64 protein-coding genes and 3 pseudogenes (1 of these 67 only partly in view) are annotated in these 52,473 nt (G+C 64.4%); 38 read left to right on the top strand and 29 right to left on the bottom strand.

Going from position 1 to position 52,473, the window contains the following annotated elements; translation table 11 throughout:
• The first annotated feature begins 200 nt into the window (after window positions 1-200).
• Window positions 201-641 carry a VOC family protein gene (locus AB4074_RS17075; RefSeq protein ID WP_441414457.1) on the top strand — a complete coding sequence of 147 codons (441 nt, stop codon included), beginning with the start codon at window positions 201-203 and terminating at the stop codon, window positions 639-641.
• Window positions 642-680: 39 nt separating this feature from the next.
• Complete coding sequence (locus tag AB4074_RS17080) at window positions 681-980, top strand: muconolactone Delta-isomerase family protein (RefSeq protein ID WP_441414458.1); 300 nt, start codon at window positions 681-683, stop codon at window positions 978-980.
• Between the two features lie 58 nt (window positions 981-1,038).
• Here AB4074_RS17080 and AB4074_RS17085 read toward each other — a convergent pair whose 3' ends face one another.
• The 3 genes from AB4074_RS17085 to AB4074_RS17095 all read right to left on the bottom strand — a co-directional run bounded on the left by AB4074_RS17085 (window position 1,039) and on the right by AB4074_RS17095 (window position 4,683).
• Entirely contained in the window at window positions 1,039-1,305 is a 267-nt protein-coding gene (locus tag AB4074_RS17085) for a GlsB/YeaQ/YmgE family stress response membrane protein (protein WP_441414459.1), read from the bottom strand.
• A 109-nt stretch (window positions 1,306-1,414) separates the two neighbouring features.
• The gene (glgX, locus tag AB4074_RS17090; protein ID WP_441414460.1) at window positions 1,415-3,682 is read right to left on the bottom strand and encodes a glycogen debranching protein GlgX; all 2,268 of its coding nucleotides are present in this window, start codon (window positions 3,680-3,682) and stop codon (window positions 1,415-1,417) included.
• 101 nt (window positions 3,683-3,783) lie between these two features.
• Window positions 3,784-4,683, bottom strand: a complete 900-nt coding sequence (locus tag AB4074_RS17095; protein WP_441414461.1) for a diacylglycerol/lipid kinase family protein — start codon at window positions 4,681-4,683, stop codon at window positions 3,784-3,786.
• 337 nt (window positions 4,684-5,020) lie between these two features.
• Between AB4074_RS17095 and AB4074_RS17100 the strand changes: the two genes are divergently transcribed.
• Entirely contained in the window at window positions 5,021-5,902 is an 882-nt protein-coding gene (locus tag AB4074_RS17100) for a transglycosylase domain-containing protein (RefSeq protein WP_441414462.1), read from the top strand.
• A 34-nt stretch (window positions 5,903-5,936) separates the two neighbouring features.
• On the opposite strand, the gene AB4074_RS17105 is transcribed toward AB4074_RS17100, so the two are convergent.
• Genes AB4074_RS17105 through AB4074_RS17115 form a run of 3 tightly spaced genes read right to left on the bottom strand, consistent with a single transcriptional unit; the run spans window position 5,937 to window position 8,531 of the window.
• Window positions 5,937-6,584 (bottom strand): hypothetical protein, encoded by a 648-nt coding sequence (locus tag AB4074_RS17105; protein ID WP_441414463.1) that lies wholly within the window; start codon window positions 6,582-6,584, stop codon window positions 5,937-5,939.
• A gap of 34 nt (window positions 6,585-6,618) precedes the next feature.
• Window positions 6,619-7,650, bottom strand: coding sequence for an aldo/keto reductase (locus AB4074_RS17110; RefSeq protein WP_441414464.1), 1,032 nt, complete (start codon window positions 7,648-7,650; stop codon window positions 6,619-6,621).
• An 8-nt stretch (window positions 7,651-7,658) separates the two neighbouring features.
• Window positions 7,659-8,531 (bottom strand): NAD-dependent epimerase/dehydratase family protein, encoded by an 873-nt coding sequence (locus AB4074_RS17115; protein WP_441414465.1) that lies wholly within the window; start codon window positions 8,529-8,531, stop codon window positions 7,659-7,661.
• 335 nt (window positions 8,532-8,866) lie between these two features.
• Here AB4074_RS17115 and AB4074_RS17120 point away from each other — a divergent pair, with 335 nt between their 5' ends.
• Genes AB4074_RS17120 through arfB form a run of 3 tightly spaced genes read left to right on the top strand, consistent with a single transcriptional unit; the run spans window position 8,867 to window position 10,269 of the window.
• Entirely contained in the window at window positions 8,867-9,166 is a 300-nt protein-coding gene (locus tag AB4074_RS17120; RefSeq protein ID WP_441414466.1) for a hypothetical protein, read from the top strand.
• A gap of 45 nt (window positions 9,167-9,211) precedes the next feature.
• Window positions 9,212-9,796, top strand: a complete 585-nt coding sequence (locus tag AB4074_RS17125; RefSeq protein ID WP_441414467.1) for an HhH-GPD-type base excision DNA repair protein — start codon at window positions 9,212-9,214, stop codon at window positions 9,794-9,796.
• A gap of 50 nt (window positions 9,797-9,846) precedes the next feature.
• Window positions 9,847-10,269, top strand: coding sequence for an alternative ribosome rescue aminoacyl-tRNA hydrolase ArfB (gene arfB, locus AB4074_RS17130; RefSeq protein WP_345450962.1), 423 nt, complete (start codon window positions 9,847-9,849; stop codon window positions 10,267-10,269).
• Between the two features lie 5 nt (window positions 10,270-10,274).
• On the opposite strand, the gene AB4074_RS17135 is transcribed toward arfB, so the two are convergent.
• From AB4074_RS17135 to trxA, 5 genes are all read right to left on the bottom strand, one after another.
• Window positions 10,275-10,664: a carboxypeptidase-like regulatory domain-containing protein gene (locus tag AB4074_RS17135; protein WP_441414468.1), complete on the bottom strand. Its 390-nt coding sequence runs from the start codon at window positions 10,662-10,664 to the stop codon at window positions 10,275-10,277.
• Between the two features lie 14 nt (window positions 10,665-10,678).
• Window positions 10,679-11,149 (bottom strand): cupin domain-containing protein, encoded by a 471-nt coding sequence (locus tag AB4074_RS17140; protein ID WP_441414469.1) that lies wholly within the window; start codon window positions 11,147-11,149, stop codon window positions 10,679-10,681.
• 93 nt (window positions 11,150-11,242) lie between these two features.
• A complete protein-coding gene (locus AB4074_RS17145) occupies window positions 11,243-11,611 on the bottom strand; it encodes a hypothetical protein (RefSeq protein WP_441414470.1) in 369 nt (122 codons plus the stop codon).
• Between the two features lie 47 nt (window positions 11,612-11,658).
• Complete coding sequence (locus tag AB4074_RS17150) at window positions 11,659-12,048, bottom strand: heavy metal-responsive transcriptional regulator (protein ID WP_441414546.1); 390 nt, start codon at window positions 12,046-12,048, stop codon at window positions 11,659-11,661.
• A gap of 66 nt (window positions 12,049-12,114) precedes the next feature.
• Entirely contained in the window at window positions 12,115-12,441 is a 327-nt protein-coding gene (gene trxA / locus AB4074_RS17155) for a thioredoxin (RefSeq protein WP_441414471.1), read from the bottom strand.
• A gap of 411 nt (window positions 12,442-12,852) precedes the next feature.
• Between trxA and AB4074_RS17160 the strand changes: the two genes are divergently transcribed.
• Window positions 12,853-13,413: a hypothetical protein gene (locus AB4074_RS17160; RefSeq protein ID WP_441414472.1), complete on the top strand. Its 561-nt coding sequence runs from the start codon at window positions 12,853-12,855 to the stop codon at window positions 13,411-13,413.
• A gap of 370 nt (window positions 13,414-13,783) precedes the next feature.
• Here the strand turns inward: AB4074_RS17160 and AB4074_RS17165 are convergent, their stop codons facing one another.
• Entirely contained in the window at window positions 13,784-14,419 is a 636-nt protein-coding gene (locus AB4074_RS17165; RefSeq protein ID WP_441414473.1) for a dihydrofolate reductase family protein, read from the bottom strand.
• A gap of 129 nt (window positions 14,420-14,548) precedes the next feature.
• On the bottom strand, window positions 14,549-15,883 hold the full coding sequence (locus tag AB4074_RS17170) for a phosphoribosyltransferase family protein (protein WP_441414474.1): 1,335 nt from the start codon (window positions 15,881-15,883) through the stop codon (window positions 14,549-14,551).
• Between the two features lie 153 nt (window positions 15,884-16,036).
• Here AB4074_RS17170 and AB4074_RS17175 point away from each other — a divergent pair, with 153 nt between their 5' ends.
• The 12 genes from AB4074_RS17175 to AB4074_RS17230 all read left to right on the top strand — a co-directional run bounded on the left by AB4074_RS17175 (window position 16,037) and on the right by AB4074_RS17230 (window position 25,152).
• The gene (locus tag AB4074_RS17175; protein ID WP_441414547.1) at window positions 16,037-16,456 is read left to right on the top strand and encodes a CapA family protein; all 420 of its coding nucleotides are present in this window, start codon (window positions 16,037-16,039) and stop codon (window positions 16,454-16,456) included.
• Window positions 16,457-16,568: 112 nt separating this feature from the next.
• Window positions 16,569-16,985, top strand: a complete 417-nt coding sequence (locus AB4074_RS17180) for a hypothetical protein (RefSeq protein ID WP_441414475.1) — start codon at window positions 16,569-16,571, stop codon at window positions 16,983-16,985.
• Between the two features lie 157 nt (window positions 16,986-17,142).
• Complete coding sequence (locus AB4074_RS17185) at window positions 17,143-17,769, top strand: dihydrofolate reductase family protein (RefSeq protein ID WP_441414476.1); 627 nt, start codon at window positions 17,143-17,145, stop codon at window positions 17,767-17,769.
• Window positions 17,766-18,854, top strand: a complete 1,089-nt coding sequence (locus AB4074_RS17190) for a DNA polymerase IV (RefSeq protein WP_441414477.1) — start codon at window positions 17,766-17,768, stop codon at window positions 18,852-18,854. The genes AB4074_RS17185 and AB4074_RS17190 overlap by 4 nt, the downstream gene beginning before the upstream one ends.
• A gap of 137 nt (window positions 18,855-18,991) precedes the next feature.
• Complete coding sequence (locus tag AB4074_RS17195) at window positions 18,992-19,588, top strand: sulfite oxidase-like oxidoreductase (RefSeq protein WP_441414478.1); 597 nt, start codon at window positions 18,992-18,994, stop codon at window positions 19,586-19,588.
• Window positions 19,589-19,598: 10 nt separating this feature from the next.
• Window positions 19,599-20,336 (top strand): FAD-binding oxidoreductase, encoded by a 738-nt coding sequence (locus tag AB4074_RS17200; protein WP_441414479.1) that lies wholly within the window; start codon window positions 19,599-19,601, stop codon window positions 20,334-20,336.
• Window positions 20,333-20,680 (top strand): DUF6510 family protein, encoded by a 348-nt coding sequence (locus tag AB4074_RS17205; RefSeq protein WP_441414480.1) that lies wholly within the window; start codon window positions 20,333-20,335, stop codon window positions 20,678-20,680. Before AB4074_RS17200 ends, AB4074_RS17205 begins: the two co-directional genes overlap by 4 nt.
• 89 nt (window positions 20,681-20,769) lie before the next feature.
• On the top strand, window positions 20,770-21,726 hold the full coding sequence (locus tag AB4074_RS17210; protein WP_441414481.1) for an MTAP family purine nucleoside phosphorylase: 957 nt from the start codon (window positions 20,770-20,772) through the stop codon (window positions 21,724-21,726).
• Window positions 21,723-22,787, top strand: a complete 1,065-nt coding sequence (locus AB4074_RS17215; RefSeq protein WP_441414482.1) for an NAD-dependent epimerase/dehydratase family protein — start codon at window positions 21,723-21,725, stop codon at window positions 22,785-22,787. Before AB4074_RS17210 ends, AB4074_RS17215 begins: the two co-directional genes overlap by 4 nt.
• A 126-nt stretch (window positions 22,788-22,913) precedes the next feature.
• Window positions 22,914-23,690 (top strand): glycosyltransferase family 2 protein, encoded by a 777-nt coding sequence (locus AB4074_RS17220; protein ID WP_441414483.1) that lies wholly within the window; start codon window positions 22,914-22,916, stop codon window positions 23,688-23,690.
• Window positions 23,687-24,391 carry a TIGR04282 family arsenosugar biosynthesis glycosyltransferase gene (locus AB4074_RS17225; protein WP_441414484.1) on the top strand — a complete coding sequence of 235 codons (705 nt, stop codon included), beginning with the start codon at window positions 23,687-23,689 and terminating at the stop codon, window positions 24,389-24,391. The genes AB4074_RS17220 and AB4074_RS17225 overlap by 4 nt, the downstream gene beginning before the upstream one ends.
• Complete coding sequence (locus AB4074_RS17230; protein WP_441414485.1) at window positions 24,388-25,152, top strand: methyltransferase domain-containing protein; 765 nt, start codon at window positions 24,388-24,390, stop codon at window positions 25,150-25,152. The genes AB4074_RS17225 and AB4074_RS17230 overlap by 4 nt, the downstream gene beginning before the upstream one ends.
• Here AB4074_RS17230 and AB4074_RS17235 read toward each other — a convergent pair.
• Window positions 25,113-25,625, bottom strand: a complete 513-nt coding sequence (locus AB4074_RS17235) for a hypothetical protein (protein WP_441414486.1) — start codon at window positions 25,623-25,625, stop codon at window positions 25,113-25,115. The genes AB4074_RS17230 and AB4074_RS17235 overlap by 40 nt on opposite strands.
• Window positions 25,625-26,842, bottom strand: coding sequence for a molybdopterin-dependent oxidoreductase (locus AB4074_RS17240; protein ID WP_441414487.1), 1,218 nt, complete (start codon window positions 26,840-26,842; stop codon window positions 25,625-25,627). The genes AB4074_RS17235 and AB4074_RS17240 overlap by 1 nt, the downstream gene beginning before the upstream one ends.
• Before the next feature lie 111 nt (window positions 26,843-26,953).
• Here AB4074_RS17240 and AB4074_RS17245 point away from each other — a divergent pair, with 111 nt between their 5' ends.
• Together AB4074_RS17245 and AB4074_RS17250 are read left to right on the top strand one after the other, a co-directional pair.
• Window positions 26,954-28,357, top strand: coding sequence for a glycosyltransferase 87 family protein (locus tag AB4074_RS17245; protein ID WP_441414488.1), 1,404 nt, complete (start codon window positions 26,954-26,956; stop codon window positions 28,355-28,357).
• 45 nt (window positions 28,358-28,402) lie between these two features.
• A complete protein-coding gene (locus AB4074_RS17250) occupies window positions 28,403-28,582 on the top strand; it encodes a hypothetical protein (RefSeq protein WP_441414489.1) in 180 nt (59 codons plus the stop codon).
• Window positions 28,583-28,699: 117 nt separating this feature from the next.
• Here AB4074_RS17250 and AB4074_RS17255 read toward each other — a convergent pair whose 3' ends face one another.
• Window positions 28,700-28,996: a hypothetical protein gene (locus AB4074_RS17255; protein ID WP_441414490.1), complete on the bottom strand. Its 297-nt coding sequence runs from the start codon at window positions 28,994-28,996 to the stop codon at window positions 28,700-28,702.
• Window positions 28,997-29,099: 103 nt separating this feature from the next.
• Complete coding sequence (locus tag AB4074_RS17260; protein ID WP_441414491.1) at window positions 29,100-29,582, bottom strand: MarR family winged helix-turn-helix transcriptional regulator; 483 nt, start codon at window positions 29,580-29,582, stop codon at window positions 29,100-29,102.
• Between the two features lie 123 nt (window positions 29,583-29,705).
• On the opposite strand from AB4074_RS17260, the gene AB4074_RS17265 reads away from it, so the two are divergent.
• Together AB4074_RS17265 and AB4074_RS17270 are read left to right on the top strand one after the other, a co-directional pair.
• Complete coding sequence (locus AB4074_RS17265; protein WP_441414492.1) at window positions 29,706-30,374, top strand: maleylpyruvate isomerase family mycothiol-dependent enzyme; 669 nt, start codon at window positions 29,706-29,708, stop codon at window positions 30,372-30,374.
• Between the two features lie 106 nt (window positions 30,375-30,480).
• The gene (locus AB4074_RS17270; RefSeq protein WP_441414493.1) at window positions 30,481-31,398 is read left to right on the top strand and encodes an alpha/beta fold hydrolase; all 918 of its coding nucleotides are present in this window, start codon (window positions 30,481-30,483) and stop codon (window positions 31,396-31,398) included.
• A gap of 10 nt (window positions 31,399-31,408) precedes the next feature.
• Here the strand turns inward: AB4074_RS17270 and AB4074_RS17275 are convergent, their stop codons facing one another.
• Together AB4074_RS17275 and AB4074_RS17280 are read right to left on the bottom strand one after the other, a co-directional pair.
• A complete protein-coding gene (locus AB4074_RS17275; RefSeq protein WP_441414494.1) occupies window positions 31,409-31,870 on the bottom strand; it encodes a GyrI-like domain-containing protein in 462 nt (153 codons plus the stop codon).
• 24 nt (window positions 31,871-31,894) lie between these two features.
• Entirely contained in the window at window positions 31,895-32,200 is a 306-nt protein-coding gene (locus tag AB4074_RS17280) for a hypothetical protein (protein WP_269991764.1), read from the bottom strand.
• A 224-nt stretch (window positions 32,201-32,424) separates the two neighbouring features.
• Between AB4074_RS17280 and AB4074_RS17285 the strand changes: the two genes are divergently transcribed.
• Both AB4074_RS17285 and AB4074_RS17290 read left to right on the top strand, forming a co-directional pair.
• Window positions 32,425-33,543 carry an alanine racemase gene (locus AB4074_RS17285; RefSeq protein WP_441414495.1) on the top strand — a complete coding sequence of 373 codons (1,119 nt, stop codon included), beginning with the start codon at window positions 32,425-32,427 and terminating at the stop codon, window positions 33,541-33,543.
• Between the two features lie 193 nt (window positions 33,544-33,736).
• Entirely contained in the window at window positions 33,737-34,765 is a 1,029-nt protein-coding gene (locus AB4074_RS17290; protein WP_441414496.1) for a DUF6454 family protein, read from the top strand.
• 70 nt (window positions 34,766-34,835) lie between these two features.
• Here the strand turns inward: AB4074_RS17290 and AB4074_RS17295 are convergent, their stop codons facing one another.
• Window positions 34,836-35,114 (bottom strand): hypothetical protein, encoded by a 279-nt coding sequence (locus AB4074_RS17295; RefSeq protein WP_441414497.1) that lies wholly within the window; start codon window positions 35,112-35,114, stop codon window positions 34,836-34,838.
• A gap of 204 nt (window positions 35,115-35,318) precedes the next feature.
• On the opposite strand from AB4074_RS17295, the gene AB4074_RS17300 reads away from it, so the two are divergent.
• On the top strand, window positions 35,319-35,654 hold the full coding sequence (locus AB4074_RS17300) for a hypothetical protein (RefSeq protein ID WP_441414498.1): 336 nt from the start codon (window positions 35,319-35,321) through the stop codon (window positions 35,652-35,654).
• Between the two features lie 73 nt (window positions 35,655-35,727).
• On the opposite strand, the gene AB4074_RS17305 is transcribed toward AB4074_RS17300, so the two are convergent.
• Together AB4074_RS17305 and AB4074_RS17310 are read right to left on the bottom strand one after the other, a co-directional pair.
• Window positions 35,728-36,075 (bottom strand): UBP-type zinc finger domain-containing protein, encoded by a 348-nt coding sequence (locus AB4074_RS17305; protein WP_441414499.1) that lies wholly within the window; start codon window positions 36,073-36,075, stop codon window positions 35,728-35,730.
• Between the two features lie 55 nt (window positions 36,076-36,130).
• Window positions 36,131-37,084 (bottom strand): DUF5996 family protein, encoded by a 954-nt coding sequence (locus AB4074_RS17310; RefSeq protein ID WP_441414500.1) that lies wholly within the window; start codon window positions 37,082-37,084, stop codon window positions 36,131-36,133.
• 90 nt (window positions 37,085-37,174) lie between these two features.
• Here AB4074_RS17310 and AB4074_RS17315 point away from each other — a divergent pair, with 90 nt between their 5' ends.
• On the top strand, window positions 37,175-38,434 hold the full coding sequence (locus tag AB4074_RS17315) for a phosphatidylserine decarboxylase family protein (RefSeq protein WP_441414501.1): 1,260 nt from the start codon (window positions 37,175-37,177) through the stop codon (window positions 38,432-38,434).
• 183 nt (window positions 38,435-38,617) lie between these two features.
• Here AB4074_RS17315 and AB4074_RS17320 read toward each other — a convergent pair whose 3' ends face one another.
• On the bottom strand, window positions 38,618-39,109 hold the full coding sequence (locus AB4074_RS17320) for a hypothetical protein (RefSeq protein ID WP_441414502.1): 492 nt from the start codon (window positions 39,107-39,109) through the stop codon (window positions 38,618-38,620).
• Between the two features lie 107 nt (window positions 39,110-39,216).
• Here AB4074_RS17320 and AB4074_RS17325 point away from each other — a divergent pair.
• The 4 genes and pseudogenes from AB4074_RS17325 to AB4074_RS17340 all read left to right on the top strand — a co-directional run.
• Window positions 39,217-39,438, top strand: a pseudogene (locus AB4074_RS17325) (SDR family oxidoreductase); the annotation flags it as partial.
• A gap of 104 nt (window positions 39,439-39,542) precedes the next feature.
• Window positions 39,543-39,785 (top strand): annotated as a pseudogene (locus tag AB4074_RS17330) (carbonic anhydrase); the annotation flags it as partial.
• Between the two features lie 11 nt (window positions 39,786-39,796).
• Window positions 39,797-39,931: a hypothetical protein gene (locus AB4074_RS17335; RefSeq protein ID WP_441414503.1), complete on the top strand. Its 135-nt coding sequence runs from the start codon at window positions 39,797-39,799 to the stop codon at window positions 39,929-39,931.
• 13 nt (window positions 39,932-39,944) lie between these two features.
• Entirely contained in the window at window positions 39,945-40,853 is a 909-nt protein-coding gene (locus AB4074_RS17340) for a prephenate dehydratase (RefSeq protein ID WP_441414504.1), read from the top strand.
• Here the strand turns inward: AB4074_RS17340 and AB4074_RS17345 are convergent.
• A complete protein-coding gene (locus tag AB4074_RS17345) occupies window positions 40,850-41,749 on the bottom strand; it encodes a nuclease-related domain-containing protein (protein ID WP_441414505.1) in 900 nt (299 codons plus the stop codon). The two genes, AB4074_RS17340 and AB4074_RS17345, sit on opposite strands and share 4 nt — an antisense overlap.
• 225 nt (window positions 41,750-41,974) lie before the next feature.
• Here AB4074_RS17345 and AB4074_RS17350 point away from each other — a divergent pair, with 225 nt between their 5' ends.
• Both AB4074_RS17350 and AB4074_RS17355 read left to right on the top strand, forming a co-directional pair.
• The gene (locus AB4074_RS17350; protein ID WP_441414506.1) at window positions 41,975-42,463 is read left to right on the top strand and encodes a hypothetical protein; all 489 of its coding nucleotides are present in this window, start codon (window positions 41,975-41,977) and stop codon (window positions 42,461-42,463) included.
• Window positions 42,442-43,065, top strand: a complete 624-nt coding sequence (locus AB4074_RS17355; protein ID WP_441414507.1) for a hypothetical protein — start codon at window positions 42,442-42,444, stop codon at window positions 43,063-43,065. Before AB4074_RS17350 ends, AB4074_RS17355 begins: the two co-directional genes overlap by 22 nt.
• Window positions 43,066-43,106: 41 nt before the next feature.
• On the opposite strand, the gene AB4074_RS17360 is transcribed toward AB4074_RS17355, so the two are convergent.
• The 3 genes from AB4074_RS17360 to AB4074_RS17370 form a co-directional block, all read right to left on the bottom strand.
• Entirely contained in the window at window positions 43,107-44,045 is a 939-nt protein-coding gene (locus tag AB4074_RS17360) for a 5'-3' exonuclease (RefSeq protein ID WP_441414508.1), read from the bottom strand.
• 81 nt (window positions 44,046-44,126) lie between these two features.
• The gene (locus tag AB4074_RS17365) at window positions 44,127-44,687 is read right to left on the bottom strand and encodes a hypothetical protein (protein WP_441414509.1); all 561 of its coding nucleotides are present in this window, start codon (window positions 44,685-44,687) and stop codon (window positions 44,127-44,129) included.
• A 193-nt stretch (window positions 44,688-44,880) separates the two neighbouring features.
• A complete protein-coding gene (locus AB4074_RS17370) occupies window positions 44,881-45,942 on the bottom strand; it encodes an NAD(P)/FAD-dependent oxidoreductase (protein WP_441414510.1) in 1,062 nt (353 codons plus the stop codon).
• Between the two features lie 121 nt (window positions 45,943-46,063).
• On the opposite strand from AB4074_RS17370, the gene AB4074_RS17375 reads away from it, so the two are divergent.
• From AB4074_RS17375 to AB4074_RS17395, 5 genes and pseudogenes are all read left to right on the top strand, one after another.
• Window positions 46,064-46,648 (top strand): helix-turn-helix domain-containing protein, encoded by a 585-nt coding sequence (locus AB4074_RS17375; RefSeq protein ID WP_441414511.1) that lies wholly within the window; start codon window positions 46,064-46,066, stop codon window positions 46,646-46,648.
• A 120-nt stretch (window positions 46,649-46,768) separates the two neighbouring features.
• Complete coding sequence (locus AB4074_RS17380) at window positions 46,769-47,770, top strand: helix-turn-helix transcriptional regulator (RefSeq protein ID WP_441414512.1); 1,002 nt, start codon at window positions 46,769-46,771, stop codon at window positions 47,768-47,770.
• Entirely contained in the window at window positions 47,767-48,246 is a 480-nt protein-coding gene (locus AB4074_RS17385) for an SDR family NAD(P)-dependent oxidoreductase (RefSeq protein ID WP_441414513.1), read from the top strand. The genes AB4074_RS17380 and AB4074_RS17385 overlap by 4 nt, the downstream gene beginning before the upstream one ends.
• Window positions 48,183-48,320, top strand: a pseudogene (locus AB4074_RS17390) (hypothetical protein); the annotation flags it as partial. The gene AB4074_RS17385 and the pseudogene AB4074_RS17390, both read left to right, overlap by 64 nt.
• Before the next feature lie 9 nt (window positions 48,321-48,329).
• Entirely contained in the window at window positions 48,330-48,668 is a 339-nt protein-coding gene (locus tag AB4074_RS17395; protein WP_441414548.1) for a hypothetical protein, read from the top strand.
• A gap of 133 nt (window positions 48,669-48,801) precedes the next feature.
• On the opposite strand, the gene AB4074_RS17400 is transcribed toward AB4074_RS17395, so the two are convergent.
• Entirely contained in the window at window positions 48,802-49,845 is a 1,044-nt protein-coding gene (locus AB4074_RS17400; protein WP_441414514.1) for a DUF4386 domain-containing protein, read from the bottom strand.
• A gap of 91 nt (window positions 49,846-49,936) precedes the next feature.
• Window positions 49,937-52,473, bottom strand: partial view of a LuxR C-terminal-related transcriptional regulator gene (locus AB4074_RS17405; RefSeq protein ID WP_441414515.1) — the 3' portion only. It continues 187 nt past the right edge of the window; the window shows 2,537 of its 2,724 coding nt (coding positions 188-2,724); its start codon lies off the right edge, out of view; it ends in the stop codon at window positions 49,937-49,939.

A 52,473-nucleotide genomic window follows, 5' to 3' on the forward strand; every position in this document is an offset into this window, starting at 1 on the left:
CGAAGCAACAATCAGTAGTTCCTGTCGGCGGCCTCCGGTCTCCAAACTCATTTGCGGGCTCCAACCGCACCAAGTCAACGCGGGGTCACCGGGCGACCATAGAATTTTCCTCCATCCGTGGCGCGGCCGGTAGGCGGCCGATCAACTCAAAGAAAGGGCACCCGTCCGGCAACCAACAAACACCGAAAGGACAGATAGCCATGAGTGCAAGCATCCCGATGAACCTCGAGGTCCAGGTCATCGCGGTATCGGACCCGGACCGATCCAAGAAGTTTTACGAACAACTGGGTTGGCGCCTCGACGAGGACGCCGCCCCGATGGAGGGGTTGCGCATTGTCCAGTTCACCCCGCCGGGCTCGGGAACCTCGGTCGACTTCGGCATAGGTCTCAACTCGGCCAAGCCGGGCTCAGCCGTGAATACACTCGTCGTGTCCGACATTGAAGCTGCACACCACGAACTCGTCGGGCGTGACATCAAGGTGACTGACATCTGGCACGGTCCGCCGTTCCCCGTTGAGGCGCGACAGCCCGGCGTCGACCCCGAACGCACCAGTTACGCGTCCTTCTGCTCCTTCGAAGACCCCGACGGCAATCTGTGGATCGTCCAGGAAGTCACCGATCGCCTCCCAGGCCGCATCTAACAACAGGCCGCATCTAACAACAAGAAAGAAAGCAGTCCCATGGAATTCCTCACCACGCTCACCACGAACGTCCCGCATGGAACGCCAGAATCGACGGTCGACGCTACCAAGGATCGCGAGGCTATCCGCGCTGCCGAACTGGCGCAGATGGGCCACCTCCTGCGATTGTGGAGGCCGCCCACGGAGCCGGGCGAGTGGCGCACTCTCGGCCTCTGGAGCGCCAACACGGAGGCCGATCTCAAGGAGATCCTGGCCTCGCTCCCGTTGCATGTGTGGATGACTGTGAAGATCACGCCGCTGAATCCACACCCGAACGATCCCGTGGCGGCGAAGGCCTGACCAGCATCGCGGGTACGGACGATAGAAGCGCGTACTCCACAGGTCCCTGCCTCCGTGACTAGACCCTGCTTCGACGTCCTCTGACTACGCCGAAGATCAGAAGCACGATGATGGCTCCCAGGATGGACAGCAGCCAGGTCCTCAGATCGAAGAAGTCTCCCAGTCCACCACCGAAGGCGAGAGAACCGATCCAACCACCAAGAAACGCTCCGACAACTCCCAGAAGAAGGGTAAGCAGCAAGCCGCCGCCTTGCCTTCCAGGAAGAATGGCCTTTGCGATGGCGCCCGCGATCAGGCCGAGCAGAAGAAAAGCGAGAAATCCCATGGTGCATCTCCTTTGCAAACGAAGACCAGCGCCAGTCCGGCGCTTCGCCTTTGAGTCAATCAGCATGCTTACTGACAGGCAAGGCCCCGATCAAGAAATAGCCGACCCTTCACGGAGTGTTCCGCTTGCTTGGCCGCCGCGCTGCCGCCGGCTTCTTCGTCTTCTTCGGCTCGGGAACGGTAGGTGACGTGAGCGCCGCTGTCTCGGCGGTCGCCGTCTGCGTCAGCGCTGCGAGCGACGCGGCCACCGAGTGATCGGCTACCTCCTCGGGAGTGCTGTGCGCGCGAAGCACCACGAGGGACTTCGCGGCGAGAGAGACAATGCCGTCTGCTCCGACGGGTTTGGAGTCAGCGCCTACGCCGGCTGTATCGATGAGGATGTCCCAGGCCGGTGCGTACTCATCCGAAGGCAGCCTGAACTTGACCTCGTCGTCGTGGGCGTTGAAGTAGAGCAGGAAGTTGACGTCCGTGATGCGCCGGCCCTGGTTGTCCCTGCCGTGGATGCCGTCACCGTTCAGGAACACGCCCACCGAACGGCCGAAACCGTTGTCCCAGTCCTCGGGCTGCATGAGGGCTCCCTCCGGGTCGAGCCAGACGATGTCCGGAAGAGGTTCTCCCTCGCCCCTGTGCACGGGCCGGCCGTCGAAGAAGCGGCTGCGCCGGAAAGTGGGATGCTTGGCACGCAAAGCACTGACCGCGGCCGTGAACTCCACCAGCGGCTGGTCCACGCCGTCCCAGTTGATCCACGTCAGTTCGGAGTCCTGGCAGTAGCCGTTGTTGTTGCCCCGCTGGGTCCGGCCCAGCTCATCACCGTGCAACAGCATGGGCACACCCTGGGAGAGCAGCATGGTGGCGATGAAGTTCCGCTGCTGGCGGGCACGATGGCCCAGGACCTTCGGGTCCTCCGTGGGACCTTCGACCCCGCAATTCCAGGAACGGTTGTGCGATTCGCCGTCGTTGTTGCCCTCGCCGTTGGCCTCATTGTGCTTCTCGTTGTAGGAAACCAGATCCGCCAGGGTGAAGCCGTCGTGGGCCGTGACGAAGTTGATGGAAGCCACCGGGCGGCGCCCGGAATGCTCATAAAGGTCCGCCGACCCCGTCAACCGCGAAGCGAACTCGCCCAACGTGGAGGGCTCCCCGCGCCAGAAATCCCGGACCGTGTCACGGTACTTGCCGTTCCACTCCGTCCACTGCGGCGGGAAATTGCCCACCTGGTAACCACCCGGGCCCACGTCCCACGGCTCGGCGATCAACTTGACCTGCGAAACCACCGGATCCTGCTGGATCAGTTCGAAGAACGTCGACAGCTTATCCACCTCATAGAACTCCCGGGCCAACGTGGAAGCCAGATCGAAACGGAACCCGTCCACATGCATCTCCGTGACCCAGTACCGCAGGGAATCCATCAGCAACTGCAATGAATGCGGCTGGCGGACGTTCAAGGAGTTACCGGTACCGGTGTAATCCATGTAGTGCTTCTCATCACCGTCCACCAGCCGGTAGTACGCGGAGTTGTCGATGCCCTTGAACGACAGCGTCGGGCCCAGGTGGTTGCCCTCGGCCGTGTGGTTGTACACGACATCAAGAATGACCTCGATACCGGCCCGGTGGAGCGAACGGACCATGGCCTTGAAATCCTGGACCTGCTGGCCGGTGTCCCCCGCGGAGCTGTAGCTGTTGTGCGGGGCGAAGAACCCGATCGTGTTGTAGCCCCAGTAATTGTTCAGCCCCTTGTCCTCGAGAGTGCCGTCATTGACGAACTGATGGACCGGCATGAGTTCGATGGCCGTGATGCCGAGCTTCTGCAGATGGGAGATGACCGACGGGTGTGCGACGCCGGCGTAGGTGCCGCGCTGCTCTTCCGGAACCTCCGGGTGGAGCTGGGTCAGGCCCTTGACGTGCGCCTCATAGATCACGGACCGGTGGTAAGGGATCCGCGGGAGATGGTCGCCGTCCCAGTCGAAGAACGGGTTGATGACCACGCCCATCATCATGTGGGGCGCGGAGTCCTTGTCGTTGCGGGAGTCCGGATCCCCCATGTCGTAAGAAAACAGAGCGGGATCCCAGTCGATCTGGCCATGTACTGCTTTCGCGTAAGGGTCCAGGAGGAGCTTGTTGGGATTGAAGCGCTGACCGGCGGCAGGGTCATACGGACCGTGCACACGGTAGCCATACTTCTGTCCCGGCTGCACCTGCGGCAAGTAACAGTGCCACACATAACCATCGACTTCCACGACATCGACTTTGGTTTCGGAGCCGTCCTCCTGAAACAGGCAAAGCTCGACTTTTTCGGCCCTCTCGCTGAACAAGGCGAAGTTGGTTCCGGTTCCGTCGAAGGTAGCGCCAAGGGGATACGCCGATCCGGGCCAGATTTCCATTCGTACTCCTATTATGTTGTCCATCCCGGCAAGTACTAAGCTTGCTGACTATATCCCAGATCGCTCCACCACGAGATTCATTGCGCGGTGCGGTGCCTTGTTTATCCCAGGGTGGAGAGGGCCGCCGGGGCGCACTCGATCCTGACCGGAATGTCCGCGTCAACGGATTTCACTTCACCGTCGATCTGGTAAGTCAGGGGCTTGAGGGTGGTGAACGAGTAGCTGCTCACACTGGGCTGGTCTCCCAGGCCCGTCGTAGCGGCCCGCAGCGCCGTCAAGAGCACCCGCCACTTCGGCATGTGGGCAAAGAGGACCACTTCGAACTTTCCGTCAGCAAGCTTATCGTCCGCGTCGCTAAGCGTGGCGTACTTTGCCATCTCCGGAATATTCGCGAGCACAAGGCTGTCCAAGCGGCGTCGCGCACCGTCGGCCTGACGTATTTCGAAGGGCTCAAACTTCGAGAAGGTCCGCACCACGGAGACCATTTCCTTCAGGGCCCCCTTGCCGCCCTTTTCCAAGTCCATCGCCACCACCGGCGTCAGCCCGAAACCGACATAGGAGTGCGCGTACTCCCCGGGCGAATCCGCTTCCCCGCCTGCGTGCACACGCAGCAAATCGATGCTCCGCACCCGGCCCGCGGCGATCGCTTCCCCCAGCGGCTGGGTGCCGGTGCTCCGCCGGTGATCATTGGCATTGCCCGCCCCCAGCACCGCGCACACGGCCCGGGGATTGCCTCCCTGCATCACACCGTTGACCACCTCGTTGTAGCCCCCGTCACCACTAACGGAAACCACCAGCACGTCCCCGCCACCGCTCACAGCATCCCGTGCCAGCTCCACTGCATGACCGGCATGGCTCGTCGGCTGAAGCCTGATGTCCACCGGGTAGCTAAGAAGACCCTCCAGCTCGCCGAGAAGACCCTCAGCCAGCCTGCGCGCATCCCCCGTGCTGTTCGGATTGAAAATAATGACAATCGATTCAAAGGTCCGTGCAGAAGTCATTGCCGCTCCGATATTTGCTCGTGATGACTTCGGTAAGTGTACTTACAATCTTCCCCCGCACCCTAAGGGATGGGGACCGGACTACTTGGCTGACAACCAGCAAGGCCCGGTAGACTTTCGTGCCATCCTCTACCCCTCCCGGGGGTAACCGCGCGGGACGAGAAGTGAAGGCAGACCGATGGACACCCCAACACCACCGACCTCCGCTCGGCGTCCGCAGCCCGGGCGCCGCCCTTCAGCGGGCCGCGCGGAACCGGCGCGTGCAAAAGTCATCAGCTACCCGGTGCCTGTCCCTTCCGAGCCAGAGAGAGCTATGCAGGACGGGTCGGAGCGGTCCGTGACTGAGCCGGATCCGACCCTGCAGCCGGTTCCCAAAGACGCCAAAAAGGCCAAGCGATCCAAACGGAAGTGGCGCCGCAAACTCCTCCTGACGCTGATCGCCCCGCTCGTTCTGGTACAAATTATTGCCTTCATGTTCAGCATGGGCGTGACCCCGACCCGTACCGCTTACATGCTGGAGGCGGGCGAGCCGAGCGTCTACCAGTTCGTCTCGATCAACCACATGAGCCGGCACTTGCTGGCCGCGACCATCGCTCATGAAGACGAACAGCTCGGCACACGCAGCGGGGCCTTCGACCTCGGAGACCTCCAGGCGAGGGCGCAGGCCTATTTCCAGGGAAAGCCCGACCCGAGCGGTTCCACCATCCCCCAGCAGCTGGTCAAGAACATTTTCCTCTGGGATGACCAAAACGCCGTGCGCAAGGGCATTGAAGCCGTCCTGGCAACCCAGTTCAGCTACACGTTGAGCCCTCAGCGGACCTTGGAGCTCTATCTGAACTATGCCCAGTTCGGTCCCCATCTGTACGGCGTCTGTGCGGCCAGTTGGTACTACTTCGGAACACCGCCGTGGAATATGACCGATTACCAGTCGGCGCAGCTGATGGGCGTCCTCCCACTGCCGGATCTGGTCAAAAGGGACCCCAACGGAGGCATCTACCTTGGCACGGGCGTCGACCCCGCCGTGTGGAACCTTGTGAATGGGGCTGCAAACGTCTGGGTCCCCCGGCAGCTCGTTGGCCTGGGCGGATGGCAGGGGGCCGTCGCGACAATCGGAATCACGGACACCGCCGACAGCCATGCCGACCAGCGCTCCGACAACGACGCATGCTCCACCATGCCCCAAAGCGTCAGGGACCGCATCCAGAGCGAAGCCGGCTAGGACCGCCGGGACACGTCCGGCGTCGTACCCTGACTCAGCCGCGTGGCGCCGGCAAGTCCAGGTTCCAGTGGCGCGAGACCATCAGCAGCCAATCGACGTCGTCGTCGTGCCCTGCGGGTCCCGGGGTGATGAAGAACCGGGAGACAACGCGCTGCGAGCCTTCAGCGTCTCCGTAGAGCACGTCGACGGCGAAGCCCTCGCCGGCCGCTCCCGCAGTTGCGTTGCGGAAGTCGGCCGACTCCGGGTCCCGGATCGCGACCTGGCAGAATCCGGCGTCGTTGGCCGGGACGTAGATGTCCCGGGTCAGCCGGTGGAACTCCTCCACCGGTGACAACGGAGCCCTGGAGTCCGGTGGAAGGTGCCAACCGTGCAGGATCGCCACTCCCGCACCGGCGTTGCGGACAGACATCAACAGGTACACAGCGTTGTCGCTGATCTCGAGGGCAGCGTGGCCACCGCGCACCACCATCCACTTGCCTTCCATGAACCGCACCTTCTGCGGGGCGTCAGACCAGTTGGAGGGCAGTAGGATGGGGCGCAATCCATTGAGCAGGGCGCGCTCGGCCAGCCGCGCCGACCGGTTGGCCGAGCGCGTGGAAATAAACGTCGCGACGGCAAGAACGGTCGTACCGAGAGCGGTGCCGAGGTTGGAGATCAGGACCCAGTCGACCATAAGCCACATTCAACGCCTGTCCCGCCTCGTGGGCAATGGAAGCCTATCTGCCACCCTCGATCTTCCGGCTGCGCTGGTTCTGCGCCATCGGACCGTACGGGTAGACGCCGACGCGCGGTTGGCTGGCCTGCGTGAGCCGGTCAGTTTCCTCGGGGCTGAGTTCCAGGTCTGCAGCAGCCAGGTTGTCTGCTAGCTGTTCGGCTGTGCGGGCGCCGAGGATCACGGAGGTCACGGCAGGCCGGTCCGCCAACCAAGCCAGTGCAACCTGGGAGGCGCTGACGCCATGGTCCGCTGCGATCTTTTCCACTGTCCCGATGACGTCCCAAGTGCGGGGGTCGTCGTTGCGCGCCTGCCACGCTTCCATGCCGCGTTCCGGGTTTTCACCGAGGCGGGTCGCACCGGTGGGCGGCGCGTCACGCTTGTACTTGCCGGAGAGCCAACCGCCCCCCAAGGGAGACCACGGCAGCAGCCCGATTCCAGCATCCAGCGAGGCCGGAACGATCTCCGATTCGATCTCACGGACCAGCAGGCTGTACTGCGGCTGCAACGTCACCGGTGCGCTCCAGCCAAAGGCCTTGGCGACGTGGACGGCCTTGGTCAATTGCCATCCCAGGAAGTTGGAAAAACCGTAGTACGCGATCTTGCCGCTGCTGACGGAGTCGTGCAGGAAGCGCAGCGTCTCCTCCAACGGTGTGATGGGGTCCCACGCGTGCATTTGGTAGAGGTCGATCTGCTCCACGCCCAGGCGGCGCAGCGAGTCGTCCAACGCCCGCGTGAGGTGGCGTCGGGAGGTGCCGACGTCGTTCGGCGCCGTCCCCATGGGGAAGCGGCCCTTGGTGGCCAGCACCACGCGGTTCCGCGCATCGGGCCGTTCGGCCAGCCAACGGCCGATGATCTCTTCCGATACACCGGCGCTGTAAACATCGGCGGTGTCAATGAAGTTGCCGCCGGCCGCGACGTAGCTGTCCAGGATGGCTTGGGACGTTTCCTCGGTAGCCTCGGCCCCGAATGTCATGGTTCCGAGCGCGTAGTTGGAAACCACTGCGCCGCTGTTGCCCAGAGTGCGGTATTGCATGCTGTTCCTCAATCCTCGACGGGGGTGGTGCGGTTCGAATGGTAGGTGCGCCAAGTGTGTTCAGGCTCGAAGCCCAGGAGTCGCCTGGCCTTGTCGATGGAAAGCATAGTCTCGTGCTCTTCCAGATCCTTGGTCACCTTCACGTCGGGGAACACCTCCGCAGCCAGACTGGCACTGGACCGGCTCATGACCGTGTCCGCGTTTGCGATGATGAATGCTTCGAACCCCGGCTTGCCGTTTTCAAGGGCCCGGGCCACAGCCAGTGCCCCGTCGCGGCCATCGATGTAACCCCAAAGGTTCCACTTGCGCAGCTTGGCGTCGGAGTCGAAGGACGGAAACCGTTCGTAGTCTTCCGCGTCCATGACGTTGGAGAACCGCAGCCCCACTATACTCAGCTCGGGGTCCCAGCGCGTCAACTCGATGGCCATCTGCTCTTCCAAATGCTTCACGAGCGAATAGGTGCTTTCCGGCCGCGCCGGGTATTCCTCATCCACCGGGATGTACGGAGGGTCGACGTCGAACGGCAGTCCCAGGACCGTCTCACTTGAGGCGTAGACAACCTTCTTGATGCCGGCCCGGCGGGCCGCCTGAAACACGTTGTATGTCGAAAGCATGTTGTTCTCGAACGTCGCCACATCCGGGACGATGCCGGGGGCTGGAATGGCCCCCAGATGCACGACGGCGTCGAAGCCACTATGCCGGTCGTCGAGCCCCAGGAACACATCCAGCACCTGGCCATAGTCACGCAGGTCGACGATCGCCAGACCGGGGCTCCGCTCGCCCGCGCGGTCCAGGTTCAACACCTGGTGCCCGTCCCTGCTGAGCCGGCGCACTACATGCCGGCCCAGTTTTCCACTTCCACCCGTCACTGCAATTCTCATCGGTACTCCCTCGATATAACTCGGCGGTCTTGACTCGACACTAGGGCACAAGCCAGCTCTGGCGCGTGGCCCTCCCGGTCCTAGGACAGCCAGACACCCGCTCCCGCGTAATTTCCTCCGCGGATGCAACTCGCCGACACGGCGAACTTTTTCGGCATTTCAACTTGTGCCCGAGCCGCCGATCATCCACACTGGCTACAGATCCGCAGGAAAATCCTTCCGCCGATCAAGCCCGCCGGACTCTACGGCCAGCAACCGCCCCATCACAGAATGCCGGGCAGCCCCTCTCGAACCACCGCCTTCCGCCTCCCCGGGCGCACCCGGCCCGGAAGCCCGTGACCGCTGAGAGCCCGGTACTTCCCACCGAGAAAGAGCCCACGATGATCAAACGCCACTCGGACGTCGTCCTGGAAATCACCGCCCACGACCCTGACACCATCGAGAACGACCTGAACACCGCCGTCGAAATCGCCCGCGAACACGCCGGCAAGGAGCGACGTCACGGGATCCTCGTTACGCAGCACGGATTCACCAGGTACACCGTCGCAATCAGCCGGGACGTGCCCTATGGGCAGACCCTCGAACGGCGCGAGTTGCCGGGGAGCTCACAGACGAAGACGGAATCAGACTGCTGAGTCGGCCACCATGACGCGAATCAAAGCAGGTGGGAGGATGGGCGCATGGAACTGCACATTACCGGCGACCCCGCCGCCGACCAACTGCTCAGCGATGACGCGTTCGCACTTCTCATCGGCATGCTGCTAGACCAACAGGTGACCATGGAATCTGCGTTTGCCGGACCCGAAAAGATCCGGACGCGCATCGGATCCATGTCCCCTGCCGCAATCGCCGAATATGACCCGGCGGGCTTCGTCGAGGTCTTCAAGGAGCGTCCGTCCGTCCACCGTTTCCCCGGCTCGATGGCCGGCCGCGTCCAGGATCTCGCCGCGACCGTTCAGCGCGATTGGAATGGAGACGCAACCGCCATCTGGACCCAGGACAACCCAGACGGCCAGGAGGTGCTCCGCAGGTTGAAGGAATTGCCCGGCTTCGGAGAGCAAAAGGCAAAAATCTTCCTCGCACTGCTCGGGAAGCAGCGCGGACTCCAGGCACAAGGTTGGCGCGAGGCTGCCGGCGCCTACGGCCAGGAGGGCGCTTTTCTTTCTGTCGCCGACATCGTGGATCCGGAGTCGCTGAGAAAAGTTCGCGCCAACAAGCAGGCTGCCAAGGCCGCCATCAAAGCGGCGAAGGCCTCCGGAAGCTGAGAAGCACGCGACGGGCTTTGTTCCCGCCGATATCGTGAAACGCTTGCAGCATGGATCTCGAAGTGTCGCCTGCGCTCACGATTCCGACGTCGGAACTCGGCTGGCGGTTCTCCCGCTCGTCAGGGCCGGGCGGTCAACACGTCAACACCTCGGACAGCCGCGTTGAACTGTCATGGAATGTCGCCGACTCCGCAGCGCTTTCCGATGACCAACGGCTTCTGCTGGTCACGCGTCTTGGACCCCGCCTCATCGCCGGGGTGATCACCGTGACTGCCTCCGAGCAGCGGTCCCAGTTGCGGAATCGCGAAATCGCACTGGCCAAGCTCTCGCGCCTCGTGGCGGAGGGTCTTGCTCCCGAAGCGGCTGCCCGCCGGGCGAGCAAACCCACCCGGAGCTCGAAGCGCCGGCACCGGGTCGCAAAGGAACACCGGGCGGCGACGAAACAACAACGAAAACGACCGTCTGCCGAGTAGCTCGCTTAGCGAATCCCGCTGTCGACAACCAGCGTGACATGAACGGGGGTCTCCGAGATGACCACGGGCTGGGTCGCCGTCGAATGGTAACCGCCGATGTTGCTCGCCTTGATCACGTAACGACCGTCAGGCAGCGTGAGATGGAAGGCACCGGTGCCGTCGGTCCGTGTCGAGCCCCGGACAGCTTCCCCGTCCAAGGCGACAACCGCGGCCCCTGAGACGGGGCGCGGCGGACACTCCTGACCGACACGTTCGACGGGACATACCGGGGCGGTCAGGACGACGCCGGTGACAACACCGGTATGACCCGCGTCCGGACCTCCCGGACCGGCGCATCCGCACAACCACAGGGCCGCGGCCAGCAGCGTCACGAGGAATCGCTTCACTTCACTCACCAACATGTGTCGATTCAGGGAGCCGGATGAATGGGATCGATCCACTGGACTACTTCCGGGGGTTCAGCGGACTCGATATCCAGGTTAACGACTATTGGATCCTGCCCGCTGCGTACAAGTACACAACTGAGAACCTCGGTCTTGCTCGCGTTGATCTCCTGATGGGGTGCGAACGGCGGAACAAAAATGAAGTCGCCCGGACCGGCCTCTGCGACAAACTCCAGGCTGTCTCCCCATCGCATGCGTGCCAGGCCGCTGACAACGTAGATGACGCTTTCCAGTTCTCCGTGATGGTGAGGCCCGGTTTTGGCATTGGCATCAATAGTGACCGTGCCGGCCCACAGTTTGCTGGCCCCCGCCCGGGCAAGTGTGATAGCCGCCGCCCTTGCCATGCCAGGCGTCTGCGGCGTATTCGGATCGAGCTGCGAACCTGGAATGATTTTGACTCCGTGGTCGCGCCAATTCGGCTGTGGCTCAGGGCTCATTTCTTCCCTCCGCAAAGCGTGGCCGCACCCCCTGGAACAATGATAGGCGCGTCAGGTCCACCCAACCTTGCCGGCTTTCGCTCGAGCCAAGCCTCAAGAACAGGTTCTCAGGAAGCCCGTGGCACCAGCACGTTCGTGGAAGGTCACCGTGTGGCCGCTGTCGTCATGGAAGACCGCTCTCTGTCCCTCGACAGTCATGATGCCGGGCTGGTAGGGGTTGCCCCAGCCTGTCGGAGGATTGCCGTGGCCGTCGTCCAGCGGTTCGTCGGCAACAAAGAAGGAGCCCTGCACCTGTGCCTCGTAGATGCCACAGTGCGTGAATAGAGCAAAAGGGACGCCCGAAGCAGCGGATGTCGTCGAACTTGCCGGGACGCTGTTTTGCGGCGCTGCCGGCAGCGCACATCCGGTCAGCACTGCCAGCGCCGCTGCAGCGGCGATGCCTCGGCCGCATCGAGTTGCCATGGGCCAAGCCTCCCTCTCATAGGAACTGCTGATTCTGGCGCGGTCTTTCAGATGTAGCTGCAGATCCGGGCGGCGTCGCATGCCTCCGGGTCCGCAGTAGTCGCGACGGCGTGGAAATCGGCGACGGTGGCGCGCAGCGCGACGAGTTCGGAGATTTGTGCGTCGAGGTCGGCCAACTGACCGGCTAGGAGGTCGCGCACATGGGCGCAAGGGGCGCGGCCCGCATCCCGGAGAAGCAGGATTTCGCGGACCTGTGCCAAGGCCAGTCCTGCGGCGCGACCGCGGCGAATGAAGTCGAGCCTGTTAATGGTTTCGCCTGTGTAATCGCGATATCCGTTGCCGGAGCGTTTCGCAGCCGGCAACAGCCCATGCTCTTCGTAGAACCTCAAGGCCTTGCTCGTCATACCCGCCGCTTGGGCGGCTTCACCGATTCGCACCATGCACCCCGTCATCCCCCATTGACCTCCCACTGTAGGGGAAGGCGCCCATGGGGTGAAGCAGGACTAGCGCAAGTGTTCAGCGAATTCCATTTCGAAGTACCGCTTCGCCCCGACGCCGATCACGGAGATTCTTCGTTCGCCGTCCTTGAACAAGAACACCGACGGAACAGAGCTAATCCCGAAGGCACCCGCGGTTTCGGGATTCTCATCGACATTGACTTTGACAACGTCGATTTTGTCGGCGTATTCGACCGCGAGCTGTTCCAGGACCGGGGTAAGCCTGGTGCAAGGTCCAGACCAAACCGCCCAGAATTCCACGACGACGGGTTTGGCCGACTTCAGCACTTCGGCGTCGAAGGACGCGTCAGTCACTTCTCTGGTTCTTGCCATGCCTTTCAACTCCTTGAGTTGCCGGATTTGTAGTGCCGGGGTATTCCCCGCCCCATCCCCCTTCGCGGCCGTGCGACTCACAGCGCCACCCTGTGTTCCACCCTCGCACCCTCCCCTAAGGGAAATGTCATGGGGCAGAATCCTGTGATGGGTACGGTGGCCGGACTGGCGACTTGCGCGATAAGCCATCAAGCTAGGTAGGGGGGAACTGAGGGAAGGAACACTCCCTCCGCACAGGAAGGCCCCGCAATTCCTAGCCCGAAACGACCACTCACTCCATGGATCCGCACGTACCTCAAGGGCGGCGACGTAGGCAGCGCGAACGCCAAAGGCCTCGGCCCTCTCAAACCTGTCGAGCCTGCCGCCCGGCGGGAAGGCAAGCCCCTCCTCGGCGATGATCAGGTCTATGTAATGAAGAACGGCAAGGAGTACCACCCCGCGTGGTGCCACGTTGTGGCCGACAAATGGAGCAGCGCCCCGCGAGGGCTGCTTGTGACCCTCTTGGCCGACGTCGGCACACGGGCCAGGTGCCAGGAATGCGATCGCTCGTTGAAGGCGGTCACGGAACCCTTATCCGGGGAACACGAAAAGCAACCCAGGCACACCCGGCAGCCTGACACAGTAATCCCTTTGCGAGTCGTCGGGTTCTCCCATGGCATCCTGTTCCTGGCGGCTGGGCCGAAATATCAGCATCTCCTCAAGCAGACCGCGGTCGAGCCGGCCACCCCGCTGCTCGTCGATGGTTTGCGGCACGGAATTCTGCTGCGGGTGGACGCCTCCCGCCAGGAGCCACTCCTGGTTATCCAGATGGATCCCCGCGCCAAGTTCCGGAGCGGCGCTTATCAGGTGCGATTGCGTCTTCCGCTGCAGCGCTCGGCCACCAAACCCTATGCTGTGGACTCCATTGAGCCGGCGGCGCGGGCCAGGCACGCCGCACTGCACCCCCCGGTCGCTGGCGATTCGGGAAGTTGAGCCTGACCCGGTGGCGTCACCTCCGGACAGGTCCGGGAACGCGCTCTGCGAGGAACTGCGAGCCGGCGGGCCTTATCGCCGTCGCCCTTCTGCGTGCCCGCGCAGTGCACCACCGTCCGGATACCGCTCAAGGCGGCTTCGAGTCCGTCTCCGGTGTCGAGGTCACACCCCGCGAATTCGATGTCTTGCTCCGGTGTCGAGGTCACACCTCGCGAATTCGATGTCTTGCTCCGGTGGAGGTGCATGACGGCCCGCCACGCGCACCGCATGGCCCCCGTCCTGTAGGCGCGATGTCTCGAGCCGCCCAAGGGTACCGGTCCCGCCTGTCACCAAAATCGTCGATTTCATGACCGTTTCGCTTCGGATTGATTTATGCCGGGCCGTTGCCCGGCGGACCCCTGAGCACCGTCGGTATGTATTCGAGCAGCTGGAGTCGACCGTCGAAGGTCCTGTTCTCCACCATCTCAAGCGAGACGTCCGGATAGCCGTCGTAGATCCGCTCGCGCCCGGTGCTGCCCGTGATCACCGGGAAAACGACCACCCGGAATCTATCCACGAGTCCAGCGGTCAGCAACGACCGGCAGAGGCTCAGGCTCCCGAGAGTGCTCAACGGCCCGGTCCTGGTCCGTTTCATCTCCGCCACGGCCTGGACCGCGTCCCCCGTGACCAGCTCCGAGTTCGGCCACGTCAAGGGTGCCTGCAGCGTGGACGAAAAGACGACCTTCGGCACGGCAGCAAGGCCGGTCAGGGTGGCGCCCTCATCCTCGGAGAATCCCGAGCCTTCGGCCGCTGCTTCCTCCGACATCCTGGACATCAGCCGGTAGGTGTTCGCCCCGAGAAGGAAGATGTAGCCCTTCTGCCCCTCCTGATCGAGCCACGCCAGGTATTCCGGCCCCTCCAGACCCCACCAGCCGGGCCATCCCACGGCCGAGGCGTACCCGTCCAAGGATATGATCAGGTTGACCATCAGGTCCGCCGAAGTCGCCTCCGCCGCTGTCTCGCCCATGACCGTCTCCTCGAGTTTGATCGATGTCAGTGACTGCCTGACCCTCGGCCAATGACAGCCGGGTCCCGTGGCGGCAATGCTAGCCCCGGAGCGATCAGACGTTCAAGGGGCGGCGGCCCGACCTCTGCATCAAGAGCTTCGGTCGCCCGCGCCGCCCTCTCCGTGCGGCAGGTACTGAACAAACCAGTCCACGGCGAGAATCGCCGCCGCCTCCAATGTTCCGGGTTCTTCGAACAGGTGGGTGGCCCCCGGGACAAGCTCCAGCCGGTTGGGGCAGCCCATCATGGCTTGTGCCCGGCGGTTGAGTTCGAGCACCCTGTGATCCGCGCTGCCGACAATCAGGAGTGTCGGGGCGCGGACGAAGGCAAGCCTCGCGCCAGCCAGATCCGGACGGCCTCCCCTCGAGACGACTGCGCCGATCTTCTCTCCCAGTTCGGCTGCCGCCCACAACGCGGCGCCGGCGCCGGTACTCGCGCCGAAGTATCCCACGCTGCGTGAGGCGGTGTCCGGCCTTCTGCCGAGCCATCCGGTTGCCGCAATCAGCCTGCGCGCAAGCAGTTCGATGTTGAACACATTGGCACGATTGAGCTCCTCCCCTGGGCTGAGCAGGTCAAGGAGCAAGGTCCCGAGGCCCGCCCGCTGAAGCGTTGTGGCGGCGAATCTATTTCTCGCGCTATGGCGGCCGCTACCGCTTCCATGAGCAAACACCACCACGCCGGCGGTCGATCCGGGCAAGTGAAGGTGTCCTTGAAGCCATAACCCGTCAGAGGGGATCCGGACCTCCTCATCGAGGCCGCGGTCTCCTGCCGTTGAAGAGGCGTTTTGCAGGCGCTCGGCGGCAGCGGCGAGCAGCCACACCACCTCGTCGTCGCCCGTCGGGGAGAAGTCACGGTAGTGGTAACCGACGGCCGTAAGCCGTGGAGGCGTAGCAAGGCACACCACCTCGTCCGGTGCCGTCAATCCCGCGAGGACGTCCGCCGAGGCGACAGGAACGGCCAGAATCACCTTGGCGGCCCCCAAGTTCCGTGCAATGCGGCATGCCACCCTGGCGGGTGAGCCCGTAGCGATCCCGTCATCGACGACGACGGCGATGCGGCCCCTCAGATCGACGCGGTCTCGGCCAGTACGGAAACGCGCAACCCGGTCCTCGAGGATAGCCCGCTCCCGTGCCTCGACAGACCGCAGTTCTTCCCGTTTGACCCTAGTGGCAGAGAGAACGCCTCGCTCGAGCGCATATGCGCCATCCTCCCCGATGGCTCCCATCGCGAGTTCGGGCTGGGACGGGACTCCCAGCTTCCGCACGACGATCACATCCAGCGGCGCGTCCAAGGCCACTGCAACCTCAAAAGCAACCGGAACGCCGCCGCGTGGCACCCCTAGGATGACTGCCTCTTGGCCACGCAGATGCGCCAGCCGCTGCCCCAACTGCCGCCCTGCGTCAGCCCTGTCCTGAAAAATTCCCATCCCCGCGACGTTCCCATCAAGCTGCCGCGCCACGCAGCAAGAAATGCACGGGGGGCGGCCTCCTGATTCAACTATTCCCCACGAATCCGGACCACGCGAGGCCTTTGCTGGAAGAACCGCTGAATCGGCACCCGTTCGGGTTCGACGGCGGATATCGCCTTTGTCGCTTGGGGGTCCAAGGTCCCGCCCGCGCATCAGAGTCTGGCCCGGGCATTGATTGACGCAGGGTCCGACGTCGTGTTCGGGCATTCGGTCCACATCTTCCGCGGCATCGAAATCTACAGGGGCCGGCCCATCGTCTACAGCGCCGGCGACTTTATGGATGATTACGCGGTTGACCCGGATGAACGCAACGATCAGTCGTTCGTCTTCGTCCTGGAAACAGATGGAAAAGTACCCCGCACGTTGCGCCTGTATCCGACGAACATCACCCACCTGCAAACTCGGCTGGCGAGCCGGAGCGCGGGGAAAATCGCTGAGCGGATGCAACGGCTGAGCAGGCAGTTCGGCACCCGGAGCACGTGGATCGAGGGCGACGGAGTCTTGGAAGTACCGATCGACGTGGTCTCATAACCATGGAAGTCCCGCTGGCACGGGAATCATGCCGGGTTCCCGTCCGTTCTCTCCGTTGATGACCTGCTTTCGTTGGCGGGAACAGACACGACAGAAAGTTTGGGGACTGACCATGACGTTGAACGAAACCATTGCCCGTCTCCGGGCCGGGCACCTTATGGTCCGCGACGCCCAGGAGTGGGACAAGCTATCCACTGACTTGAGGCGCGCTTACGACAGCAACGACGACGAACTCATTGAACAGCTGCAGCCGCAGTTCCTGCAGTCATGGAGAACAGTCACAAGATACGTCCTCCGCGACACTTTCGACGCAGCGGGCATCGCAGTCACCGAACCCAGCCATCCTTGGGGAATCGCAAGACTCACCGCAAACGGAACCAGTTGCGAACCACTCCTCTGCCACGCCGACGAAACAGACACGGGAAGGGCAGGGGCCGTCACCAAGAGCGGAGTCCAACTTCTCACTTTCGCGGACACCATGACCAGCTACACAGACTGCCTGTCGCGCCTGCTTGATGAGCTGGACTGAGCAACGATTTCCAACTCGAGGGGACAAGCACCACTTAATCCATTGATTTCGTGACTTCCCTACAGGCTCTTGCCTTCCCGTTGCGCTCGCCGAAAAATGGGGCGTGTGGATGTCGATTCCGCGATATCCTGCTCGCCGTCATGAAAGGGAGCGCACCATGGGAATCATCGTGGTCGACTTGTTCAGCACCCTTGACGGTGTCTACCAGGCGCCCGGCGGACCAGACGAAGATCGCGAGGGCGGCTTCGAGTTCGGCGGCTGGCAGGCACCATACTTCGATAAGGAGTCCAGCGAGGCGATCGGCGCGGGAATCGAACGCATCGACGCGCTTCTCCTCGGCCGGAAGACGTACGACATCTTCGCCGGGTTCTGGCCAACCGCCCCGGCCGATGACCCGATCGCGGCCCGCTTCAACACCGTGCCGAAATATGTCGCATCACGCACACTGACCGACCCCCTTTGGGCCGGGACGACGGTGCTGACGGATGTCGCATCCGAGGTCCGCGGGATCCGCGAACGCCATGACGAGACGCATGTCATCGGCAGCGGCGACCTCCTTCAGACCCTCCTCACCGAGGACCTCGTCGACCGGTTGAATCTCTGGCTGTACCCGGTGACCTTCGGCACGGGCAAGCGGATCTTCCGGGACGGTACCATGCCAGCCGCCTTCGCGGTCACCCAGCAGCCTCGGGCCTTCCCGAAGGGCGCGGTCTGGCTCGTCTACGAGCGCGCGGGCGATCTGGTCACGGGCGTCGACATCGAGGCGGAGCGCGCACAGACATGACAACCGGTGGCGTGGGCGGAAACCCGTGGGTGCTGCACGTTGATCTCGACCAGTTCATCGCAGCGGTCGAAGTGCTCCGGCGGCCGGAGCTTGCGGGCAAACCGATCATTGTCGGGGGCCGTGGCGACCCCACGGAACGGGCTGTGGTGTCGACCGCGTCCTACGAAGCCCGGGCGTTCGGCGTGGGTTCCGGAATGCCCTTACGCATTGCCGCGCGGAAAGTGCCCGACGCCGTGATCCTGCCCGTCGATCAGGAGGCCTACCTCGCGGCGTCTGAAACGGTGATGGCTACCCTGCGCGCGCAGCCCGGCGCCACAGTGCAGGTGCTGGGTTGGGATGAAGCCTTTGTAGGGGTTGAGACAGAGGATCCGGAAGCCTACGCCCACCAGGTGCAGGCCGCCGTCCTGGCGCGAACGCAGCTGCATTGCAGCGTGGGCATTGGCGACACCCTGGTCCGGGCCAAGGTCGCCACCGGGTTCGGAAAGCCAGCCGGCGTCTTCCGCCTCACCGCCGGGAATTGGCTTGATGTCATGGGCAGCCGGCCCACCAAGGAGCTCTGGGGCGTCGGCAGCAGGGTGTCGGCCCGGCTGGCCAAACTCGGCATCAACACCGTCGCCGAACTCGCCGCTTCCGACCCCCAGGATCTGGTCCCGGAGTTCGGCCCCAGGATGGGTCCGTGGTATGCACAGCTCGGAGGGGGCGACGGGACCAGCATTGTGGACGACACCCCGTGGGTTGCCCGCGGGCATAGCCGCGAGACCACCTTCCAGCAGGACCTGAGCGATCCGGCCCAGGTGGAGGACGCCGTGCGGGAGCTGGCAGCGCATGTCCTTGAGGATGTTGTGGCCGAAGGACGGCCCGTCATCGGGCTGACCCTGAAGGTCCGCTACGCGCCGTTCTTGACCACGACCCAGGGGAAGAAGATTCCGGAGACCTTCGACCGGAACGAAATCCTCGCGCGGGCCTTGGAGCTCGCGGCCGGAATCGAGGCGGGCCGCCCGATCCGGCTCCTGGGCCTGCATGCCGAAATGGCAATGCCCGACGATGCCCGAAAGGGGCACACTCCCACGCGCGGCGGTTGGTGACGGCGTCGTTCCCCTCCTTACCAGAATGGAGCGGTGTTCATCAGGCCTCCAATGCCCAGTGTCTAGACCCCGCCCGGCCGTTGCCCTATCGTGGGGGAACCGGGCACAGTCGGCTTGAGTCTCCGCATCGGGGGTACATGGTGGGCATCATCTCTTCTGGATTTCATGGAAGACGGCAGAGCGGCAATCCGGCGTTGCCACCGGGCCAATATGAGACCGGCAGCTTCCCGGTCCTTACCGCCGGCCCCGCTCCCCGGATCCCCACTGACGACTGGGAATTCTTCATCACTACTGAGGCAGGGCAGCGCCATGCGTGGTCCTGGGCCGCCTTCATGGCGTTGCCCCAAATGGACATCGAAACGGACATCCACTGCGTGACCAGCTGGTCCAAGCTGGGCACGACGTGGCGGGGAGTGTCCCTCGATTCTCTTTTTGAGAACGTGGAAACAAACTGCAGGTTCACGATGGCCCACTCCTACGGCGGATACACGACCAACGTCCCGCTCGAGGACCTTCTTGGCGGCCGGGCGTGGGTGGCTTGGGAATTCGACGGCGAACCGCTTGAACGCGCCCACGGCGGACCTGCCCGTCTCCTGGTGCCGCATTTGTACTTTTGGAAGAGCGCAAAGTGGATCAACGGCATCGAGCTGACGCGGGATGACGTTCCTGGTTTCTGGGAGTCCAACGGTTACCACCTCCACGGCGACCCGTGGTGGGAGGAGCGCTACTCATGAGGTACGCCGGATGAGCACGCTATGGCGCCTGGCCGATGTCGTCAGCAGCATGCCCGAGACGGAAACGGCCCGGACCATAGGGCTGCGGGTGAACGGCCTGAACGGCAACCTCGCCGGACAGCACGTCGACATCCGCCTCACCGCCGACGACGGGTACTCGGCCGTCCGCTCGTACTCTGTGGCGAGGGCAGGCATGGACGAAACCTTGGAGATCACTGTTGACGAATTGGCCAACGGAGAAGTCTCCCCCTATCTGGTCCGGGAACTGGCCGTCGGGGACCAGCTGGAGATCCGCGGGCCGGTGGGTGGCTGGTTCGTCTGGAAGCCGACCGACAAGAACCCGGTTCAGCTGATTGCCGGAGGATCCGGCATCGTGCCGCTCATGTCCATGATCCGCGCACACCATGCATCGGAAAATCAGGCGCAGTTCCGGCTGCTCTATTCGCTCAAGTCGCCCGACGCGGGGTTCTATCGGGAAGAACTCCAAACCTTGGGCCAGGAATCCCGCAAGCTCGTCATCGACTACGTCTACACACGCAAAGCGCCGAAGGATTGGCCGACTGCTCCACAAAGGCTCACGGCGGAAACCCTGCTGGCCAACATCTTGCCGACGGACCCCACCCCGGACATCTTCATTTGTGGCCAGACCGTCTTCGTGGAAACAGTCGCGGAATGGCTCGTGCAGGCGGGATATCCCGCCGCCTCGATCAAGACCGAGCGCTTCGGCGGAACAGGAGGAACGCGGTGAGTGGCAATAACGGCTCCGATTCTCCGGGCGCTAAGGATCCGGGCCTTGAGGATCAGGACATCGCCGGACTTTCGGGCAATGCGATACCTCACCTGGACGGAAACGCGGTGGCAGGACCGCTGTGGGAACTGTTCCGCTTCGATATCGTCGCAGCGATCGGACGGTGCAAGCATTGCGGCGCTGTCCGCGTCTTCGGGGAGACGATGGTGTACGTCGACGCCCCGGGAATCGTCGTGCGCTGCGCTTCCTGCGAGGGTGTGCTGCTCCGCCTCGTGGAGACACCGACGAGGTACTGGCTCGACGTAAGCGGACTCAGCTATCTGCAAATCGAGCGAGACGGTTAAGGTTGCGGTCCCTGTGTCCCGGCACCCGCGTTCCGGATCCGTAAGAATTCGCCGGCGACGGCAAGGGCCGGCGTTGGGATGATGGGGTCATGTCACTGCTCCCCGAAACCCACGCAGAACCCCGCGCACGGATTGCGATCATCGGCGGCACCGGCTTGTACAAGCTGCCCGGCGCCGTTGTTCTCGATACGCTGGACATCCCGACGCCGTTCGGGCCACCCTCCAGCGCCGTCACGGTCGCCCGGCTGCCCGCACCGGACGGCCCCGACGCCGAGAGACCCGGCGGTGACGACGGCCCGATGGTCGCATTCCTAAGCCGGCACGGCCGCAGGCATAGTGTTGCCCCGCAGCAGATCAACTACCGCGCCAACCTCTGGGCCCTCAAGAGCCTGGGCGTAGAGGCCGTTATCTCCTCCGCGGCGGTGGGCGGGCTGGTTTCCAGCCACGGAACCGGCACTTTTGCGGTACCGGATCAGGTCCTGGACAAGACCTGGGGCCGCGCGGACACCTTCTACGACGGCTCGCTGCCCACGGGGGTCCAGCACTTGCCCGCCGCCGAGCCCTACAGCGCCCCGTTGCGGGTGGCACTCATCGCCGCCCTGGAGCGCCGGAGCGAAGACTTCGCCGGGGCGGGAACCGTGGCGGTCATCAACGGTCCGCGATTCTCGACCAAGGCGGAGTCCGCGGCCCTCGTTCAGTCCGGCGCACATCTGATCAGCATGACCCAGTACCCGGAACCGATGCTCGCGGCGGAGTTGAACATGCACTTCGCCGCCCTGGCATTCATTACGGATGCCGACACCGGGCACGACGGTTCCGAACCCGTGACGTCGGAACTGGTTCTGGGCCGACTGGCGGCCGCGCAGCCGCGGATCCTCGCGGTGTTGTCCGACGCGGTGCGGACAGTGTCCGCGGGGTTGGCCGGCGCTGAACCAACGAACGACGGCGGAATGTGGCGGATGGCGCTCATGGCTCCCGCCGCGGTGGCCACCGTGATGGGAGCCACCGGCCCGGCCAGCCATGGTACGAAACGAACAGGGCCATGAGGATTCTGGTCACCGGCGGGGCCGGTTTCATAGGCAGCCACATCGTCGATGCTGCCGTGGCGCGCGGCTGGGAGGTCCGGATCCTGGACTCATTGGATCCGGCTGTGCACCGGGATCGACCGCGGGGAGTTGGCGGCGTGCCCCTGCAGGTGGGCGACGTCGGAGACCCGGCCGCCGTGGCGGAAGCGCTCGCGGGAGTCGACGTCGTCGTGCACCAGAGCGCCAAAGTGGGCCTTGGAGTGGACTTCTCCGATGCTCCGGACTACATCCGCAACAATGACCTGGCCACGGCCGTCCTCCTGGCCGGCATGGCAGCCTCAGCCGTCGACAAACTTGTCCTGGCTTCCTCGATGGTGGTCTACGGTGAGGGCGCTTACACCGATTCAACTGGCAGGCCGGTCCGCCCCGGCCCGCGCCGGGGCGAGGATCTGGAGCACGGAGTGTTTGACCCCCGCGACCCTGCCACCGGCGAGCTGTTGCTCCCGGCGCTGGTCAGCGAAGACGCGGTCATGGATCCACGGAACGTCTATGCTGCCTCCAAATTGGCCCAGGAGAACCTGGCTTCCGCGTGGGCGCGCTCAACCGGAGGCACCGCCGTCGCACTCCGGTACCACAACGTGTACGGCCCTCGGATGCCCAAAGACACCCCCTACGCGGGCGTGGCCAGCCTGTTCCGCTCTGCACTGGCACGTGGAGAGGCCGTGCGGGTGTTCGAGGATGGCGGGCAGCGGCGCAGTTTCATCCATGTCCGGGACGTTGCGGAGGCGAATCTGTTGTCCATGGACGCGTTGGTGGCTGGCCGGATTGCTCCTGGCAGCCTGAGGGCGTATAACATCGGCGCCTCGGAGGTCCACACCGTAGGGCAGATGGCGGCAGTATTGAGTTCTATTGCCGGCGGGCCTGAGCCGGTGGTCACAGGTGACTTCCGGCTGGGCGACGTCCGGCACATCACCGCCAGCTCGGCACGGGCCTGGGCCGAGCTGGGTTGGATCCCCAAGCAGGGTTTCGAGGACGGAATGCGCGAGTTCGCCACGGCACCGCTGCGCGGCGATCAAAGCTAGGCGTCCGGAGGGCAAACGTCCCGGTTCCGTAAGGATTTCCGCCTGTCGCGCGGGGCCTGGGGATTCTACGGTCAAAGGGTGGAGAAAGAGCAGAGCGGTTCACGCGGTCCGCACGATGGAATCGGCATGGCCGGCATCCCAAACGGACCGGCTGACGACGACGGCGGTCAACCCGCAGCGCTCGTGGACGTGGTGCTGCCGTGCCTCAACGAGCGTTCGGCCCTTCCCAAGGTGCTCGGAGCTCTGCCGCCCGGATACCGCGCAATCGTCGTGGACAACGGATCAACCGACGGCTCCGGCATCCTGGCCGCCAGCCTGGGGGCCACCGTCGTCGACGAACCGAGGCGCGGCTTTGGCGCAGCAGCACATGCCGGATTGCTCGCCGCCACGGCGGAGTTCGTCGCTTTCTGCGATTGCGATGGTTCCCTGAACCCCGCCCAACTGGCCCCGATGCTGGACCTCGTCCGCACCGGTCGTGCCGACCTGGTGTTGGGTGCGCGGCGACCTGCCCGCGGTGCCTGGCCTATCCACGCCCGCCTGGCCAACATGGCCCTGAGCCGGCGGTTGCGTCGGCTAACCGGCATCCCGGTCACGGATCTTGGCCCCCTCCGCCTTGCCCGCCGCGGCGCTCTCCTGGGACTGGACCTCGGGGACCGACGCAGCGGCTACCCGCTGGAGATGTTCCTCAAGGCCCACCGTGACGGCTGGCGTGTGGCCGAGATCGCGGTCGACTATGCACCCCGCTTGGGGAAGTCCAAGGTCACGGGGACACTCCGCGGAACTGTCACGGCCCTCAAAGACATGGCGACGCAATTGGCCGCCGCTTCGAGGCGGACACCGGAGACGAAGGACGGCAGACCGGCGGATCGGCCGCCGGCCGATGCCCAAGGAGCGACGCCGTGAACTTCACCATCGCCGTGATCGCCAAGGAATGCAGCCCCGGCAGAGTCAAGACGCGCCTCACTCCCCCGCTCACCCCGGTGCAAGCCGCAACCTTGGCCCAGACCAGCCTGAGCCAGACGCTCGAGACAGTGCGATCCCTTCCCGCAGCCAGGCGACTACTTGTGTTTGACGGCACTCCGCAGCATGCGGACGCTGCAGGTTTTGAAGTATTCGCCCAGGGCACCGGAGGCCTGGACGAACGGCTGGCGGCGATCTGTTCACTCACGGCCGGACCGTTGCTGATCCTGGGCATGGACACGCCCCAGCTATGCCGGGGCCAGTTGGACCCGCTGCTGGCTGACTGGGCAACCCCCGCTCCGGTACCGCATCGCCGCGCGTGGTTCGGCCCGGCGTCGGACGGCGGCTTCTGGGCGTTGGGCCTGTACCGGCCCGACGGCGGTCTGCTCCGCGGCGTGGCAATGTCCACCCCGCAGACCGGAGCGCAGCAATTGGACCGGCTGGCCGGCGCTGGCGTGGACGTGGGGCTGTTGCCCGTCTTGACGGATGTGGACTACTTCGCCGACGCCCTGACTGCCGCGCAACAATGCATCGGGACTCCCTTTGCCCGCGCTGTCGAGCGCCTGAGCATGGGTCTGCCGACGGAGGCCATGCCGCTTGTGGTGCCGTCCGGCGTCGTGCCCACGTGGGGTGCCCTGCGATGAGCATCCAGGCAGTCCCCAAGGGATCCGGCACCCGGGCTGACTCTTTTGCTGAGGGCACCGGCCCGCTTGCCCTCTCTGGACAGGCCCTGTTTGGCCAAGCCCTCTTCGGACAGGGAGGGCACGAACCGTACGCCCGTAGCCTGCCCCACGGCCTGGGCTGCCTGACGCTGCGTCCGGAACCTGCCTGGAGCGAAACCATCGGGCCGGTCCACTTCAACATGCTCGGTTGGTCTGGCCCGGCCACGGCAGGCGAGCGCGAGCTGCTTCGCGCCCTCCGTGGGCCCGTTCTCGATGTAGGCTGCGGCCCCGGCCGGATGCTGGAGGCCGCCCGGGAACTGGGGCTAGCGTCCATGGGCGTCGATTCGAGCCCCGCCGCCGTGCGGCTGGCAACCGACCGTGGGGGCGCGGCCATCCTTGGCTCCATCTTTGACCCCGTCCCGCACGAGGGAAGTTGGGGTTCGGCCCTGTTGCTGGACGGGAACATCGGCATCGGCGGGAACATCCGGTTGCTTCTGGAGCGTGTTGCCTCACTGCTGGCGCCGGGCGGGCAAGTGCTGGCAGAGGCCGAAGCCCCGGATTTTCTCGATGCGGCCTATCTGGCGGTGCTGGAGGATTCAGATGGACGGGCCAGCGCGGCCTTTCCCTGGGCCCGCGCCGGGTCGAAAGCGCTAGCTTCCCATGCAGCCCGGGCGGGGCTGGATGCCGTGGCCACCCGGACGGTTCAGGACCGGTTCTTTCTGACCTTGGAACGGCGGCCGTAGAGTCCGACGGCGGCCACAACCGCAGCCGCGGCCACCACCAGGACCACCCAGAAAACGCCCAAGGCCAGCACATAGTCCCCCTGCAGGACGGTGCCATTGGCGCCGCTGCCCGGACCGCTTGGCTGGAGCACCTGCTGGGCGCGGATCACCGGGGCTCCCACCAAGGTCACTAGCGCCCCCACCAGCAGTGCGCCGCGCACTATCCCCTGTTGAACGGGGCCCAGCCCATAGGTCAGCCGCGACAATCCGCCGCCAGCCAACGTTGTCACCGGGACCAGCACGCCGTCGTGCACCAACAACGCCACGGCAAGCCAGGCCGCCACGCCGATCAGCTGGACGGGTGGCACATTGGCCAGGAATCCGAAGAGCGCATAACCGAGTGCCGCAAGGCCCAGGGCGCCCAATGCCGCCCGCACCCACCAGACGGTCCTGCGTCCCGCCGGCGCCGACGGACGCACCAACGGTAGCCGCATCAGATCACCTCCACTTTATGCACCCATTTGGTCTGCAGGACCCCCGGGCGTCCGGGTGCGATGATCCGCGCCGGATAGCCATGGTCGAGGTCCAGGGGTTCGCCGTTCAGCTCTAGTGCCAGCAGTGTCTGCTCGTCCTGGCTGTATGCGGCAGGCATGAAGGAGCGCCCATAGACGCCGCCCTTCTCCATGCTGGAAATCTGCAATTCGGCATCAGGCGGCGCGCCCACCGTTGCCATGAGGTCCCGGATCCGGACACCGCGCCATTGTGCCCCTTGGCTCCAGCCCTCCACGCAGGCGATGGGCAATCCGTAGCTGTACTGCGGCAGGGCCGCCAGTTGTGCCAGCGTGAATGTCTTCTGCACAGATCCCGAGGATACGGTCAGCACCCAGTCGGGGGCCAGCGCAGCCTCTGCCACACCGGCCTGGGCCGCGGTCCTGTTGATGGGTACGCCCTGAGGGCCGGTATCCATTCGGCGCAGCGCGAAGAGGTTCAGGCCCGACAGCCAGGCGAAGGACTGGCCCGCCGTTGTCAAGACGACGACGCCGGTCCCGGCGGTCAGTGCCGCCAGGAAACCCCTGCGGCTCCAGCCGTGCCCGGTTCCCGGCCTTACGGCGGCCGGAACCGTTTTGCTGTCCGGCACTCCCCCCTCAGTGGTGGCGGCGATGGCGTCCGCGTCCGATCGACGGCTCCAATGGGCCAGGATGAGGGGCATCTTGACAGCGATGTGGAGCGCCAAAGATCCGATGATGACCCAGGCCAGCCAATAGTGGACATCCCTGAAGGAAAACGGCCAGGGGTACCACTGGAAAGTGTTGAGCAAGCCGATGGTGACTTCCACCAGTGAAGCGGCCACGAAGAGCGCAATCGAGGCCCGTTCGAGTGCATGCACCAAGGATTTCAGCGGAGGCCAGCGCAAGAGTTCGGGATACACGGACCATAGCTTGGCCGCCAGGAGCGGGATGGAGGCTATCCCGGTGGTGACGTGGATGCCCTGCGTAGCAACGTACAGCCACGCGGGACGGGTGAGGAAAAGCATCCAAGCCGGCGGATCCTGCAGGAGGTGGCTGAACAGTCCGGTCAGGAAACACACAGTGAAGGCAAGGCCGAGCCAACGGCCCAGCACCACCGTCAGCCGTCTGCTGCGCACGGGCGAGGAAAACCGTCCGTTCACCGCTTCCATCCGCTGTTGGAGGAAAGTGGTCAATCTGTCCATACCTTGATCAGACCACCAAGACCCGTCGGTCGTCCCGGTCCAGACCTTACGAAACGCAAACGGTCCCTTGGGTTCGTGGCCCCCGGCCCGCGAGTGATGCAGGATCAAAGGGTGAGCGAATCAACACCCCGGCGCGCGTCTGGCATTTCGGCTGCGTTGGCGGCGCTGGCCCTGGTGGCTTTGCTCGCCGTCGTCGTCTGGTGGACGGTCACCACCGATCCGTCAGCGGAATGGGTGTCGCCCCTTGGCACGCTGGCGGCGTGGACCGTCTTCGTCCCGGCGGCACTGGTGGCGCGGCGCATCCCGGCGCGGCAGGGGGCCGCCGTCGTCCTCCTGGGCTCCCTCCTGGTGGGAGCCGCGGCCATCGCCGCACCGCCGGCCACCAGCAACGATTCCGCACGGTATGCGTGGGACGGCATCGTCCAGAAAGCCGGAATCTCTCCCTATGCCCACGTTCCGGCGGACTCGGCGCTGCGGCAGCTGCGGCCAGCCTGGCTGTTCCAGGACGCCGGACCGGATGGAACATGCCATAGCAATCCCTTCCCCACGGGTACCGAGACCACCACCAACATTCCCGGCGGCAGCACCCTGTGCACGGCCATCAACAGGCCCGCCGTGCCCACCGTCTATCCGGCGGTGGCGGAGCTTTATTTTCTGGCAGTGCGGCTCATCCCTGCTTCCGAGGTGGGGTTCATTGCCTTCCAGGCGGCCGGGCTGCTGCTCAGCCTCGCCATAACGGTGGCGTTGCTGGCGTTCCTGCACCGCACCGGAAGGCCCGCGCACCAAGCCGTGTGGTGGGCTTGGTCTCCGCTGGTGGCCTTTGAGGCCGTCAACGGTGCGCACGTGGATGCGTTGGGTACCGCCCTGGCCTTGGCGGCGGCGCTACTGCTGGTGGGCGGGCGAACCTTGGGTTCCGGAGTGGCCTTCGGCGCGGCCGTGGCCACCAAGCTGATTCCTGCGATCAGCGCCCCGGCACTGCTGTACCGGCGGCCGTTCCGCTTCGTCGCCGCCGCCGCGGCCACGTTTGCCGTGGCGTACGTACCGTACGTCCTCGCCAGCGGTTGGGCTGTTCTGGGCTATCTGCCCGAATACCTTCGTTCGGAGGGGTACGACGGACAGGACAGCCCGCGCTTCACCTTGTTGAAGCTGGTGCTCCCTGCCGGTTGGGCGGGGCCGGCCGCACTCGTGTTGCTGCTTGCTCTCGCCATTTACGTGTGGCGGACCACCGACGTCGCCCGGCCCTGGGACGGGCAGGTCTTGATGGTCGGAGGAATGCTGCTGATCGCTTCGCCCAGCTACCCCTGGTACGCCCTGCTGCTTCTACCGTTCGTGGTGCTGAGCCGTCGCTACGAGTTCACCGTCATCGCTCCCGTGCTGGCCCTGATGTATTTCAGCGGCGCCGAACCCTACGGCCCGTTGGCCGCGCGACTCGGCCTGGGCGCCGTCGTCGTGCTCGTGGTGCTTGCCACGGTGGTGAGGCGACGCTCGCTGCAATTCCGGCGGACAAGCAAATGACTTCTGCCGGGCCATCTGATGCGGCCTCGGTGACGAATCACTGTCATGAACTACTACAGCATGGCGGCACAGGAACGGGTCAAGGATGCCGCATACGACGCTCTTGAGAAAGTTTTGAACGGTATGTTCGAGCCGCTCAACAGACACGCGCTCGCGGCGCGGTGGAACCAGGCCTGTGAGGCCATGGAGAAACACCTTGAAGCCCAGGACAATGGCGAGGAATAACGCCAGTGAAAGGTCCGCACCGCGGTCCCGATGGAACGCGAAGGACCCCTCGCCATCCGCTGTGAGAGCGGATCGGCAAGGGGCCCTTCGAAGCCTAGGTGAGCGCTGAGATGCGGGTCAGGCCATGGTCTGGTTGATCTGCAGCGTTCCGCCGCGCGTGACGAACGGGTGGGAAGCGAGCAGTGCGCTCACGGCCTCGGCCGAGTCTGCTTCCAGAATGGAATAGCCGAGGATGTCTGCAACGGCCTCCGGCGCCCCGGTGGCGACTTGACCCGCGAAGCCCAGCGGTGCGCCGGGATCTGTGACCGCCGGACCGGCATTGCCAAGCCACGCCATGAAGTCTTTCCGGGCAGCTTCCATTTCGGCCGGATCCGGATGCCCTGCGCCGTGATAGGTGATCAGAAATTTGGCCAAAATGACTCCTCAGTACGGATCGTCCGCTGCGAAGTTCCCCGCAGCATCGCCAGTGTACCCGGCCACCCTGACCACGCAGCTGGTGAAGAGAGGTAGCCGGCGTCTAGCTCCCCTCGGGCAGATCTTTGTTTGTTGCCGTCGACGCGGCCTCCGGCATCTCTTCGCCCCAGCGGGCAGACCCGAGCCGGCGGATAACGGCCACCAGCTTGTCGCGCAGGTCCTCCACGCCCATTTCGACGCCGGGAGCCAGATTCCGGGCAAGCGTCCGGGCCTGGGCAAGGGCCGTTTTGCCCAACTCGGAAACAGCCACCCGCTGCGAGCGCCCGTCCAGTCGACTCCGTTCCCGGGTAATGTGCCCGTGAGCCTCGAGCCTCGAGAGTGTCTGTCCCATGGTTTGCGCCTGCACCCGGGCTCTGGCTGAAAGCCGGGCCTGCACCATGGACCCTTCCGCGTCGAGAACTTCCAGCGCTATGACCCCCGCGTGGGTCAGGCCCAGGACGGCAAGCTCCTCATTCCAGGCATGCTCGACCAATCGCGCTGCAGTTGAGAGCAACCGTGGAGTCGTCCATTCGTTTAAGTCCGGCATACTCCCACCATAGTAAGCCTGCTTCCTATCTACAGCTTGTCTGTGTGAAATGGGTGGACCCATGACCATATTCGGCTGGCACATTATGCTCGCCATATGTCGCCGGATCGCTATCTTACTGAATTGGCCAGCACCCTGGACCGCCTAAGGGCCCTGGCACGCCAGCCCGAGGGCATTCTGACCCGCCCGGTGCCGGCTTGTCCTGGCTGGACGCTCAAGGAGCTCTTCGGGCATCTGGGGTCAATCGAACGTTGGGCAGCCGAAATAGTCGTTTCGGGCAAGTTCATCGATGAACCGGCACCACCGGCCACCGGAGCCGTAACGTGGTTCCTCGAAGGCGCGGACGCCTTTCTTGGGACAATGTCGGCGCTCGATCCCGAAGAACCGTGCTGGAACTTTGGACCACCGCCGCGCAAAGCCGGTTTCTGGCGCCGGCGCCAGGCACATGAACACGCCGTCCACCTCATCGACGCGTGCCAAGCTTCAGCGTTGGCGGTCCCCTCCTTCGCAGCAGATTTCATGCTCGACGGAATCGACGAAATCCTGACAATGTTCACTCCGCGACAGCTTCGCCTGGGACGGATGCCGGAGCCGGAAGGGGCAGTGACCTTCCGCGTACCCGGGGCCCGGAGCTGGAAACTCGGCCAAGGGGCAGCCGAAGCTTCCATTACCGCCCCGCTGGCCGGGATGTACCTGGGTCTCTGGGGCCGCTCCAACCTCGCAGAAACAGCTCTCATCGAAGGTGACAAAGCCCTTGCGGTCCGCGTTCTGCAAGGCCCGCTCACTCCCTGACCTGTCCCGCCTGCTGCCTCTTTGGATTCCGACGCCGGAACGGGCACATCCCATCCGGCACCTCTGTGGCTACGAACCAGTTTCAGAGAGTAGGAGCAAGGTGACCATGAGTGTTCAGCAGAACAGCGCCGCCACGCTGCAGGGGCATGTCTTTCCCACGGAGTTGGGTCCCTGCATGGTGCGTGTCCAGCCGCGCACCCGGGGCCTGAGTGCCGCGTCCGGCACGCCGGAGGTCTACCTTCACGGCGCTGCGGGATCCTGGACCACCTTCCAGGCGCTCCTTTCCGGGATGCCGCTTTCAGGCACACCGGCCAACGACCGTGTCCTGATTGATCTGCCGGGCTGGGGCGAATCCACAAGAGGTGCCCGGTTGGAACGGTTCAGCATCGAGGCGATGGCACGCGCCGTCAACGGGGTGCTGAATGCGCTGGGCTACCGGCGGTGGAACCTGGTGGGCCACTCCATGGGAGGCTTCCTGGCCTTGCACATGGCAGCGGCATGGCCGGAACAGACCGCCAGCGTGGCCGCCATTTCGGCCACCACATTCAGTGTGTCCGACGCGTGCCGCGCGCCGCTCCCCGGCCTTTACAAATTCCCGTCGTTCACAGGCATGCTGCTGGCCATGCGCTCCATGGCGGCCCTCGGTCCGGCGGGGACGGCACTGGTCCGCACCATCGCCACCACACGCCTGATGCGACCGTTGATGTCCCCGTTCTTCGCAGATCCCGCAACTATTCCACCGGCGGTGTTCCGCGACCTCGGCGACGATGCCCGGCCGGCCAGCTTCTCTGCTGCCGCCAGGGCCGCCGCGGACTACGATTTCAGCCGGTGGCGCGGCATCCTCTGCCCGGTGCTGGCGATCCGCGGCGACAGTGACGTGTTCACGCCCGAGCCTGACCTGGCCCGGTTGGCAATAATGGTCCCCCACACTCGGCTGGCGACAATCCCGTACTGCGGCCACTTTGCCCACATCGAGCAGCCCGAGCAAGTGCAACAGCTGCTCCACGAACTGTGGTCCCGGTGAAGTGTTGCCCCTACTTCAGCAGGTGCACGATCGTCGTTTCGGTGTCGGCCGGATCGGGTGTCGGGTCTCCATAGATCTCCCAGGAGTGACCGGCAGACTCCCTATGATTCGCCGCCATCCACTTCTCGATTGCCTTGTATGCCTCGTCCATGCGGTGGTATGGCCCACGGTGGACCGCTATGGCAGCTTGGCCCGCGGGGGTTTCGGTTGCGTAGACCTCGCCCGCCGTTTCAAAGGTGTGGGTGACTTCTACGCCGAAGTCGCACAGAAGGGGCGCGTCGGGTTCGTTCGGGTGGTGGTAGACGAAGATGTTGTGGCCGTCCGTCCACAGACCCGGTTGACTGCGAATGAAGTCCCAGACCTTGCCCACCGCTGGCCCCCATGCCGAGCCAACTTCGTCCGGCGCGATCTCGCGCCGGACGGCGGCCAGCTTGCGCGGGCGAACAGTCTGTAGGTTGACGGGGACCGACATGCCGGGAAGGGCCCTGATCTTCAGCTAGTACTTGTCCGCAGAGTCGACGGATTCCCCGACGGTGATTTCGGGGGCCACGTTCGGATCGCCGCCGACCGAGCCGATGAACGCCTGGATCTCGGGATCACCGAAGAATTTCTGGAATGCCTCTGTCGATTCCCATTCATCGACCACGAGGACAAACCCGTCCCCGACCGCGAACTGATGGTGGATTGCGCCCGCCGCCCGGCCGCGCTCGCCCCACTGGCGGTACTCGTCCGCGCGTTCCTCGAGCGACTTGGCGAAAACGCTCGTGTCACCGGAAATCTTGCTTGCAATGATGACTGACATGATGTGACCTCCTATGGCCTGAACTCAGCTCGTGGCAGCCGGCCACACGACGATGCGCCTGAACGGTCTGACACGTGAAAGACCATACTCACTCCGCCCGGCAACCGCCCGAGTGGCCACTACTTGTCATTCGCCGCGATCTGTCCTGGGTTCTCTAGTTACTGAACCCGGATAGGATTTCCGGGTACCCAGCTTCCCGAACGATCCCGAAAGAACAGCACCGCATGCCGCACCTTGACGCCGCCCTCCCGCTCCACACCTTGCCGCAGATGCTCCTGGACGTTGCCGCCGTCGAGCGCAATATCGGCATCAAAGAGGCATGGACACGGGAGCGCGGCATGGTGCTGGCCCCGCACATCAAGACCACCATGACCGGTGAAATTGTCCGCCGGCAGTTGCCCGGCTCCTGGGGCGTGACCGTGGCGACCATCGCGCAGGCCGCATACGCCATCGAGTGGGGAGCCAGCCGGATCCTCATCGCGAACGAGGTGCTGTTCCGCGGCCACCTTGAGCAGCTGCGCGCCTGGCTGGCGGCCTCGCCGGAGCTGGAGATCTACTGCCTGGCCGATTCGGCGGCGGGTGTCCGGGCCATGGCCGAGGTGTTCGAAGACTCGCCCCGGCCGCTGAACGTACTGATCGACGTCGGAACCCCCGGCGGCCGCACCGGGATCCGCAGCGAGGCCGAGGCCGGGCCCCTGGCCGAGGAGATCCGTGCCGCCAGCGGGCTGCTGCTGGCCGGCGTCAGCGCCTACGAGGGCGTGGCACCGAACACCCGGACGAATGAAAACCTGGCCGGGATCGATTCGCATTGCCGCCTGGCCCGCGACATATTCGATGAGCTGCACCCCGCTTTCGAGGTGGATCTGCCGGTGTTCAGCAACGGCGGCTCGGCGTTCCAGGACCGTGCCGCCGCGTTCCTGCCGCACAGCGCCTCCGTCAATGTGCTCCGCTCAGGCTGCTACGTGGTGCACGATCACGGCACCTACCAGGGCGTCTCCCCGGTCCCCGGTCTCACCGCGGCCGTTGTGGTTCGAGCGCTGGTCATCTCTGCCCCCGAAGCCGGGCGCGTGGTCCTGAACGCGGGCAAGCGCGAGTTGGCGTACGACGCCGGCCTGCCGGTGATCGTCTCCCGGTACCGTAACGGGGCCCTCCTGCCTGCCCGCGCAGGCGCCACGCTGACCCGCCTCTTCGACCACCACGCCATCGTGGACGACGCCGAAGGCCTGCAGGTCGGCGACGTCGTGGACCTTGGCATCTCCCACCCCTGCTCGGTGTTCGACCGCTGGCGCGAGGTCGTCGCAGTCGGCGATGACGCCGTCGAGACCTGGCGGCCTGTGTTCTAACCGGTCGAACGCGCTGAAACCGTTTCGTCCTGCAAACGTCCATTACAACGGGTCTCTTCGCTGTGCATGGAGGAGCAGGAGCCGGGACTGCTGTGTCGCAACTTAGCGTTCATCACCCCGCCAGCGGGCGTTCATTACCGCCAAGTAACTTTGAGAGCTCTTGTAAGGCCCCAACCCTTTGAGAGGCTCCACCATGAGTAATAACCGCACCCGAAGCATCCTCACGGCCACCGCCGCCGTCATCTTGGCAGCGTCCGCGATCGGCGGCACCGCGGCCGCCCAGGCCGCCGGCAACAATGACCAGCAACAGGGCAACAACGCCGAGTCCGGCAGCCACAATGAAACGAACACGGCCCTGGCCGACGACTTCAACGGTGTTGACCGCAGCACTAACTGGCAGCAGACCTCGAAGCTGAAGCTGAACTTCCCCACCTTCCACACCGAGGGAATCGCCTACAGCCAGGACCACATCTTTCTCTCAGCCGTCCAGATCATCGAGCCGACGAAGAAGTTCCCGACTCCGCAGAACGGGTTCGACCGCACTCCCGGCAAGGGCATCGGCCACCTTTTCGTCATGGACAAGGCCGGCAACCTGCAAAAGGACATCATTCTGGGCGAGGGCGACATGTACCACCCGGGCGGCATCGACTTCGACGGCACCAACGTCTGGGTCCCTGTGGCCCAGTACAGGCCCAACAGCAGCGCCATCGTCTACCGAGTCGATGCGAACACCCTCGACGTCCACAAGCAGTTCGAGGTCAACGACCATTTCGGTGGCATCGTGATGGACAAGCAGACGGGCCACTTGGTAGGCAATACCTGGGGGTCGCGCCGCTTCGCCGAATGGGATCTCCAAGGCAAACAGCTCTCCACGTGGGAGAACCCGAACTACTTCATCGACTACCAGGACTGCCAGTACGTGCCCAGCTCCAAGATGCTGTGCGCAGGGATCACCAATCTCCCGCAGACTCCGGGGGCCGGGGGCACCGGAGCCACCTATGAACTTGGCGGCATGGCGATGGTTGACCTCAAATCCCGCAGCGTGATCCGCGATGTTCCGTTCCAGCAGTGGTCCACGGCCGGGCACGTGGCCACCCGCAACCCGTTCAAGATGACCGCCGACGGGAACCACCTCACCATGAAGGTCGCCCCCGACAACGGCGACGAAGGCAACGGCACCGAAATCCTCACCTACGAAGCCACCGTCACGCCCGCTAAGTAGCGCAACCAGGCGATAGCCGGACAATGCCGGGGTCTCAGCCGGGGCCCGGCATTGTTCCCTCACCGATCGGCTACCGCCCAGTGCCACGCTCCCTGGTCTCCCAGGGAAAGGCTTCAACACGCTTCAGCGCCTTCTGAATATCCTTGGCATGCGATTCAAGCCTGAGGTCCGCAAGATTTCCGAAGCCGTAGGTGAGCCACTTCCGCCCGAATGCCCTCTGCTTCGGCGACAGGACAGGCTCCCTTGAGAGTTCAAGAGCCCTTAAGACACGCTCACGAGGCGTCGGCCGCCAATCGAACCACCCCTCGATCAGCGCTGCCACCACCTGGGCAATGATGTCCGCAACCATTTCATCGCCTCCCAGGAAGTACTCGTAACGGGGACCCGCAGGCCGGCAATCAAATGAGGACTGCGAAATGTCGGTGGAGACTTTTGAAGCGAGCGTACCTATTCCGTGGACACAAACGATTAAAAGAGTGAGGACAATACCGAGCTAACCCTCGCGAAGGCTGCGTGACAACGGCGCGCCGTACAACCCGGGAAGAACACATCAATGACACTCACTGCCGAGGCCATTCACACGCTGGAAGAGATCGCCGTCCGCTTCAGCCCCGACGGCGCCCCGTTGGCCGTCCGATATGACGGCGGCATCTGGGCTGTGGATCCCGACGCCGGAGCCGCGCACTGGTTCGGGCGCGGAAGCGGGCGGGATGGCAGCGACTCGGCCGCCACCGACAGCGAACACCTCGCATCCATTGAAAACTGGCGGGTACAGGCTCGCCTCAACTCAGACTCCGCATTGCTCACATTCCATCTGCAGCGGAGTCCGGGATCCCCGGACTGGTTCCTGGTCACGACCGAGGAACTGGTCGAGCAGCTTTCGGTCTGAACTACACACCGCCCTCGACACGCTGGCATGCCGACGGCGGATCGCCCGAGTGCGTTGCAGCCTTCCATCCCTGTCAGTGCAGTCGCTGCTGCCAGTCAGCCGGGACACGTGAGGCTGGGCCCGGAACAGTTTGGTCGAGCGGGTGATGCGCCGGGGGTTCAAGTTCCGGACCGGCGAAAAATGCGGAGTCGGGATAGTTGAAGAACCAGTCCTCGCCGGGTTCGAAGCTGCGGATGACCGGGTGGCCGCTGGACTGCGCGTGGGCTGTGGCGTGTTGCCCCGGCGAGTTGTCGCAACAGCCGATATGGCCGCACTCGGCACACCGCCGCAGGTGGAGCCACCAGCCTCCGTTGGCCTCGCATTCGACGCAACCAGGTCCGCTGGGTGGAATCGAAACGTCGATTCCATGATTTGCATTCATGTGGCTTTCCCTCGTATTGGAGTGCCTTTGGACCACCCACTACTTTACGCCCCGGCTATTTCACGCCGAAGGAATGTTGCCCTCGTGGTGAGTGCGGCCAGCGGGCCGGATCCGCCTCCAGCGCGGCCCGGTCCCAACGTCCTGTCTCCGCAGCCGCCTCGTAGGTGGACTGCAGGAAGCGCAACAGCATCTTGTCGGGGTCCGAGGCAGTGCGGACGTTCTCATACGGGAGGAGGTACAGCCTGCCGTCATTGTTGTAGGCGGCACCGTCGGCGTCGGTCAAATATTCGGCGTAGCCGGCGGGCTCGGGATAGCAGTAGGCATAGAAGGCTCCTTCGTCCCCTCCCCCGGGCCAAAACCCGCAGCTGCTTAGCTCGTGGGAGTAACCCTCCACCATCACCCAGTCGGCGCAGTTCGGGACTCCTCCGGGGTGGGTGGGCGCGTCCCGTCCGGAGAAGCGGGAGTACGCGAGGTCCATGCCTCCCCAGAAGAAGTGCACGGGACTGGCCTTGCCCCTGAAACGTGACCTGAATTCGTTCAGGACGCGGTCCGACTGGACCAATTGCCGCCAAAACAGCCCGATAGCCTCCGGGTCGTAGGAGGCGTGCTGATGGTCCTCGGCGAAGGGTATGGCCGGGTCCACCTCGTTCGGAATGCCGCGGATAGACGCCTCGATACCGAGCCGGCCCAAGGCGTCGAATACCTCGGAGTGGAATTCGGCCACCGACTTGGCTCCGAGAACGACGAATGCTGAAGTTCCGTTGCTGGAGCGTATGTGCAGCCGGTGTTCAAGGAAATCGAATTCGATGTCGTAGGCACCGCGGGCATACGGGATCATTGATGTCGTCAGCCCGCGCGGCGTGACGTAAAGCGTCACCTGCCACCAGTGGTTAAGCATCGGGGCGTGCGCCATGCGGATTTTTCCGACGATCTGGGTCCACATGTGCACGGTCTCCCGGGTCGGGGTCCAATCATCGACCCGAAGCCGTGGCCATCCAGGGTGAGCCATCTGACAATTCTGCCACCTTTAGCGCCAGAACCGCCGAGCTCCCCTGGGTCGGCGCCTGGCCCGACGTCGGAGGCGCGTAGGCTCGGCACTATGACAATCAACTCTTCATCCGACCGTGTCCGACGACTGGGCGGCTGGCTCCCCGAGCGACAGGACGACCTTGAGGAATGGATTGCCGGTCACCGGGAACGGGTGGAGGCGCGGGGCGAAGACGCTGCTCTACATCCCGTGATCGTCGAGTTCAAGGAGCTGATCGCGAGCGATCCGGTTGTCCGCCTCTACATGACGGAGATGATCGAGCAGGTTCCTAAATCGAAGCCCTACCGCAAACGGCATCTCACGAGCGTTGACCAGATGCTTCGGCTCATCAACGAGGTCCTGACGACTGCCCCCGAGTTCAGCGAAGGCGGCATGGTCACCACGCCGTTGACAGCGATCCTCGATTGGACCATGGGTACCGAGGCCGGGTTCGCGGCTCACCGCGATCCCCGGATCATCGCCATGTTCCGCAAAATACTGAACGCTTGGTCCGAGTTCCTGAGCAGCGAGGACTCGCTTTATGTGCTCAACGACTCGCCGTCCGGGTGGATGTCGGAGAAAGCGCGGCAAGTTGTCGGGATGGACGACTATGAACACGATCCCCTCGCCGAGCACTGGGGCTTCACGTCGTGGAACGATTTCTTCACCCGCCGGCTCACCTCTACCTCAAGACCCGTCGCTGCACCCGAAGACGACAAAGTCATCGTCAGCGCCTGCGAGTCGACGCCATACAAGATAAGCTCCGACGTTCAACGCCAGAGCCGGTTCTGGGTCAAGAACCAGCCCTACTCACTCGAGGACCTGCTCGCCCGGGACGAGTCAGTGGACCACTTTGTGGGCGGAACTGTGTACCAGGCGTTCCTGAGCGCGCTCAATTATCACCGGTGGCACGCTCCCGTCGCCGGAACGATCGTGCGGGCGTACGTCAAGGACGGCACGTACTTCTCCGAGGCAGACTCCGAGGGGGCCGACGCCGTCGAGCCGACCCTCTCCCAGTCATATCTGGCCCATGTCGCTGCCCGCGCGATCATCCTGATCCAGGCCGACGACCCCGTCATCGGTCTCATGGCGGTGATCCCGGTAGGCATGGTCGAAGTCTCGTCCTGCGTCATCGATCCGGAGATCGTCCCGGGCCACCACGTGAACAAGGGAGACGAGCTGGGGTACTTCCAGTTCGGCGGCTCGACCGAGTGCCTTGTCTTCCGGCCCGGTGTCATCGACCAGTTCGCTCTCACCGCTATTCCCCAACCGCAGGATCCGAACGCACCCCTCGTGCGGGTCCGGTCGAAGCTGGCGACCGCTAAGTCCTGAGGTCGACGGGCTGCTTCCTGATCTATCGTTTGCCCAGGATGAATGACGGGGATACGCGACGACCAGGGCCTCGTCGGCTTCGTCAACGTGATCTGGGACGGCCAGGCGCACGCGTTCATCGAAGACACTCTGGTGGCACGTCGAGCCCGCCGACAAGGTATCCTCGGGACGCAGCGGCACGAGCTAGTCTTGATGTGCCCTAGGGGTCTGGCCAGAGTGCCGGAGCACGGTCAACGCCCGCGTAAGCGATATGTCCACCCGGGCGATGAGCAGCGCTGTCAGCAAGGCTGCGGCAACGTGGGTGTCCAGCATCAAATCCGGTGAGTGCCCGGCAAGGGATGGCGTCGCGGTCAGCTGCCCAGGCTGCAATCCCGTCGCTGCATGCTGATGTTGGGCGGTCGCGGCAGCCGAGAAGGTCCCTGAGAGCCGTTCGAAGGCCAGATGCAGAACTTGCTGGGCCACGCCGCAGAGAACGAGCAATAACCAAGTCGGTAGGTTGATCCGTGCGAGCAGCGAAGCGCACATACTCAGCAGGGCCGTCAGCGCCATCAGCACCGGAACCCCGGGAGACACGCCACCCGAGACCAGGTGGGCGACCAAGCCCAGTCCGACCGCCGCCGGTCCGACTTCCCAGCCCGGGAATCTCGGACGTCGACCGGATCTTCGCTCATCCATGCTGCTCTCCCTTCCACCGTTCGACGGTTCTGCCCTCCTTCATGGTGCCGCCGTTTCGCACCTGAAGGAAGACTTTCCGGCCGCTCCACGCGTGGGTCAAAGCACCCCTACCTATGGCTAGGAGATTCGCCTCCGAAGGTGCCATCGTAAACATGGCGTCGATCCACGGCGCCGTCGCCGCTCCTGGCAACGCCGCTTACACCGCGGTCAAGCACGGCGTCGTGGGCCTGACGAAGAATGCTGCGGCTGAATATGGGGCCCAGGGGTTGCGCGTCAACGCGATCGGCCCCGGCTATATGGATACGCCGCTGTCTGAGCCTCCGCCGTCAGCCGGCGACTCGCGGATCAGGGCCTAGTCCGAGTGTGCGATGCGTTCAGTCAGGGTAACCCGATACCTTCGCACACGTCGGCGCGCCTCCTTAAAGTAAGTAGGGTGAGCAACAGAATCAGTACCTACCAGGCATGGCAGCGCCTGCTTGACGGCAACGAGCGTTTCGTCACGGGTGATTCGCTGCATGCGAACCAGAACGCCTCGGTACTCCATGTCCCGCTGATCGTGGTCCTTGGACACGACAATTGCGGCGCCGTCACCGCCACGAAAGACGCCGTCGAAACCGGGGAGGTCCCCCAAGGCCACATCCGCGACCTGGTTGAACGGATCACACCGTTTGTCCTCAAAGTCGATGCGTGACATTGCGCACTCAGCTCCAGGAAAGCTGCTCGATCCTCCGTTTCACCTTTCCGGTCATGGGCAAAATCGACGTCAACGGTCCCGCGCGCCGCCCGCTTTACGGGCGGCGCTTCCCACTCGGCAAAGTGTGACACCATTTGCTCCATGGTTCGTAAAGTTGCATACCAAGGAGAGCCCGGCGCCAACTCCAACATCGCCTGCCTACAGATGTTCCCCGACATGGAGCCAGTACCGTGCCCCAGCTTCGAAGATGCTTTCGAACTAGTGAAATCCGGCGATGCGGACCTCGCCATGATTCCGATTGAGAACTCCATCGCCGGACGGGTTGCGGATATCCATGTGCTCCTGCCTGAATCCGGATTGCAGATTGTGGGCGAACATTTTCTCAGGATCCGATTCCATTTGCTGGGCATACCCGGAAGCACCCTCGAACAGGCGCGAGAAGTGCACAGCCACGTTCATGCCCTCGGCCAGTGCAGGAAGCTGATCCGGTCAATGGGGCTGAAACCAGTTGTTGCCGGCGACACGGCAGGTTCCGCACGGGAGGTCCGCGACTGGAATGACGCTTCCAAGGTCTCGCTGGCGCCTCCCCTCGCCGCCCAGATGTACGGGCTGGACGTCTTGGCAGAAGACGTCGAGGACGACGCCACCAACACGACCCGGTTTGTCGCCCTGTCCAGGGAGCCACGGCAGCAGACCCGCGACGAGTTGCCCGGTCCGGTGATCACCAGCTTCGTCTTCAGGGTCAGGAACGTACCGTCGGCGCTGTACAAAGCCCTGGGTGGTTTTGCGACGAACGGTGTGAACATGACGCGCCTGGAAAGCTACATGGTAGGTAACGAGTTTGCTGCCACCACCTTCATGGCCGACGTTGAAGGGCACCCATCCGACACACCCGTGCGACTTGCGCTCGAGGAGCTGGTGTTCTTCACCGATGAGGTCAGAGTTCTCGGCGTATATGCTGCTGCTCCATACCGAAGCCTGGGCTTCACCGATTCCGGCAATCCAGGCACAACGCCTGCTGGCAGTCCAAAGCCCACCTTGTCGCTTTAGTGGCTACCCGGGTGCGTGAGCATCGGCAAGACCCACGCGATAATCACCGGAAGTTTGAAAACAGCGATGACGAAACAGGTCGCGACGGCAAGCGCCCATACCGCCCGCCGTCGTCGGGCCCCCACGACTTCCGTCCTGAGGGCGGCGAAACCCCGTTGAAGAGCGACGGCGTCCCCGGGCGCCGCGGGCCGGCGGTGCCAGGTTTCCGGCAGCGCGGCAACAGCGACAATGCGGGCGAGCTGCTCCGGAGTGTGGACGGGTTTGCGCCGGTTCAGCCAGCGCAACAGCTGACCGTCTGTCAGCACAGTTATGCACTCGGGCCGTTCCCGGACCGTGATGCCCTTGGGCTCCACGAACACCAGGACACCGGTGACCTCCACCGCGAGACCTGCTGCTGCGGAGAGGAGCTTGCCGGCTCGTGCGGCCTCGTGCATGGCGTTGGGAAGATAGCGCTGTTTCGTGCCGGCCACCATGAGAGTGCGGCCGGCCACCCAGATTCTCCGGTTTGACTGATTCTTAGTGTTCACTGTGTACACCCCTGCCGGCCCGATCACCACATGATCAATGTCCGACGTGCCGGCCCCGACCGGAACCGCATGAAGGACTGTCCATTCCGGTCCCAGCCGCGCCAGAACCCGAGCCACCGCCAATTCCCCAACGGCGCCCGTGTACCAGGGGCGGCTGTCCGCTGTCAGCGGGTCAAGCCCGAACACGCGCCCCAGCCGGGACCGTGGAGCGTCCCTTTCCCGCACGGCCAAGAGCTCGGCCATCACGGCCTGACCCGGTACCCGGTCAGTCAGCAGCTCGGGACTGAGCGCTGTGCCTGGACCTTTGCCGGGAACCTCCGGCGGGTCCGGAGGCAGACCTGTACCAGTCGGGAAAGGGTCGGGGATCATGGGCTTACGCAGTGTCGTTGGTACACAGGACCGATCCTAGCTGTGCCGGGCGAGAATCCAGGGAGGACTTCATCGGCGGCCTGACGGATCCGACGGGGAGCCTCCGTGCCGGCCCAATGTCTCACAGAGTTCTCGTCAACAGGCACCACCGCGCCCCTACCAGGGACCGCCATCCAAAGGGGATTGCCTCTCGCCGCGGAAGGCGGCGAGACCTACTGTGGAGTTATGGACGCGACAGCAGCCCACGCCTTTGCGACTCCACCGGTATCACTCCACCGCCCCACCACTGCCGTTGAAGACATCATCACCCTCGCGGCCGGCGTCTGGCTCCTCACCGGAACCTATGTTGACGGCTGGGCGCACAACAACCTCCGCGACCTCGAGACGTTCTTCACTCCGTGGCACGCGATCCTTTACTCGGGCTTCGCGGCCTGCGCCGTCTGGATCGCCGCCCTGACCTGGCGCCGGCACGCCCCCGGCGCGCGGTGGACCGAAGCGATCCCTGCCGGCTATGGGGCCGCAGCTGCCGGGGTCGTCCTCTTCCTCGTCTCCGGAGCGGCCGACTTCGCCTGGCATTCGGTGTTCGGCATCGAGCAGGCCTCAAGGCGCTATTCAGCCCCTCCCATCTGGGGCTCGCGACCGGCGGATTCCTCATCCTCAGCGCGCCGTTCTCCGCAGCATGGCACTCACCCGTGCGGTCGTGGCCGCGGCTGATGCCCGCCGTCGTGAGCGCCATGCTCTCCGGCATGGTTGCGGCGTTCATCCTGCAGGAGTTCGCGGTCTTCGCCCGCCACGGACTCATCCAGACATACGCCGGCGCTGCCGGGGCGCAGCCCGCGGTGACGGTTCCGACGTCGTCAAGCATCATGGTCTCCTTGGCATCGTTCTTCGTCTCAACAGCCGTGCTCTTCGTGCCCGTCCTCTTGCTGTCGCTGCGCTGGCGCCTTCACGCCGCGGTGCCCGCGGCCATGGCGCTGCTCCCCTCCGTGGCCCTTCAGATCATGGTCGCGCTGCGGGACGCCTGGCTCGTGCCGGTGGCCCTTCTCGGTGCCGTCCTCGTCGGAGTGGTGTGGGTCGTGGTGCGACCCAAGCCGGACAGCCACGCACGGCTCATGACTGCGATAGGCCTCTCCCCCGTCGTGTTCTGGGCCCCGTACTTCGCCGGTGTGGCGCTGCACGACGGGGCGCTCAGCTTCTCCCCTGAAATTTGGGGCGGGACGCTCGCATGGACCGGACTCGAAATGCTCGCCCTCGCCGCGCTCACGCTCAAGGTGCGAGCCACTGCAGGCACCAGCCCAGTTTCACCAGCCCGCTGACTCGCCAGCAGCGCCGGTCATGTCCCGGAGCCAATCCCGCCTCACTGACGGAGTTCGAGAGCGTCGAGCAACCGCTTCACCGAGCCGCCAAGGTTCCAGTCGGTGGCGAGACGCTCAAGTTCAATGCGTGAATCTCCGACGACGGGATGCAACAGCGCTCCCGCCTCGTCGAGAGTGGGCAGTGCGAGGTCGCGCACGACGTTCACAACAACGGGCGCAACCGCCAGGTACTCGGCGGCAGCGGCGAGTTTCGACCTCACGGGCGCGGACAGTCCGCTGCCTGGATCGATCGCGGCCGCGAGCAACGCGTCGAGCGTGCCGTACCCCGCGAGCAACGAAGCCGCCGTCTTTTCGCCGATCCCCGCGACTCCCGGCAGCCCGTCGGAGGCATCGCCGCGCAGAGTCGCAAAGTCGGCGTACTGCTCGGGCAACACACGATACTTGCGGACGACGACTGCGTCGGTCACGATCTCGAGGTTCTTCATGCCCCTCGCCGTGTAGATAACTCGCACCTGGCGGGCGTCATCGACCACCTGGAACAGATCGCGGTCGCCCGTCACGACGTCGACAGGAAGCTTGGCGTGGCTGGCGTAGGTGCCGATGACGTCGTCGGCTTCATGGGAGGCAGCCCCGACGACGGCGATCCCCGCAAGGCGGAGGATCTGCCGGATCATGGGAACCTGCAGCTGCAGCGCATCCGGTACCACTTCGACGTCGGGAGCACCAGGTATCGCCTCCGCGACCCGATGCGACTTGTACGACGGGATGAGGTCCACCCGCCATTGCGGACGCCAGTCCTCGTCCCAACACGCCACCAAGTGCGTGGTCCCATAGTCGGTAGTGAGCCGCGCGATCATGTCCAGCAGTCCGCGAACGGCGTTCACCGGAGTGCCGTCGGCGCTGCGGATCGAATCGGGCACGCCGAAGAAGGCGCGAAAGTAGAGCGAGGCCGTATCAAGGAGCATCAGGCGGTGAGGCATAACCGATCCTTACATCCACTAGCCCGAAAAGGGCAGATGCTTTCCGGTTTCCCGGAGAAGCACCTGCCCTCTGTGAAGACGTTACTTCTTGGCGCGGCGGCGAATCACTGCTGTGGATGCCGCACTGGCCGCCAGAGCGCCTGCACCGACCAACGACCACAGGACCAAATTGGACTCGGCACCGGTGTTGGCCTCGCCGCTTCCGGTGCCGGCGGCGGTAACGCTGGAAACAGCAGCAAGTCCGGAATTGCCCTTGCCGTTGCCGCCGCCGTGGTTACCGCCGCCATGGTTGCCGCCCCCGTTATTGTTGCCTCCGCCGTTGCCGGAATTCACAACCACGGCTGCCCAGCGCCTGTTGCCGGACGTGGCGCCGACAGCGCCGATCATGTAGTTGCCGCCGTCGGTGAAGGTAATGGGCGTAGAGAAAGCGCCGGTGCCGTCAGCAATAACGCTGAAGTTGGACGGAGCGGGCCTCCCACCGTCCGAAGCCTTCTTGCCGCCGGTCCGCTCGAACGTGATGTTGACTGTTTCGCCGGCGATGTAGCCGCTGCCGGAGAAAGTGATGGATTCGCCGCGAGCTATGGTTCCGTCAGAAACGGTTCCGTACTCATTGCCTGGCGCCGGGTAAGTTCTGCCTGACATGGCTGCCCGCTGAGTCTCCCGCCCTCCCGTTTGAAGGGGGTACCAAGGTCTGGGTCAGCGACCCAGGATCGGGCGGCCAGGAGTGGCGGAACGTCATGGAAGACCCGGCCATCGCCGCCATCGACAACAACTTGACCGCGGCTTGAGAGCCGCGAATTCCTCGGGCAGATTTATGTGGAGGGGCGGCTGTTCATCATCCTTTTGCCGCGGCTCTCGGGCCTATGTCGGTTGCATTCTGGGCGTCGTCCAGGCCGTGGTGTCGATGACCCTGCACGATCCTGGAAACGGCTGCTTCCGAGGCCGCCGAGAAGGGGCCGAACCGTCCCTCAACGGCCCACCGGGTTTCCTCTTCAATGAGATCGGCGTTGATCCGTGCGCCGGCCATGACGCCCTCGGCCGCCGCGGTGATCACTTGGGCCATCAAATTGGAGACATTGCCCGCTGCATACACACCCTGGACGGCCGTCGCACCCGTAGCGTCGGTCTCGATGAACCGCCCGGACCCCATGGGGTGCATTTGAGTACTTAGCCCGAGTGATTCCAGAAGCGCGGATTTGGCCTCCATCCGTGTACTGACAGCCAGGGCCTGCACGTCGAGCGAGGAGCCCTGGCGGAGCGTGAGACCCGTCAGGACACCGCCGACAGCGTCAACGGAGGCCACGGCGCCGTCGACGACAGTTACGGACCGGGCACCGAGCTTGTCCCACTCTTCGTCGGTGGGCTCCACGGTGTCGTTGAGGAAAAGGGTGATGTTCGGGGACCACTGCCTGAACAACAGTGCCTGATGGACGGACATCGGTCCGGTGCCCAGCACCCCGATCCGTTTCCCGCGGATTTCCCAGCCATGGCAGTAGGGGCAGTGCACAACGCCCTTTCCCCATTGCTCCTGCAGGCCGTCGATGGGAGGCAACCCGTCAGTCAGACCAGTGGTGACCAGCAGGCGCCTGCACGAGAACCTGCGGGCATCTCCGAGCATCACCTCGAATCCATCTGTGGTGCGCTGTGCCGAAGCGGCTTCGCCGTCAATGACGGTTCCTCCGTAGGAGAGCACTTCGTTGCGTCCGATCGCCAGGAGTTCCCGGGGGTTCATGCCGTCCCGTGAAAGATAACCGTGCACACCCGCCGCGGGCGCATTGCGTGGTGTTCCGGAATCGATGACCAGCACCGAGCGCAGCGCGCGGCTCAGCGTCGTGGCCGCACTGAGCCCCGCAGCGCCGCCCCCGATAATCACAACGTCATACCGTGTGGTGTCCATAATGATTTGCCCTTCGTCATGTCCAGAAAGTCCGCCGCCAGCGTCTCTGGGCGGTTACACCACCTTCCATCGCAAGAAGAACAACTGGCAAACTCTTTTGCTGTTGTGGCAAACTGCGGGTATGGCAAATGAGCTTGATGATGTTCTCGGGGCTGTCGGGCCCCGGCTTCGGGCACTCCGTACGGAACGGGATCTCACCCTCGGAGAGGTGTCGTCCGCATCAGGAGTATCTGTTAGCACCCTGTCCCGCCTGGAATCCGGCCAACGCAGGCCAAACCTCGAAATCCTGCTGCCCTTGGCAAGGTTGTACGGTGTTCCCCTTGATGATCTGGTCGGCGCCCCACCCACCGGGGATCCGAGAATTCACCTGCGGCCCATCACGCATGGCGGCATGACGGCTGTTCCTCTCACGCGCCAGCCGGGCGGTTTGCAGGCCTTCAAGATGGTGCTCGCCGGTGATGCCCGTGGGGCCGAGCCCGATCCGCGAGTTCACGAAGGCTACGAATGGCTTTACATCCTCAACGGACGGCTGCGCCTGGTGCTGGGCGACAACGATTTTGAACTCCGCGCTGGCGAAGCCGCGGAGTTCGACACCCGCACACCGCACTGGTTCGCCAGCGCCGACGGAAAACCCGTCGAATTCATCAGCCTGTTTGGACAGCAGGGCGAGCGGATGCACGTGCGCGCCCGCCCCAAGCCCTCATAACGACTCGCCAACGGCCCTTCTGAACGCCCCCAATGTAGGTGGCCCCTGATATTCCGGGGCTGTTTGGGGGTGTCTGATGGACACTGCCACCGCCCGCCGCGGCTGCGTAGCGTGGTGGATGTGGACAGAAAAGACGAAATCCGTGAATTCCTGATCTCGCGTCGAGCGAAGATCAGCCCGCAACAGGCCGGCATCCCCACATACAGGGAACTGCGCCGAGTGCCGGGGCTGCGCCGTGACGAAGTGGCGCATCTCGCCGGGGTGAGCACGGATTACTACACCCGCCTGGAACGCGGCAGTATTCGCGGCGTCTCTGACGCTGTGCTCGAGGCCGTGTCATTGGCCCTTCAGTTGGACGAGGCTGAGCGGGCGCACCTGATGGATCTGGCAAGGACGGCCAATGCGCCGTCGCCGCGGGCGGCACACCGGCCCCCGCAGCAGAGAGTCCGTCCCGGCGTGCTGCGTCTGCTGGACGGGATGACCGCAGCGGTCGCCATCGTCCAGAACGGCCGTTCGGACGTGCTGGCCGCGAACCTGCTGGGTCGGGCGCTGTATGGGCCCGTGTTCAGCTCCGCCGCACAGCTCAACTCAGCCGCACAGCTCAACTCAGCTGCACAGCTCAACCCCGCCGAACAAGCGGGACCGGGGACCCCCGCCCGGCTGCCGAACCAGGCACGCTATCTCTTCCTCGATCCGGGCGCGGGTGACTTCTACCCTGATTGGCGCGCTATCGCGGCGACCACGGTCGCGATGTTGCGCTTGGAATCGGGGCGGAATCCCGACGACCGGGCGCTGAACGAGCTGGTCGGGGAGCTGACCACGCGCAGCGTACTGTTCGCCGCACTGTGGGCCGGACACGATTTGCGGATCCACACTGCGGGCACCAAGCGCTTCCACCACCCGCTCGCCGGTGATCTATCCCTGCAGTTCGAGACTCTGGATCTTCCCGGCGACGAGGGTCAGACCCTGTTCACCTTCACCGCGGAGCCTGGCTCCGCGTCCGAGAACGCGCTGGCGTTCCTCGCCAGCTGGGCGGCATCCCCTCCCGGAACAACCACCACCCCCGCCCTGCGCTCCCCCGCGCAGCCGGGAATACCTAACCCAGAAAAGACAGAACCATGAGTGATCAGAATGACAATGCAGGACAGAAGGACGACATGACCGGGAAGAAAGTCTGGTTCATCACCGGAGCCGGCCGCGGCATGGGCACCGACATCGCGAAGGCGGCCCTGGCCGCCGGCCACGCGGTCGTCGCCACCGGCCGCAACCCCGAAAAGGTCGCCCAGGCCGTCGGCGAGAACGAGGACCTGCTGGCCGTGAAACTGGACGTCACCGACCCCGCCGCGGCGGAAGCGGCCGTGCAGGCCGCCGTCGACCGCTTCGGCCGGATCGACGTGCTCGTTAACAACGCCGGCAACTTCTACGCCGGGTTCTTCGAGGAAATCAGCCCCGACGACTTCCGGGCCCAGATCGAAACCACCATGTTCGGGCCCATGAACGTCACCCGCGCGGCCCTGCCGGTCCTGCGCGCCCAGTGCTCGGGCCTGGTCGTCACGATCTCCTCGACCGCCGGGGTCGCCGGCGGAGAGAGTTCCTGAGCGCCTACGCCGCGTCCAAGTTCGGCGTCGAAGGCTGGGCCGAGTCCCTAGCCCCCGAAATCGCACCCTTCGGGATCCGCACCATGCTCGTCGAACCGGGGTTCTTCCGGACGGAGTTGCTTACACCTGAATCCACGAGCTACGCCGAATCCACCATCGAGGACTATGCCCAACGCACCGAACAGACCGTCACGTCATGGAAGAGCATGAACGGCCTGCACGGCGGAGACCCCGCCAAGCTCGCCGACGCCCTGATCCAACTGGCCGAGCTGGAGGAGCCACCGCTGCGCTTCGCCGCCGGCGCGGCTGCCGTGGAAACCTTCGAACAGCGCGCCAAGGTGCTCCAGGACCAGGCCGACGCGCACCGCGAGCTCTCGAGCAACCTCGCCCACAGCGACGCCAGACATCATCAATCGGCATGAGTCTTTCGTCGGCGTTGAACTTGCCGAGGCCCATTCCTCCGGTATTGAACTTCGGACCGGCCGGCGTCCTTCAGCGGAATGAGTCCCGCGGCCAGGAAGGCCGCGGGACTCATTCCGTAGAGTTTGTGGGCCCTCAGGCGGTACGTACTTGCCCGGTGGTGATGGGCGACGGCTTGAAGCCCTTGACCGCCATCCACACGCCCAGCGACAACTCCCAAACAAAGATCGGCAAGGTCGCGAGTCCCGACCACACCGAGATCCCCTGGTTGATACCGAACATCGTTGAGATCGTCGACAAAAGCAGCAGCGGGCCGCCGATCAGTCCAAGCAGGGGAATGACGCGCGGCACGAGCCCCGAACGGTACATCAGGTATCCGAGCAGCAGCCCGCTCACCCCCGGAACCAGGCTCGGCCCGAGAATGAACGTCCAGTCGCGGACCGCCACGAGCGCCCGGCCCACGGGAACCAAGGCCGGGTCCGCTCCGCCATTCTGGCGCAAAGTGACCACAGCCAGGAGGCTGACGACGCCGATCACGATGACCGCGGCTTCAAACATCCGGGCGGTGACGAAGCCGAGCGCGATGCCCTCGTTCTGCCGTTTGATGACAGGAAACAGTGCGACGGCGGTGCCCACGGCGGAAACCGCGTTGACGAGATCGAGGAGGCAGCCGAAGATGACGGTCGAGTCGGCACCGGGGCCCGTGATGTAATGCGGATCGTTCAGGACGGGGGAAATCAGGAACAGCGCCGGGATCGAGCTGATGAAGGTGACCAAGTACAGGATGCCTGCGACCATCGCGGTTTTCCGCAGCGGGTCCATCCGGACATGTTCAGTTGTCGGGGTTTGGGTTGTGGTTTTCATGGTGTGGTCCTTCTTGGAGATGAAGATGCGGGTGTTCGACGCCGGTAGCTCAGTGTTCGACGCCGGCCGGCTGGGTTGCGTGGCCCCGGCCGGGTTGACTGCCAAGAGCGGCAGTGCCAGGTCGCGGAGCTTTTGCAGCAGACCGTCGAGCGCGGCTTGGTCGACGTTCCGGGTGCGGATGACGGTGGTTCCGTCGCGTTCGTTGCTGAGGCTCAGTCCTTCGAACCAAGCGGCGCAGTGGGAATCAAGATGGCCTTTGACACGGACTTCGTACTCGACCGGGGTGTCGTCCCGGCCTACCGATCTCGCGTTCATCGCCCCTCCTTCTGCCTTAGTGGATTTCAGCCGCCTTTGCGGATGACTTCCTTGATGCTTCGAAGGTAGAAGGAGATGTGGTGAGCGGGGATCACCACATCTGGTGATTGATGTGGTGATCTTTTCGCGACAAGAGATCCAGTTCCTCGGCCCGCCGGACGGCCGAGCGGCGGTTATTCGCGCCGAGCTTGGCGTAGATGTTCTTGGTGTGTGTCCGGAGGGTGTTGAGGGAGACGAGCAACTCGCGCGCGATCTCCGGGCCGCCCAGCTCCGAGGAAAGAAGCCGAAGCACTTGCAGCTCGCGTTCACTCAGGGGCTCGATTAAACGTTGCTGTGCCGAAGTGCTGTGGTCCCGGGTTTTGCGCGTTTTGGCCCCGAACGACTCCAAGAGCCGGGTCACGTAGTCCGAGGCGTTCCCCTGCTTCGCGAGCGTTTCCAGCAGGTTGGCGGCGGCCTCGCCCTCATCGACAAACACTGAAACGTAGCCCTCTGGTTCGGCGAGCGCTACCGCACGGCGGAGCGCTGCCAGCGCCCCGCCGTCGTCCGCCTCCTTATAGTGTGCAAGGGCTAAAAGAACCAGAAGTTCGACGACGGTCCCCGTCCTGCCATCTTCTTCCGCGGCCCGAAGCAGGCGGTCGAGCAGGCCGACCGCACGTCCGGCGGATTCCTCCGACGGCTCCATACTGTCCTGGGCGAGGAGTGCCCTGGCCAAGGTGATGTGCTCGAACTCGTGCAGGTAGGAGAGCTCATCTTGGGCGGAAATGCCGCGCTCACGCGCCCAGCGGAGAGCGTCGGACGTCCTTCCGTGCGAAATCCACGTCCGCGCCCGCACGGCCGCGACCGGACGTACCTCGGGAAAGAAGTCGCCGACGTAGAGGCGCTCTGCCTCGTCGAGTTGCTCAAGTGCGCCGCTCACGTCCCCTTCCGCTTGGAGGACGCGGGCCATCGCGACCCGCGAGCGGTACGGGTTTTGGGGCAACGCGGCATCCTCGCCGAGCTTCCGGCTGGTCACCAGGTGCTGCCTTGCAACGTCAAGTTCGCCGCGTTCAAGAAGGAGCATGCTCATTCCTACGTGCATGTCGGCCGTTCCGCGGAGCGTTTGCGCCGGGTGCCTGCCCGCGACCTCGAGCCCCCGCGCATAGATGGCCATCGCATCGCGGAGCCAGCCTTGGGTAATCCGGATGTCGGCCAAGGCGATGGAGCAACCGAGCATGTCCGAGTGGTGTCCGGCCCTTTCAAGGTTGGAATAGGAATCGGACCACAGCCCGTACGCTACGCCGAGTTCGCCCCTCGTCCAGTGGCCGACCGCCAACAACCCGGATGCCGCTCCGCGCTCAAGATGATCGTCCTTCCCGACAAGGCCGAGCGCGGTAGTCGCCTGCGTCATTGCCCCGGCGGTGTCCCCGACTGCGAGCGCCTGCGCTGCACGGTAGATCGCGATCGAGCCGGTGAGGTTCCCGGCGTCGCCGCCTTCCGCCGTCGTACCTGCCGACTGCTCTGCCTCCTTAAGGCGGGCGTCGACGCCGGTGAGCTCTCCGCTTGCGAGGAGCGCCCCGGCGTAGGCAACGCCCAGCCCGGGCCGCGCATGTATCAGTTCACCGGGGAGCGCTTCGAGCCAGCGGCTCAGCGTGGCTTCCTGGCGGTCCTTGCGCATTGCAGGAATCGCGAGCTCGATCAGGTCCGCGGCCCGCTCGAAGTCCTTGGCGGCCAACGAGTGGCGGACAGCTTCCGGGATGTCGCCGTCTTGTTCGTGCCAGAGGCTCGCGCGCTCGTGCAGTTCGTGAATGCGGCCCGTCTGCTCGATCATGAGACGCGCCAGTAGCACGTCAGCGAAGAGGTGGTGATAGCGGTACCACCAGCGGCGGTCATCTAGTGGAACCACGAACAGGTTCCCCCGATCGAGCGACTCGAGCATTGCTCTTCCGGTGTTTTGGCCGGTCACGGCGTCGCAGAGTTGACCGTTGAGCCGGTTCAGGATGGAGGTCTGCAGCAGAAAGTTCCGGACGTCGTCGGGCTGGCGCTGGAGTACTTCTTCCGCGAGGTAATCGACGATGTAGCGGTCATCACCTGCGAATCCCGCGATGAAGCCGGCGACGTCCACCCTTCCCTGCATCGAGAGCGCCGCCAATTGCAGCGCCGCGATCCAGCCCTCGGCCCGGCCTTCGAGGGCAGCGATATCCTGCTCGGTGAGCCTCAGTCCCATCACGCCGTTGAAGTAGGCGGCAGCTTCCTCCAGGGTGAAGCGGAGATCGGCCGCACGGATCTCGAGGAGTCTGCCACGTGCCCTGAGTCGCGGGAGCGGCAAAGCCGGATCGGCACGGCTCGCGATAACCAATTGGAGCTGCGCGGGCAAGTTCTCGACGAGAAAGACCAACCCTTCCTGCACGTCCTGACTCTCGATGACGTGGTAATCGTCGAGCACCAACGTAAACCTGTCCTGACCACCCTGTAACTCGTTGATCAGGGTGGTCAGGAAGTCTTCAGTGCTCGATTGCGGGGATCGGAGCGTGGCGAGTGCTTCTGCGCCGAGACCGTTCGATGCCGTGTCCAGCGCAGCCACAAGGTAGGTCCAGAACAGCGTGGGATCGTTGTCCCGCTGGTCGAGCGAGAGCCACGCGAGCGATCGTC

It is taken from the genome of Arthrobacter sp. 2MCAF14, from assembly GCF_052115645.1.
GTDB lineage: Bacteria > Actinomycetota > Actinomycetes > Actinomycetales > Micrococcaceae > Arthrobacter.

What these genes read in the sequence shown, in the direction of transcription:
- AB4074_RS17075 (WP_441414457.1), top strand. Translation starts at nt 201, where the DNA reads ATGAGTGCAAGCATCCCGATGAACCTCGAGGTCCAGGTCATCGCGGTA.
- AB4074_RS17080 (WP_441414458.1), top strand. Translation starts at nt 681, where the DNA reads ATGGAATTCCTCACCACGCTCACCACGAACGTCCCGCATGGAACGCCA.
- AB4074_RS17085 (WP_441414459.1), bottom strand. Translation starts at nt 1,305, where the DNA reads ATGGGATTTCTCGCTTTTCTTCTGCTCGGCCTGATCGCGGGCGCCATC.
- glgX (WP_441414460.1), bottom strand. Translation starts at nt 3,682, where the DNA reads ATGGAAATCTGGCCCGGATCGGCGTATCCCCTTGGCGCTACCTTCGAC.
- AB4074_RS17095 (WP_441414461.1), bottom strand. Translation starts at nt 4,683, where the DNA reads ATGACTTCTGCACGGACCTTTGAATCGATTGTCATTATTTTCAATCCG.
- AB4074_RS17105 (WP_441414463.1), bottom strand. Translation starts at nt 6,584, where the DNA reads ATGTGGCTTATGGTCGACTGGGTCCTGATCTCCAACCTCGGCACCGCT.
- AB4074_RS17110 (WP_441414464.1), bottom strand. Translation starts at nt 7,650, where the DNA reads ATGCAATACCGCACTCTGGGCAACAGCGGCGCAGTGGTTTCCAACTAC.
- AB4074_RS17115 (WP_441414465.1), bottom strand. Translation starts at nt 8,531, where the DNA reads ATGAGAATTGCAGTGACGGGTGGAAGTGGAAAACTGGGCCGGCATGTA.
- AB4074_RS17125 (WP_441414467.1), top strand. Translation starts at nt 9,212, where the DNA reads ATGGAACTGCACATTACCGGCGACCCCGCCGCCGACCAACTGCTCAGC.
- arfB (WP_345450962.1), top strand. Translation starts at nt 9,847, where the DNA reads ATGGATCTCGAAGTGTCGCCTGCGCTCACGATTCCGACGTCGGAACTC.
- AB4074_RS17140 (WP_441414469.1), bottom strand. Translation starts at nt 11,149, where the DNA reads ATGAGCCCTGAGCCACAGCCGAATTGGCGCGACCACGGAGTCAAAATC.
- AB4074_RS17145 (WP_441414470.1), bottom strand. Translation starts at nt 11,611, where the DNA reads ATGGCAACTCGATGCGGCCGAGGCATCGCCGCTGCAGCGGCGCTGGCA.
- trxA (WP_441414471.1), bottom strand. Translation starts at nt 12,441, where the DNA reads ATGGCAAGAACCAGAGAAGTGACTGACGCGTCCTTCGACGCCGAAGTG.
- AB4074_RS17160 (WP_441414472.1), top strand. Translation starts at nt 12,853, where the DNA reads ATGAAGAACGGCAAGGAGTACCACCCCGCGTGGTGCCACGTTGTGGCC.
- AB4074_RS17165 (WP_441414473.1), bottom strand. Translation starts at nt 14,419, where the DNA reads ATGGGCGAGACAGCGGCGGAGGCGACTTCGGCGGACCTGATGGTCAAC.
- AB4074_RS17170 (WP_441414474.1), bottom strand. Translation starts at nt 15,883, where the DNA reads ATGGGAATTTTTCAGGACAGGGCTGACGCAGGGCGGCAGTTGGGGCAG.
- AB4074_RS17180 (WP_441414475.1), top strand. Translation starts at nt 16,569, where the DNA reads ATGACGTTGAACGAAACCATTGCCCGTCTCCGGGCCGGGCACCTTATG.
- AB4074_RS17185 (WP_441414476.1), top strand. Translation starts at nt 17,143, where the DNA reads ATGGGAATCATCGTGGTCGACTTGTTCAGCACCCTTGACGGTGTCTAC.
- AB4074_RS17190 (WP_441414477.1), top strand. Translation starts at nt 17,766, where the DNA reads ATGACAACCGGTGGCGTGGGCGGAAACCCGTGGGTGCTGCACGTTGAT.
- AB4074_RS17195 (WP_441414478.1), top strand. Translation starts at nt 18,992, where the DNA reads ATGGTGGGCATCATCTCTTCTGGATTTCATGGAAGACGGCAGAGCGGC.
- AB4074_RS17200 (WP_441414479.1), top strand. Translation starts at nt 19,599, where the DNA reads ATGAGCACGCTATGGCGCCTGGCCGATGTCGTCAGCAGCATGCCCGAG.
- AB4074_RS17210 (WP_441414481.1), top strand. Translation starts at nt 20,770, where the DNA reads ATGTCACTGCTCCCCGAAACCCACGCAGAACCCCGCGCACGGATTGCG.
- AB4074_RS17215 (WP_441414482.1), top strand. Translation starts at nt 21,723, where the DNA reads ATGAGGATTCTGGTCACCGGCGGGGCCGGTTTCATAGGCAGCCACATC.
- AB4074_RS17220 (WP_441414483.1), top strand. Translation starts at nt 22,914, where the DNA reads ATGGCCGGCATCCCAAACGGACCGGCTGACGACGACGGCGGTCAACCC.
- AB4074_RS17230 (WP_441414485.1), top strand. Translation starts at nt 24,388, where the DNA reads ATGAGCATCCAGGCAGTCCCCAAGGGATCCGGCACCCGGGCTGACTCT.
- AB4074_RS17235 (WP_441414486.1), bottom strand. Translation starts at nt 25,625, where the DNA reads ATGCGGCTACCGTTGGTGCGTCCGTCGGCGCCGGCGGGACGCAGGACC.
- AB4074_RS17240 (WP_441414487.1), bottom strand. Translation starts at nt 26,842, where the DNA reads ATGGACAGATTGACCACTTTCCTCCAACAGCGGATGGAAGCGGTGAAC.
- AB4074_RS17250 (WP_441414489.1), top strand. Translation starts at nt 28,403, where the DNA reads ATGAACTACTACAGCATGGCGGCACAGGAACGGGTCAAGGATGCCGCA.
- AB4074_RS17260 (WP_441414491.1), bottom strand. Translation starts at nt 29,582, where the DNA reads ATGCCGGACTTAAACGAATGGACGACTCCACGGTTGCTCTCAACTGCA.
- AB4074_RS17270 (WP_441414493.1), top strand. Translation starts at nt 30,481, where the DNA reads ATGAGTGTTCAGCAGAACAGCGCCGCCACGCTGCAGGGGCATGTCTTT.
- AB4074_RS17275 (WP_441414494.1), bottom strand. Translation starts at nt 31,870, where the DNA reads ATGTCGGTCCCCGTCAACCTACAGACTGTTCGCCCGCGCAAGCTGGCC.
- AB4074_RS17280 (WP_269991764.1), bottom strand. Translation starts at nt 32,200, where the DNA reads ATGTCAGTCATCATTGCAAGCAAGATTTCCGGTGACACGAGCGTTTTC.
- AB4074_RS17285 (WP_441414495.1), top strand. Translation starts at nt 32,425, where the DNA reads ATGCCGCACCTTGACGCCGCCCTCCCGCTCCACACCTTGCCGCAGATG.
- AB4074_RS17290 (WP_441414496.1), top strand. Translation starts at nt 33,737, where the DNA reads ATGAGTAATAACCGCACCCGAAGCATCCTCACGGCCACCGCCGCCGTC.
- AB4074_RS17295 (WP_441414497.1), bottom strand. Translation starts at nt 35,114, where the DNA reads ATGGTTGCGGACATCATTGCCCAGGTGGTGGCAGCGCTGATCGAGGGG.
- AB4074_RS17300 (WP_441414498.1), top strand. Translation starts at nt 35,319, where the DNA reads ATGACACTCACTGCCGAGGCCATTCACACGCTGGAAGAGATCGCCGTC.
- AB4074_RS17305 (WP_441414499.1), bottom strand. Translation starts at nt 36,075, where the DNA reads ATGAATGCAAATCATGGAATCGACGTTTCGATTCCACCCAGCGGACCT.
- AB4074_RS17310 (WP_441414500.1), bottom strand. Translation starts at nt 37,084, where the DNA reads ATGGCTCACCCTGGATGGCCACGGCTTCGGGTCGATGATTGGACCCCG.
- AB4074_RS17315 (WP_441414501.1), top strand. Translation starts at nt 37,175, where the DNA reads ATGACAATCAACTCTTCATCCGACCGTGTCCGACGACTGGGCGGCTGG.
- AB4074_RS17320 (WP_441414502.1), bottom strand. Translation starts at nt 39,109, where the DNA reads ATGGATGAGCGAAGATCCGGTCGACGTCCGAGATTCCCGGGCTGGGAA.
- AB4074_RS17340 (WP_441414504.1), top strand. Translation starts at nt 39,945, where the DNA reads ATGGTTCGTAAAGTTGCATACCAAGGAGAGCCCGGCGCCAACTCCAAC.
- AB4074_RS17345 (WP_441414505.1), bottom strand. Translation starts at nt 41,749, where the DNA reads ATGATCCCCGACCCTTTCCCGACTGGTACAGGTCTGCCTCCGGACCCG.
- AB4074_RS17350 (WP_441414506.1), top strand. Translation starts at nt 41,975, where the DNA reads ATGGACGCGACAGCAGCCCACGCCTTTGCGACTCCACCGGTATCACTC.
- AB4074_RS17360 (WP_441414508.1), bottom strand. Translation starts at nt 44,045, where the DNA reads ATGCCTCACCGCCTGATGCTCCTTGATACGGCCTCGCTCTACTTTCGC.
- AB4074_RS17365 (WP_441414509.1), bottom strand. Translation starts at nt 44,687, where the DNA reads ATGTCAGGCAGAACTTACCCGGCGCCAGGCAATGAGTACGGAACCGTT.
- AB4074_RS17370 (WP_441414510.1), bottom strand. Translation starts at nt 45,942, where the DNA reads ATGGACACCACACGGTATGACGTTGTGATTATCGGGGGCGGCGCTGCG.
- AB4074_RS17375 (WP_441414511.1), top strand. Translation starts at nt 46,064, where the DNA reads ATGGCAAATGAGCTTGATGATGTTCTCGGGGCTGTCGGGCCCCGGCTT.
- AB4074_RS17385 (WP_441414513.1), top strand. Translation starts at nt 47,767, where the DNA reads ATGAGTGATCAGAATGACAATGCAGGACAGAAGGACGACATGACCGGG.
- AB4074_RS17395 (WP_441414548.1), top strand. Translation starts at nt 48,330, where the DNA reads ATGCTCGTCGAACCGGGGTTCTTCCGGACGGAGTTGCTTACACCTGAA.
- AB4074_RS17400 (WP_441414514.1), bottom strand. Translation starts at nt 49,845, where the DNA reads ATGAACGCGAGATCGGTAGGCCGGGACGACACCCCGGTCGAGTACGAA.